At 59.8% G+C, this 55,803-nt stretch carries 58 protein-coding genes, 1 tRNA gene and 1 pseudogene; 38 read left to right on the top strand and 22 right to left on the bottom strand.

What is annotated here, in order from left to right:
• Window positions 1-107: 107 nt before the first annotated feature.
• The 6 genes from infA (at window position 108) to JNB88_RS00275 (ending at window position 4,641) form a co-directional block, all read left to right on the top strand.
• On the top strand, window positions 108-326 hold the full coding sequence (gene infA, locus JNB88_RS00300) for a translation initiation factor IF-1 (RefSeq protein WP_003545338.1): 219 nt from the start codon (window positions 108-110) through the stop codon (window positions 324-326).
• 52 nt (window positions 327-378) lie between these two features.
• Window positions 379-999, top strand: a complete 621-nt coding sequence (locus JNB88_RS00295; protein ID WP_037139052.1) for a Maf-like protein — start codon at window positions 379-381, stop codon at window positions 997-999.
• Between the two features lie 18 nt (window positions 1,000-1,017).
• A complete protein-coding gene (gene yacG, locus JNB88_RS00290) occupies window positions 1,018-1,227 on the top strand; it encodes a DNA gyrase inhibitor YacG (protein ID WP_037139054.1) in 210 nt (69 codons plus the stop codon).
• A 184-nt stretch (window positions 1,228-1,411) separates the two neighbouring features.
• Window positions 1,412-1,487, top strand: a tRNA-Phe gene (locus tag JNB88_RS00285).
• Between the two features lie 581 nt (window positions 1,488-2,068).
• Window positions 2,069-3,151 (top strand): glycosyltransferase, encoded by a 1,083-nt coding sequence (locus JNB88_RS00280; protein WP_220353818.1) that lies wholly within the window; start codon window positions 2,069-2,071, stop codon window positions 3,149-3,151.
• Window positions 3,142-4,641, top strand: coding sequence for an ArnT family glycosyltransferase (locus JNB88_RS00275; RefSeq protein ID WP_220353816.1), 1,500 nt, complete (start codon window positions 3,142-3,144; stop codon window positions 4,639-4,641). Before JNB88_RS00280 ends, JNB88_RS00275 begins: the two co-directional genes overlap by 10 nt.
• A gap of 3 nt (window positions 4,642-4,644) precedes the next feature.
• Here the strand turns inward: JNB88_RS00275 and aspT are convergent, their stop codons facing one another.
• The 3 genes from aspT to JNB88_RS00260 all read right to left on the bottom strand — a co-directional run bounded on the left by aspT (window position 4,645) and on the right by JNB88_RS00260 (window position 8,472).
• A complete protein-coding gene (gene aspT / locus JNB88_RS00270) occupies window positions 4,645-6,336 on the bottom strand; it encodes an aspartate-alanine antiporter (protein ID WP_220353815.1) in 1,692 nt (563 codons plus the stop codon).
• A 50-nt stretch (window positions 6,337-6,386) separates the two neighbouring features.
• Window positions 6,387-8,012: a bifunctional aspartate transaminase/aspartate 4-decarboxylase gene (locus JNB88_RS00265; protein ID WP_220353814.1), complete on the bottom strand. Its 1,626-nt coding sequence runs from the start codon at window positions 8,010-8,012 to the stop codon at window positions 6,387-6,389.
• Window positions 8,013-8,238: 226 nt separating this feature from the next.
• Window positions 8,239-8,472, bottom strand: coding sequence for a hypothetical protein (locus JNB88_RS00260; protein ID WP_037139060.1), 234 nt, complete (start codon window positions 8,470-8,472; stop codon window positions 8,239-8,241).
• 229 nt (window positions 8,473-8,701) lie between these two features.
• Between JNB88_RS00260 and JNB88_RS00255 the strand changes: the two genes are divergently transcribed.
• Entirely contained in the window at window positions 8,702-9,106 is a 405-nt protein-coding gene (locus tag JNB88_RS00255) for a heme-copper oxidase family protein (RefSeq protein WP_037139062.1), read from the top strand.
• Window positions 9,107-9,217: 111 nt separating this feature from the next.
• Here JNB88_RS00255 and JNB88_RS00250 read toward each other — a convergent pair whose 3' ends face one another.
• A complete protein-coding gene (locus tag JNB88_RS00250; protein WP_037139065.1) occupies window positions 9,218-9,424 on the bottom strand; it encodes a hypothetical protein in 207 nt (68 codons plus the stop codon).
• 237 nt (window positions 9,425-9,661) lie between these two features.
• Here JNB88_RS00250 and JNB88_RS00245 point away from each other — a divergent pair, with 237 nt between their 5' ends.
• Together JNB88_RS00245 and JNB88_RS00240 are read left to right on the top strand one after the other, a co-directional pair.
• Window positions 9,662-10,087: an OsmC family protein gene (locus JNB88_RS00245; protein WP_220353813.1), complete on the top strand. Its 426-nt coding sequence runs from the start codon at window positions 9,662-9,664 to the stop codon at window positions 10,085-10,087.
• Window positions 10,088-10,226: 139 nt separating this feature from the next.
• Window positions 10,227-11,123: a DMT family transporter gene (locus JNB88_RS00240; RefSeq protein ID WP_220353812.1), complete on the top strand. Its 897-nt coding sequence runs from the start codon at window positions 10,227-10,229 to the stop codon at window positions 11,121-11,123.
• Between the two features lie 24 nt (window positions 11,124-11,147).
• Here JNB88_RS00240 and JNB88_RS00235 read toward each other — a convergent pair whose 3' ends face one another.
• From JNB88_RS00235 to JNB88_RS00205, 7 genes are all read right to left on the bottom strand, one after another.
• Window positions 11,148-12,167: a polysaccharide pyruvyl transferase family protein gene (locus JNB88_RS00235; RefSeq protein WP_220353811.1), complete on the bottom strand. Its 1,020-nt coding sequence runs from the start codon at window positions 12,165-12,167 to the stop codon at window positions 11,148-11,150.
• 41 nt (window positions 12,168-12,208) lie between these two features.
• Window positions 12,209-13,699 carry a lipopolysaccharide biosynthesis protein gene (locus tag JNB88_RS00230; RefSeq protein WP_037139074.1) on the bottom strand — a complete coding sequence of 497 codons (1,491 nt, stop codon included), beginning with the start codon at window positions 13,697-13,699 and terminating at the stop codon, window positions 12,209-12,211.
• Between the two features lie 66 nt (window positions 13,700-13,765).
• The gene (locus JNB88_RS00225) at window positions 13,766-14,683 is read right to left on the bottom strand and encodes a glycosyltransferase family 2 protein (RefSeq protein WP_220353810.1); all 918 of its coding nucleotides are present in this window, start codon (window positions 14,681-14,683) and stop codon (window positions 13,766-13,768) included.
• A 543-nt stretch (window positions 14,684-15,226) separates the two neighbouring features.
• Window positions 15,227-16,783: a VOC family protein gene (locus JNB88_RS00220; protein WP_420832155.1), complete on the bottom strand. Its 1,557-nt coding sequence runs from the start codon at window positions 16,781-16,783 to the stop codon at window positions 15,227-15,229.
• Between the two features lie 62 nt (window positions 16,784-16,845).
• Window positions 16,846-18,462 carry a response regulator gene (locus tag JNB88_RS00215; RefSeq protein ID WP_220353808.1) on the bottom strand — a complete coding sequence of 539 codons (1,617 nt, stop codon included), beginning with the start codon at window positions 18,460-18,462 and terminating at the stop codon, window positions 16,846-16,848.
• Window positions 18,455-18,892, bottom strand: a complete 438-nt coding sequence (locus JNB88_RS00210) for a response regulator (protein WP_220353807.1) — start codon at window positions 18,890-18,892, stop codon at window positions 18,455-18,457. Before JNB88_RS00210 ends, JNB88_RS00215 begins: the two co-directional genes overlap by 8 nt.
• Window positions 18,879-21,053 carry a sensor histidine kinase gene (locus JNB88_RS00205; RefSeq protein WP_220353806.1) on the bottom strand — a complete coding sequence of 725 codons (2,175 nt, stop codon included), beginning with the start codon at window positions 21,051-21,053 and terminating at the stop codon, window positions 18,879-18,881. Before JNB88_RS00205 ends, JNB88_RS00210 begins: the two co-directional genes overlap by 14 nt.
• Window positions 21,054-21,186: 133 nt before the next feature.
• Here JNB88_RS00205 and JNB88_RS00200 point away from each other — a divergent pair, with 133 nt between their 5' ends.
• The 3 genes from JNB88_RS00200 (at window position 21,187) to JNB88_RS00190 (ending at window position 23,031) form a co-directional block, all read left to right on the top strand.
• Complete coding sequence (locus JNB88_RS00200) at window positions 21,187-21,561, top strand: response regulator (RefSeq protein WP_220353805.1); 375 nt, start codon at window positions 21,187-21,189, stop codon at window positions 21,559-21,561.
• Window positions 21,562-21,877: 316 nt separating this feature from the next.
• Entirely contained in the window at window positions 21,878-22,582 is a 705-nt protein-coding gene (locus JNB88_RS00195; protein WP_037139086.1) for a response regulator transcription factor, read from the top strand.
• A 14-nt stretch (window positions 22,583-22,596) separates the two neighbouring features.
• Entirely contained in the window at window positions 22,597-23,031 is a 435-nt protein-coding gene (locus tag JNB88_RS00190; protein WP_220353804.1) for a response regulator, read from the top strand.
• 2 nt (window positions 23,032-23,033) lie between these two features.
• On the opposite strand, the gene JNB88_RS00185 is transcribed toward JNB88_RS00190, so the two are convergent.
• The 5 genes and pseudogenes from JNB88_RS00185 to JNB88_RS00165 form a co-directional block, all read right to left on the bottom strand.
• Entirely contained in the window at window positions 23,034-23,750 is a 717-nt protein-coding gene (locus JNB88_RS00185) for a sensor histidine kinase (RefSeq protein ID WP_420832154.1), read from the bottom strand.
• Between the two features lie 81 nt (window positions 23,751-23,831).
• Window positions 23,832-26,387: a protein translocase subunit SecD gene (secD, locus tag JNB88_RS00180; RefSeq protein WP_037139091.1), complete on the bottom strand. Its 2,556-nt coding sequence runs from the start codon at window positions 26,385-26,387 to the stop codon at window positions 23,832-23,834.
• Between the two features lie 92 nt (window positions 26,388-26,479).
• Window positions 26,480-26,863, bottom strand: coding sequence for a hypothetical protein (locus JNB88_RS00175; protein WP_220353802.1), 384 nt, complete (start codon window positions 26,861-26,863; stop codon window positions 26,480-26,482).
• 19 nt (window positions 26,864-26,882) lie between these two features.
• A pseudogene (locus tag JNB88_RS00170) lies at window positions 26,883-27,062 on the bottom strand (hypothetical protein); the annotation flags it as partial.
• Window positions 27,063-27,127: 65 nt separating this feature from the next.
• Entirely contained in the window at window positions 27,128-28,549 is a 1,422-nt protein-coding gene (locus JNB88_RS00165) for an ArnT family glycosyltransferase (protein WP_220353801.1), read from the bottom strand.
• Window positions 28,550-29,198: 649 nt separating this feature from the next.
• Here JNB88_RS00165 and JNB88_RS00160 point away from each other — a divergent pair.
• The 13 genes from JNB88_RS00160 to visR all read left to right on the top strand — a co-directional run bounded on the left by JNB88_RS00160 (window position 29,199) and on the right by visR (window position 41,247).
• Entirely contained in the window at window positions 29,199-30,812 is a 1,614-nt protein-coding gene (locus tag JNB88_RS00160; protein WP_220353800.1) for a globin-coupled sensor protein, read from the top strand.
• 63 nt (window positions 30,813-30,875) lie between these two features.
• Window positions 30,876-31,172, top strand: coding sequence for an STAS domain-containing protein (locus JNB88_RS00155; RefSeq protein WP_037139103.1), 297 nt, complete (start codon window positions 30,876-30,878; stop codon window positions 31,170-31,172).
• A complete protein-coding gene (gene cheY1, locus JNB88_RS00150; protein ID WP_007530053.1) occupies window positions 31,169-31,534 on the top strand; it encodes a chemotaxis response regulator CheY1 in 366 nt (121 codons plus the stop codon). Before JNB88_RS00155 ends, cheY1 begins: the two co-directional genes overlap by 4 nt.
• A 17-nt stretch (window positions 31,535-31,551) precedes the next feature.
• Window positions 31,552-33,828, top strand: a complete 2,277-nt coding sequence (locus JNB88_RS00145) for a chemotaxis protein CheA (protein ID WP_220353799.1) — start codon at window positions 31,552-31,554, stop codon at window positions 33,826-33,828.
• Between the two features lie 4 nt (window positions 33,829-33,832).
• The gene (locus tag JNB88_RS00140; RefSeq protein ID WP_037139109.1) at window positions 33,833-34,300 is read left to right on the top strand and encodes a chemotaxis protein CheW; all 468 of its coding nucleotides are present in this window, start codon (window positions 33,833-33,835) and stop codon (window positions 34,298-34,300) included.
• Window positions 34,297-35,208 carry a protein-glutamate O-methyltransferase CheR gene (gene cheR / locus JNB88_RS00135; RefSeq protein ID WP_220353798.1) on the top strand — a complete coding sequence of 304 codons (912 nt, stop codon included), beginning with the start codon at window positions 34,297-34,299 and terminating at the stop codon, window positions 35,206-35,208. The genes JNB88_RS00140 and cheR overlap by 4 nt, the downstream gene beginning before the upstream one ends.
• Window positions 35,205-36,248 carry a protein-glutamate O-methylesterase CheB gene (cheB, locus tag JNB88_RS00130; RefSeq protein WP_220353797.1) on the top strand — a complete coding sequence of 348 codons (1,044 nt, stop codon included), beginning with the start codon at window positions 35,205-35,207 and terminating at the stop codon, window positions 36,246-36,248. Before cheR ends, cheB begins: the two co-directional genes overlap by 4 nt.
• The gene (locus JNB88_RS00125; protein WP_007530058.1) at window positions 36,248-36,637 is read left to right on the top strand and encodes a response regulator; all 390 of its coding nucleotides are present in this window, start codon (window positions 36,248-36,250) and stop codon (window positions 36,635-36,637) included. Before cheB ends, JNB88_RS00125 begins: the two co-directional genes overlap by 1 nt.
• Window positions 36,634-37,188: a chemoreceptor glutamine deamidase CheD gene (cheD, locus tag JNB88_RS00120; RefSeq protein WP_113575348.1), complete on the top strand. Its 555-nt coding sequence runs from the start codon at window positions 36,634-36,636 to the stop codon at window positions 37,186-37,188. Before JNB88_RS00125 ends, cheD begins: the two co-directional genes overlap by 4 nt.
• Window positions 37,189-37,205: 17 nt before the next feature.
• Complete coding sequence (gene cheT / locus JNB88_RS00115; RefSeq protein WP_220353796.1) at window positions 37,206-37,598, top strand: chemotaxis protein CheT; 393 nt, start codon at window positions 37,206-37,208, stop codon at window positions 37,596-37,598.
• A gap of 109 nt (window positions 37,599-37,707) precedes the next feature.
• On the top strand, window positions 37,708-39,399 hold the full coding sequence (gene fliF, locus JNB88_RS00110) for a flagellar basal-body MS-ring/collar protein FliF (RefSeq protein WP_037139122.1): 1,692 nt from the start codon (window positions 37,708-37,710) through the stop codon (window positions 39,397-39,399).
• A gap of 342 nt (window positions 39,400-39,741) precedes the next feature.
• Window positions 39,742-40,488 (top strand): transcriptional regulator VisN, encoded by a 747-nt coding sequence (gene visN, locus JNB88_RS00105; RefSeq protein ID WP_037139125.1) that lies wholly within the window; start codon window positions 39,742-39,744, stop codon window positions 40,486-40,488.
• Window positions 40,489-40,500: 12 nt separating this feature from the next.
• A complete protein-coding gene (gene visR / locus JNB88_RS00100; protein WP_220353795.1) occupies window positions 40,501-41,247 on the top strand; it encodes a transcriptional regulator VisR in 747 nt (248 codons plus the stop codon).
• Window positions 41,248-41,265: 18 nt separating this feature from the next.
• On the opposite strand, the gene JNB88_RS00095 is transcribed toward visR, so the two are convergent.
• The 6 genes from JNB88_RS00095 to motA all read right to left on the bottom strand — a co-directional run bounded on the left by JNB88_RS00095 (window position 41,266) and on the right by motA (window position 46,451).
• The gene (locus JNB88_RS00095; protein ID WP_037139131.1) at window positions 41,266-41,706 is read right to left on the bottom strand and encodes a hypothetical protein; all 441 of its coding nucleotides are present in this window, start codon (window positions 41,704-41,706) and stop codon (window positions 41,266-41,268) included.
• A 4-nt stretch (window positions 41,707-41,710) separates the two neighbouring features.
• Window positions 41,711-42,790, bottom strand: coding sequence for a flagellar biosynthesis protein FlhB (flhB, locus tag JNB88_RS00090; protein ID WP_220353794.1), 1,080 nt, complete (start codon window positions 42,788-42,790; stop codon window positions 41,711-41,713).
• A gap of 127 nt (window positions 42,791-42,917) precedes the next feature.
• Entirely contained in the window at window positions 42,918-43,958 is a 1,041-nt protein-coding gene (fliG, locus tag JNB88_RS00085) for a flagellar motor switch protein FliG (RefSeq protein ID WP_037139139.1), read from the bottom strand.
• Between the two features lie 29 nt (window positions 43,959-43,987).
• Window positions 43,988-44,569, bottom strand: a complete 582-nt coding sequence (fliN, locus tag JNB88_RS00080; protein WP_220353793.1) for a flagellar motor switch protein FliN — start codon at window positions 44,567-44,569, stop codon at window positions 43,988-43,990.
• A 64-nt stretch (window positions 44,570-44,633) separates the two neighbouring features.
• Complete coding sequence (locus JNB88_RS00075) at window positions 44,634-45,572, bottom strand: FliM/FliN family flagellar motor switch protein (RefSeq protein ID WP_220353792.1); 939 nt, start codon at window positions 45,570-45,572, stop codon at window positions 44,634-44,636.
• Between the two features lie 6 nt (window positions 45,573-45,578).
• Complete coding sequence (gene motA, locus JNB88_RS00070; protein WP_037139148.1) at window positions 45,579-46,451, bottom strand: flagellar motor stator protein MotA; 873 nt, start codon at window positions 46,449-46,451, stop codon at window positions 45,579-45,581.
• Between the two features lie 251 nt (window positions 46,452-46,702).
• Between motA and flgF the strand changes: the two genes are divergently transcribed.
• From flgF to fliP, 13 genes are all read left to right on the top strand, one after another.
• On the top strand, window positions 46,703-47,437 hold the full coding sequence (flgF, locus tag JNB88_RS00065) for a flagellar basal-body rod protein FlgF (protein WP_220353791.1): 735 nt from the start codon (window positions 46,703-46,705) through the stop codon (window positions 47,435-47,437).
• 14 nt (window positions 47,438-47,451) lie between these two features.
• The gene (gene fliI / locus JNB88_RS00060) at window positions 47,452-48,840 is read left to right on the top strand and encodes a flagellar protein export ATPase FliI (RefSeq protein WP_220353790.1); all 1,389 of its coding nucleotides are present in this window, start codon (window positions 47,452-47,454) and stop codon (window positions 48,838-48,840) included.
• 11 nt (window positions 48,841-48,851) lie between these two features.
• Window positions 48,852-49,403: a flagellar protein gene (locus JNB88_RS00055; RefSeq protein WP_220353789.1), complete on the top strand. Its 552-nt coding sequence runs from the start codon at window positions 48,852-48,854 to the stop codon at window positions 49,401-49,403.
• 173 nt (window positions 49,404-49,576) lie between these two features.
• Window positions 49,577-49,969 carry a flagellar basal body rod protein FlgB gene (gene flgB, locus JNB88_RS00050; protein ID WP_037139160.1) on the top strand — a complete coding sequence of 131 codons (393 nt, stop codon included), beginning with the start codon at window positions 49,577-49,579 and terminating at the stop codon, window positions 49,967-49,969.
• Between the two features lie 2 nt (window positions 49,970-49,971).
• Window positions 49,972-50,388, top strand: coding sequence for a flagellar basal body rod protein FlgC (flgC, locus tag JNB88_RS00045; protein ID WP_037139163.1), 417 nt, complete (start codon window positions 49,972-49,974; stop codon window positions 50,386-50,388).
• A complete protein-coding gene (fliE, locus tag JNB88_RS00040; RefSeq protein WP_220353788.1) occupies window positions 50,388-50,714 on the top strand; it encodes a flagellar hook-basal body complex protein FliE in 327 nt (108 codons plus the stop codon). Before flgC ends, fliE begins: the two co-directional genes overlap by 1 nt.
• A 19-nt stretch (window positions 50,715-50,733) precedes the next feature.
• Complete coding sequence (gene flgG, locus JNB88_RS00035) at window positions 50,734-51,522, top strand: flagellar basal-body rod protein FlgG (protein WP_037139168.1); 789 nt, start codon at window positions 50,734-50,736, stop codon at window positions 51,520-51,522.
• Window positions 51,523-51,539: 17 nt separating this feature from the next.
• A complete protein-coding gene (flgA, locus tag JNB88_RS00030) occupies window positions 51,540-52,025 on the top strand; it encodes a flagellar basal body P-ring formation chaperone FlgA (protein WP_220353787.1) in 486 nt (161 codons plus the stop codon).
• Window positions 52,022-53,143, top strand: coding sequence for a flagellar basal body P-ring protein FlgI (locus JNB88_RS00025; RefSeq protein ID WP_220353786.1), 1,122 nt, complete (start codon window positions 52,022-52,024; stop codon window positions 53,141-53,143). Before flgA ends, JNB88_RS00025 begins: the two co-directional genes overlap by 4 nt.
• Window positions 53,140-53,685, top strand: coding sequence for a MotE family protein (locus tag JNB88_RS00020; protein ID WP_220353785.1), 546 nt, complete (start codon window positions 53,140-53,142; stop codon window positions 53,683-53,685). Before JNB88_RS00025 ends, JNB88_RS00020 begins: the two co-directional genes overlap by 4 nt.
• Window positions 53,682-54,398 carry a flagellar basal body L-ring protein FlgH gene (flgH, locus tag JNB88_RS00015; RefSeq protein WP_037139180.1) on the top strand — a complete coding sequence of 239 codons (717 nt, stop codon included), beginning with the start codon at window positions 53,682-53,684 and terminating at the stop codon, window positions 54,396-54,398. The genes JNB88_RS00020 and flgH overlap by 4 nt, the downstream gene beginning before the upstream one ends.
• Window positions 54,399-54,409: 11 nt before the next feature.
• On the top strand, window positions 54,410-54,919 hold the full coding sequence (locus JNB88_RS00010; RefSeq protein ID WP_037139183.1) for a flagellar basal body-associated FliL family protein: 510 nt from the start codon (window positions 54,410-54,412) through the stop codon (window positions 54,917-54,919).
• The gene (gene fliP / locus JNB88_RS00005; RefSeq protein ID WP_220353784.1) at window positions 54,916-55,653 is read left to right on the top strand and encodes a flagellar type III secretion system pore protein FliP; all 738 of its coding nucleotides are present in this window, start codon (window positions 54,916-54,918) and stop codon (window positions 55,651-55,653) included. Before JNB88_RS00010 ends, fliP begins: the two co-directional genes overlap by 4 nt.
• Window positions 55,654-55,803 lie beyond the last annotated feature (150 nt).

Raw genomic sequence — 55,803 nt, 5'->3', positions numbered from 1 at the left:
GAAACGCGATCAACGAGGTTCACAAACCTCCGCTGATTGTGTAGTTTCCGCGCAAAATTTGGGGCGGCTATTGCCGCTATCTCAACCGACAGGAAGAAAACCTCTATATGCCTAAAGAAGAAGTCCTTGAATTTCCGGGTATCGTGACCGAGCTTCTGCCGAACGCGACGTTCCGCGTGAAGCTCGAAAACGAACACGAGATCATCGCCCACACGGCCGGCCGCATGCGCAAGAACCGCATCCGCGTTCTGGCGGGCGACAAGGTTCTCGTCGAAATGACCCCCTACGACCTGACCAAGGGCCGCATCACCTATCGTTTCAAGTAGGGTGCTTGAAGGCTCGAAAGGCTTCTCTCCGTCTTCCGGTGGTCGAGGTTCCATGGCGCTGAAATACAAGCTCATTCTGGCTTCCGGCTCGCCCCGCCGCGTCGACCTGCTCAATCAGGCAGGGATTGAGCCATCGCGCCTGATGCCGATGGATATCGACGAGACGCCGAAGAAGTCTGAGCATCCGCGCTCGCTTGCCCGGCGTCTGTCGACGGAAAAAGCCGAGGCAGCGCTTGCCGCCATCAAGGGCGACATGATGTGGAAGGGCAGCTACATCCTGTCCGCCGATACGGTCGTCGCTGTCGGCCGCCGCATTCTGGGCAAGGCCGAGTTTGCGGATGAAGCGTCGGCTTCTCTGCATCTCCTCTCCGGCCGCAGCCACTGGGTCTATACCGGTGTCTGCCTGGTGACACCCGACCGCAAGATCCGCCAGAAGATCGTCGAGACGAAGGTTCGCTTCAAGCGCCTTTCCGGTTTCGAGATTGAGAACTACCTGGCCTCAGGGCAATGGCGTGGCAAGGCCGGCGCCTATGGCATCCAGGGCCTGGCCGGCACATTTGTGCAGAAGATGGTCGGGTCCTACACCAATGTTGTCGGGTTGCCGCTCTATGAAACCATCCTTCTGCTGACCGGCGAAGGCTTTGACGTACATAGCCGGTGGCCCGAGGGCTGATCCTCGAAGGAACCGCTGATGTCTGACGAAAAGAAAATCGCCGCCAAGGTCGAACCGCTGCGTAAGGCGCGGCCGTGCCCGGAATGCGGCAAGCCATCCCATCGCGAACACTATCCGTTCTGCTCGAACCGCTGCCGCGAACTCGACCTTTCGCGCTGGCTCTCCGGCTCGTACGCCATTCCAGTCGCTGACGACGAGACGAAGGCTGACTACAAGGACGAGGAATAGGCTGGATTTTCCACGAGCGAAGCCATTAAATTCGTTGATGAATCCGGAAAATCCAAAGGCTTCTCAAAAAACTGTCATTTGGCGCTTGCCATGTCCGGACAAGATGCTATAACCCCGCTCGCTTCCGGGGCGAACCAAGGCCCCTCGGTTCTTTCTCAGGAAAGAATGTCCACGAAGCGGGTTAGCCCAGATAGCTCAGTTGGTAGAGCAGCGGATTGAAAATCCGCGTGTCGCTGGTTCGATTCCGGCTCTGGGCACCACTTTTCACGAACTGACCGCCGCAAACATTTCTCCCGCTCAGTAGAAGCACTGAAGTATCTGGTGCCTCCAAACCGTGAGCGATGAGTGCCATGGCGCCTGTGTTTTGGCCGAGCAACTCAGCAAACGTCGCTTGCCCACCCGAGCGGGATGCTAATCACCCGGCGCCTTGACGGAATCGGAGCGAGCGCCCCTCAATACCCGCAGCCTCGACCATTGCGGGGTCTGAATCCATCGGCACAGGCCGGATTCGAGGTGTCTCCTCGCGCGTAGTTGGGCGCTGTACCTGTTGCTGCCGGGATGCTCATGCATGACGAAAGAAACACGCTGACGAGTGCTCCGGCCGTAATCATTGTCAGAAGTCTGCTCATTTGAGTTACCTTTGGGACGCGATAAGGCTATTCCCACGGTACAATGCAGTGAGCGGCAGGGAACCTATACATAGGTGTGGCGAACCCAGTGCAAGGGCTAGGCTGGCACCTCGACATGGGTTTGAACGGCTCAAATGATGGCCGCCTATGTCACGCTTGTAGTTTCGTTAACGCTTTGCTACTTCGCAATGATATTTGCCCTGGAGCTCTTGGTGTCGCAGAGAAGCCTTTCTGTTATCGCGCCGACTTATAACGAGTCGGAAAACATTCGCCCCTTCATCGAGAAAGCAAAGGAAGCGCTTTCCCGATTCGACTGGGAGATCATCTTTGTCGATGACAATTCACCGGACGGCACGGCAGAAAAGGCGTTTCATCTTTCAAGGGCGGACCACCGCATTCGGTCGATAACGAGGCTCAGTGACCGTGGGCTCGCCAAATCCAGCATACAGGGCATGCTGTCTGCCAGAGGCGAGCTGCTGTGCGTCATGGATGTGGACGGTCAGCACGATCCCGCAGTTATCCAAGAAATGGTGGAACGGCTGGAGCGCGATGGACTCCACATTGTGAGCGCCGCCCGCAGGCTCGAACGCGATCAGGAAATGGAGGGGCTGTCCCCGCTCAGACAGAAGCTTTCGACCTTCGGAAACTGGCTAAGCGGCATTGTTCTCGGTCGAACGCTTTCCGACCCGCTGACAGGTTTCTTCATCATAAGGCGCGACAGCTTTCTCCAGACCGCGCCCCATTTGGGGGATCCCGGATTCAAGTTGCTCTTGGATATTCTTCATTCCAACAAGGCGTTGAGGCACGGGGAGGTTCCCTTCGATTTTGGCGTGCGGCTGCATGGCCAGTCAAAGCTCGACGTTTATGTCATCTGGAAATTCGTGACGTTTCTTCTGAGCAAGCTGACGGGAGGAATTTTGCCGGTCAGCCTAATATCCTTCCTGCTTGTGGGGGGCTCGGGAATCTTCGTTCATTTTGCGGTTCTCTATGCCGCTCTGTCGTTGATGATTCCGTTCGCGGTCGCTCAGACGGTTGCCACTCTGACCGCCGCCACCGGCAATTTCCTCCTCAACAACCTGCTAACGTTTAGCGACCGCCGCCTGCGGGGGTGGGCGAAACTTTGGGGCTACTTGAAGTTTCTGGTGGTTTCGGCCGTAGGGATTGTTGCGAACGTATCCGCTGCAACACTGACGTATGAGCGCTTGGTTCATGTTGTCTTCGTCGCTACGCTCGCTGGAATCGCTATCGATACGGTTTGGAAGTTTGTGATCGCGAACAGGTTCATATGGAAGTAACTAACACCCGCGCAGGTGCTGGCGACGACCCGGCATCGCCGAGGCCACGAGTCGCGGCTGTTTTGTGGCTCATTGTGGCAATCGCCATCTGCCTCAAATTGCTGCTGGACGTCGTTCAGCAATCATTCTTCCTTGACGGGTTGATCTACGCAAGCATCGCTCGCAACCTTGCCGAGGGTGTTGGAACGTTCTGGGCGCCACAATTCTCCAAGACCCTGTTTCCGGTATTCGCTGAGCACCCACCGCTTATGATGTGGCTGCAATCATTCGCCTTCAGACTGTTTGGCGATACGGTGATCATCGACAAACTTTTCTCTCTGACGACCTTCGCAGCAAGCTTAGCAATCATCGCAATGATCTGGCTCCGCCTGAATGGCGCCGACGCAGAGCTGCGCCGGGGTATTCCGTTCGTGATGGTCTTGACGATCATCGCGGGACGCTTCGCATGGGGCTTCGCAAATGGATTGCTTGAAAACCTGCTGATCGTTTTCACATCTCTTGCAGTCTTCTGCGTTGTGGCGGCCTATGACGGTCAATCGACGGGGCGACGGTTGTGTTTCCTGGTCGCCGCCGGACTGCTGACAGCACTGGCGCTCATGACGAAAGGCCCCGTTGGCCTCTTCCCTCTCGCCGCGCCAGGCATCTATTGGCTGAGCTTCCGGCGCCCGACGCTCGTCGTTGCGCTCGTTGATACGGTCACAATCGGCGCGGTGATCGTTGGTCTATTCGCGGTCATGTGGAGCATGGAGGGGCCCAGAGGAACGATTGAGCGCTACGTATCGGCTCAGATCCTAACAAGTCTCTCCGGCGAGCGAGGGCATAACGGCAGTGGTATCGCAGCCCTGAGAACCTTTGTCAGGGTCAATGCCTATCCGTTGCTCTTGACGGCCGTCGTGTTCTTCATCGGTCGCAGGGCGGCAAGGCCTTTGCAGGACGGCACCCTTCGTCGCGACCGTATGAATCGAATCGTATTCTTCTCGCTGACTGGATTTTCCGCCTCACTTCCGCTTCTTCTCGCTCCGCGCGTATCCAGCTTCTATTTCAATCCATCCCTGCCATATTTTGCTGCGGGCTTAGCGATTGTCTGCACACCAGTCCTGTGGCGCATGCTGAGCGGGCTGCCGGAGCGGCTGTTGCGGAAGACGCAGTGGCTCTTGGCGGGACTGCTCGGGTTGTCGCTGTTCTGGGTCGTTTTCCATCTCGGGCAACCAGGACAATACTCGGTAACAATTGACAATGCTGAGAAGGTTGCCTCAGAGGTTTGTTCCCCGCAGGTTCCGTGTGATGCCATCGTTTCGACGTGCGGCTCCGTTCACGGGGACTGGCTATTTCATGCGTATCTCCAGCGAAATTTTCGGATTTCGCTGGACGATCCAGCCGCTCCGCAACACGATTACCTTCTGGCTAGTGACGACTGCGCACTTGGCATGACTGGATACCGTGAGACCGGGGTTAGCGTAGCCCCCTACCGGCTGCTTAGGCGTGGATAGGCATCAACCCAGCAGCATCACGACTACCATCCCCCAGATCGTCAGCAGCGTGTTGCCGATGGCGTAGGTGACGGTGTAGCCGAGTGCCGGCACTTGGCTCTTGGCGGCATCGGTGATCATGCCGAGGGCTGCGGTGGTGGTGCGGGCGCCGGCGCAGGCGCCGAACAGAATGGCCGGGTCGAACTTGAACAGGTACTTGCCGGTATACATCGCAAGGATCAGCGGGATCGTGGTGGCGACCACACCCCAGAGGAAGAGGCTGATGCCGAGTTCCTTGAGCCCCGCGACAAATCCGGGTCCGGCGCTGATGCCGACGACGGCGATGAAGACGTTCAGCCCGACCGAGTTCATGAACCACACGGTCGAGGACGGGATCCGTCCGAACGTCGGATGCACCGACCGCAGCCAGCCGAAAACGAGCCCCGAGATCAAGGCGCCGCCCGCCGTCGAAAGCGTGAGCGGGACGCCAGCGATATTCAGCACGAGCGCGCCGACGAGCGCACCCAACGCGATTGCGGCGCCGATGAAGGCGACGTCGGCAATGTCAGTGGCGCGGTCAGCGTAGCCGATATGCTTTGTGGCCGCCGCAACGTCCTTCGAGCGGCCCACGAGGGTCAAGATGTCGCCGCGGTGGAGCACGGTATCCGGCAGGATCGGGATGACGACCGCGGTAGCGCCACGAACAATCTTTCGCAGGAAGACACCACGCGCCGCGGGCGACTTGGCAAGATCGGCCAGTGTCTTGCCGTCGACCTCCTTGCTCGTGACGAAGACGTCGACGCCTTCGGCGGGGACATTCTGCAGCTCGGGATCGTTGACCTCCTCGGCCTCGTGGCCAAGCACATCGACAAGCACATCGCGGGGGCCAACCACGGCAACGACATCGCCCGCCTGCAGGACAGTATCGGCTGTGGCCTCCTGGATGACACCGTCTCGGCGGATGCGCTCTATGAACACCCGGGCGTGTGGCAGAAGAGCCTCGGCCTTCGCCGCCGTCAGGCCCGCCGCAGGCCCGTTGGGCTTGATCCTGTAAGCCCTGAGCTCGAAGCGGTGCCACGCCGAACCCGCGCCGCCGAATTCGGCCGCGGCGCTGTGGCGAGTTTCATAGTCCTTGCAGGCAGCGGCGAGGTCGATGCCGAGGAGCCTTGGTCCGACGAGGGCAAGGATGACGGCCGAGCCCGCCGTGCCGAAAATATAGGTGACCGCATAGGCAATGGGCATCGCATTGAGCATTGCGGTGGCCTGCTCGGGTGGCAGCCCGAGGCGGTTTATCGCGTCCGTCGCAAGGCCCATCGAGGCTGAGATCGTCTGAGAGCCGGCGTAAAGGCCTGCGGCGGAGCCGACATCGTAGCCCGCGATCATCGCAAGGATCACCGGAACCGCGAGGCAGTAGATGCAGACGATCACCGAAAAGGCGGCCTGCGGCAGGCCGTCGGTGGCGATGCCGCGCACGAACTGCGGGCCGACGCTGTATCCTACCGCAAACAGGAACATGAGAAAGAAGACCGATTTGACGTTCGGTGACACGGTTATGCCGAGCTGACCGATGATGACGGCAGCAAGCAAGGTCGAGGTGACCGCACCCAGCCCGAGGCCCTTGTAGGTGAACTTGCCGACAAAGTAGCCGATTGCAAGCGAGAGAAAGATGGCGATCTCGGGATATTTTCGGAGCGTTTCGGCGAACCATTCGAACATGACGGCGTGATCTCCTGACTGGATCTAGGCGGCAGAGTGCGCGTCTCCTGCTAGGGTTGAGCAGGTTCCCCCTTGGCCGCCCGGTAGGCTTGCAGATAGCCGCGCGCAACAGCTCTTATCGCGCGTCCGATGGAATCGTAGGCATCGTCGGGCAGGTTGGCGAACGACACGCGCACCGACCAGTTCGGCGCATCGAAGCCGGATCCGTTCAGAACCACGATGCCGTGATCCTCCGCGAGCTTGAAGGCGATATCTAGCGGGTGGACGTTCTGCTTGACCCAGTCGGTCACCTCGTCGCCGATATATTTCCGCGCCCAGAACTCATAGTCGATGATGCCGTAATATCGGTCGAAGTAGGGGCGGGGCTGGAATTCGATCCCCATGCCGTTCATCAACTTGTCGAAGCGCCGCTGGCAGATCGCCATGCAGGCCTTCTGATAGATCTTCTCGTCATCAAGCATCTCGACGAGGCCGAACAGCGACATCATCACCTGCTGTGGCAGGGACAGCCCGGCGGTATGGTTCAATGCGACATCGCGGCTGTCTGCAACGATACGATCGATGAACTTGATGTCGCGCGGCTTCGGGGTGAGTGCCTTGTAGCGGGCGTCCATCAGCTTTTGCGCAGATTCCGGCAGGGCGCGGATCATCTTGTCGAATATGTTGTCCTGGGCGACCGCGATGACGCCGAGACGCCAGCCGGTGCAGCCGAAATACTTGGAGTAGGAGTAGACGCCGATCGTGTTGTGCGGCAGGTGGCCCATCACCGACTCGAAATTCGGCACGAAGGTGCCGTAGACGTCATCGGTCAGGATCATCAGGTCCGGACGCTTCGTATTCACGAACTTCACCAGACGGTCCATCGTTTCGGGATCGAGCGCAACGGCCGACGGATTTCCGGGGTTGACGATAAACAGCGCCTTGACCGACTTGTCCTCGAGCGGTTTCAGATCCTCATCGGTGAGCTGAAAACGGTCCTCGGCCTCGGCTGAAACATGGATCTGCTTCAGCGCGTAATCCTCGAGGTGAGGCATTTCGAGGTAGGGGGTGAAGATCGGCGTCGCGAGCGCGATCGTATCGCCGGAATTCAGTAGCCGGGCATTTTTCAGCGCCTTGAAAATGTAGCACATGGCCGCGGTGCCGCCCTCGACGGGGTAGAGGTCGAATTTCGCGGTCGGGCGATTGCCGGAGCACATGGCCCACATCAGGTATTCGTGCGTGATCGCCTCGTTGTGCACGAGGGCGCGGTCGGGCACGGGGTAGTGGTCGCCGATGATCGAGTCCGTCAGTTCATTGACAAATTTGTCAGGTTCGAAGGCGAATTTCTTGATCGCGAAGTCGACGACGGCCTCGAGGGTCTCTGCTCCGGGTGTGTCCGGATCGCCCTTGCGCTTCTGGAGCCACGCTTTCAGGCGGCTATGGCAACCGTCGGTCGGAGGCATGCCCGCCAGCCCGGCGGCTTCGTCATAAGAAACTCGCTTGGCTTCGGTCAGTGCGAACTGTCCGAGCAGGAAGAAGGCCTCACGCGCTTTCGTCGCAATCCAGTTGGGATTTCCTCTGCCGGCATTCAGATATACGCGCCCCGCCTTGTCGGCTTGTGCCAGGCGGATGAGCTCGTCCTTGATCTCGAATGGGCTGAGGTCTTCGAATTTAGCGTAGATACCTGCATCTGCCATGACCGTTCTCCCGCATCAGAGGCAACTGCAGCCAAGAAACTGGCGATGCTGCCGCGCTCGCTTCTTTCTGGAATTGCGGGATGATCAGTCCGGAGCTTACAATATGGAAGTAAGTTACAGCTTTGGGTAGCGTAGCATACGGTATGTTACGAGCGGCACCACCGGAGTTGGTACATTTGTTGCCCACCTCTGCCACAGGATGCGCCTTCGGCGAGCTGGAAGCTCCTCATGCCATGCGTCGCAACACATCCAGCAGCGTTTGAGCGTCGTCATTGGCGGCGAAGCGTCGAAGACTGTCGTCCGCAAGCATGATGATGGCCTCGAGCGCTTCCTGCTCGTCCCATCCTGCCTGAACAGACGCCGCGACGAGGTCGCGGAATGCAAACTGCAGGGCGTCCTGGCAGCGGATGTCCCGATCAGGATCGTCGCTGGCGACGAAAGGTTTGTAGATGTCTCTCATCCCGCTTCTCCGATGTGAAGAGGCCGGAGAATAGGCGAAATGAAATTAAGAAAATGCTTATAAAAGTGCCATGCTGAACCGCCGTGCGGAGGCATCGGAGTTCTATGTTGCAGCCCGTATCTTTCCGACAGTAATATTTCGGTTGTTTAATGTATAAACCATGATGCTCGATCATTCTCTTTTGTACGGTCGAGTGATAATGCTTTCGTTGAAAACGGAGGGGAAAACTATGCCACGCATTGCGCAGCTATACTTCAAAACTGCCGTATTGTTTCTGATTGTCGGCATCGTCATGGGGTTAAACATGGCGATCTCGCAGGATCACAGCGTTATTGGCGCTCATGCGCACTGTAATCTCTTGGGTTGGGTAAGCATGGCCATTTTTGGCGGTTACCATGCTCTCAACCCGCAGAAGGCCGAGAAGCGCCTCGCAATCATCCAGTACTATGTATACACCGTCGGCCTGGTGCTTCTGGTCCCGTCGCTCTACTTGATGCTGCAGGGGAATGTGGCAGTAGAGCCGATTGTCGGGATTTCATCCTTTATCGTCTTCGCCGGTGTGTTGCTCTTCGCTTTTATCGTCTTCTCGAGCGAAAAGGTCGTGGTCGCACCGCCAGCGCCGTCATACCGCTGATGTCATTTCAAGTGGTCCGGCGGGGGCCATCGTCCTGCCGGACTGCGTCAACCCGGACCCGCGTCCGCGCGTGTCCCGAACCTTTGCCTGCGTTTGCAATAACAGGGCAGGTTAGTGGATGATCTGTATCCGGATCTGCTCCTTGGCCGCATACGTGTGACAATCGCTGGCCGCATCGCCGACGAAGATCACGTCGCCATCTGAATCGAAAAGACCCCAGCAAGGCTCGTCGTCGACGTAAACCTTCCTGACATAGCCGAAGGGCTCGCCATCGATGATAACGCTGGGTGCAACAGGAACAGCCGCAAGTGCTCGCATGGATAACTCCAATGAGTCGTTTCTGTTTTAGTGCAGCCTTATATTGCCCCTTCAACCTGACCTGGGGCTATCCTCAGAAATCGCGATGGGTATTTGAGGTTGACGGGTGGCAAAACGCCTCGCGCCCGAATCATCTGCTGCACCGCGCTCCTGCGTCGCGATGGGGTCCGATGCGCGTTGCCGAGGGTCGTCGAAATGACTATCTAGGATAGACAATTATCACCAAAGGATTTTTCCATGGCCGATCTCAAGGCTCGTCCCCGTCCCGTTGGCGCAACCGCTGTTCTAGGCCGCACCGGTTTCCCCCACGTCACCTCGGCCACCAAGGGTGAGCTCGATATCGTCACCGGTGCCTCGCAGCCGGGCTTCAATCCGCTCGATCTCCTCTATGCGTCGTTGTCCGCTTGCCTCGTCCTCAGTGCGCGTATCGCCGCAAGCCAGATGGGCGTTCTCGATCGGATCACCGAGATCACTGCCGACGTCACGGGTAAGAAGGCAGGCGAGGGTCCGTCGCGGGTCGAGACGTTCAACATTGTCTTTTCGATCAAGGGCGACCTTGATGAGGAAACGCGCCTGAAGATCGCGCATTCGGCGGAAGAGATCTGCACGGTCAGCAACACCATCCGCGGCACACCGGAATTTTCGACCGTCATCTCTGGTTGATCGGTTGGAATTACCAGCGGACTATAGTCCGGCGCTTTTGCCTGGTCTTGTCGCTTCCCGGCTATCCCTCCAGCGTCGCTTCTGGTAGGTCCGGTGCTCGCGCCGCCAGTCCTGAGGCGGTCAGAAAGCATCGAGAAACATGTCGCAGACCGCTTCCACTGTCGTCGAAACGCCCGCCTCAAGCCGATTTGCCCTTGCCGCCCTGATCCTCGGCGGTGCGGCTATCGGCGGCTCACCGATCTTCGTTCGTCTGTCGGAAGTGGGGCCCATGGCCACCGCCTTCTGGCGGGTGGCTCTTGCGCTGATACCGATCTTCGCCTTCTCGCTTGCCAAGGGCAGGGATGTTGGTCCAAAGCCGCAAAGGTTCTCGGACTACGCCTTGCTGATCCTGCCCGGCGTCCTCCTCGCCATAGACCTTGCCGCCTGGCATCTCTCTATCACCATGACATCGGTGGCCAATGCAACGCTGCTTGCCAATCTCGCCCCTGTCTTTGTCACGATCATCGGGCTTCTGTTTTTCGGCGCCGTGGTCACCCGCGTCTTCGTTCTCGGCCTGGCGCTGGCCATCGCCGGCGTGGTCATCCTGAAGGGCGGCCCGGCGGCGCTCGGCAATGGCGATCTCAGCGGCGACGGCGTGGCCGTCATCGCGGCCGTGTTCTATGCCGGTTACATCCTGGCGATCGGCAAGCTGCGCAGCCGCTTCGATACGATCCGGATCATGCTCTGGAGCACGGCGTCGGCAGCGGTTTGCATCTTCCCGCTCGGTTTATTCTACGAAGGCCACATGCTGCCGGCAACGGCCTATGGCTGGGCGATCGTTTTCGGCCTTGCCTTTGTCAGTCATGCAGGCGGACAGGTTGCCATCGCCTACGCGCTTGCCTATCTGCCGGCGGCATTTTCGTCGCTGACGCTGCTGCTGCAGCCTGTCGTGGCGGCGCTCCTCGCCTGGATCTTGCTCAGCGAACCGATCGGCCCGATGCAGGCGATCGGCGGCGTGGTGGTGCTCGCCGGGATCCTGGTCGCCCGGCGAGGCTGAGGGGGAGCCCCCTTCAGGGTTAAGTCAGGCGGCAGCCGCCGTCGCGACCCTGCGAGCGTCGAGGATGGCAAGCGCCTCATCTACCGTTGCCGCAAGCTCGGCCTTGTCGCTGTTGCAGGTTCCCCACGCTTCGATGAAGCTGCTTGTCTTGCCGTAGCTGTTGTCGAGAACACAATGATCGGCGCCGAGCAGCACGCACATGATATGGCCGTGCATACGGTCGGTGATCACCTGGCGCCCCGAGCTCAAGAGAGCGACGCCGCGATCGAAGCGCTGCTGTGCCCGTTCACGGTAGGCAAGTTCCGTCATCCGCGCGCGACCGCCGATGCGCCCCGTTAGCAGGCCCTTTAGGATGGCGGCGCGCTTCGTCTGGCGCTGGAAGTCCTCCGGCTCATCAGGCCAATCCGATTTCACCGTGCCGGGCCGCAACGTCGCGGCCGTCAGGTCCTGTGCTGCGCCGACTTCCTGGTCTTCACGCAGATTGAGCAACAGTTCGTGCTGCGGCGCCGGTCGGGCGACCGGGCCGATGCAGAACGCCATATCGGGGCAAAGGCGGGTTTCGCACTGGAACCAGCGCTGGGCGAACTCCAGGCTTCGCTGGTCACGCACGAGCAGCGTGAACTGGCCGTGGCGCTCGATCGCGCGTGCGGTGCTCTCGACGTTTGCCTGTTCCTTGAAGTGGATAGTCTGCGGCATCTGCACGATCGGGCGGCCCTTGTGCTTGTCGAGCAGGCCTTCGCGGAACTGCCGGTAGCCGGCCCAGATGTCACCGAAATTGCCGCCGCCGTGCAGGAAGATACGGCCATTGCCGATCGCGCCGAGCATCCGGCCCTCGTCGTAGGTCGGGATCTCGGTCACATAGGATGGACGCGTGCGCTTCTTGTCGAAATAGGCGAGCTCGCCGAGCCAGATCGCGCTGTCGCCGATATTGTAGTGATTGGGAAAATCGAGGAGAGCGAAGCGCTCGGATGGATCAAAGAGATCGGAAAGGCAATTGGCGATCACGCCCTGAAGGCGGTTGATGATCGTAATATTGGATTCCATGAAATGCTCCTTGTTTACGGACAAGTGGTCCATGCAAGCTGTCAGGCTTCGGCCCGCTTGCGGAATGGGTTGAGGGACATGGCGAGCGCAATGTAAGGACGGATGACCGAGCGGCCGAAGATCGGCAGGAAAGCAAGGTAAATCGCGCCGCCAAGGCCGATGCTGAGGCCAAGCGCCAGCCAGCGGCTTTGGACATGTGCCACGATGACGGGATGTGCGAACCAGACGCAGACGGCCATGAGGACCGCGCCGCAGAAGGGCAGGCCGACGGCCTTCAGCGTGCTCTTTGCGTCGATATGGGCATATCGCGCCAGGACATACTGCTGATAGGGCATCGTCAGCCAGGCGCGCAGCGTATAGCCGGCCGCGACAGCGACGACGCCGTAAGGGACGAGTAGCCAAGTGAGGATTAGCGTCGTTACCAACTGGAGGGCTGCGACTGAAAGGATCGATTCAGCCCGGTTGACGGCTGACAGCGCCGACGAGGCAAAGAAGTTCATGACGAAGGGAACCGCCATCAGCACGAGCACGGTGGCGATGTCGCCGGCATTGCCCCACTTGTCGCCGAAGAGCAGGGCGATCATGTCGTTGGACAGAGCGCCGAAGCCGAGCAGCAACGGGATGGTTCCAAGCGCGGCGGCGCCCACAATCTTGTTGTAAGCATTGCGGAAGGCGGTGTGATCGTTCTGCAGGCGCGAGAGCGTGACCAGCGAGACGCTGCCGATCGGCGCAAGCACGGCCTGTCCGATCAATTCGATCAGCCGCCAGGCGATGCGATAACGGCCGACCTCGACCGGACCGAACCAGCGCGAAATGAAGATATCCTGCACGCGGGCAAGCAGCATCCACATCAACTGGGTCACGACGAGGCTGATGCTGAAGAGAAAGACGGAGCGGAACATCGTGACGTTGAACCGGAACTTCGGCATCCACGGATAGTAGAACCAACCGAGGAGCACGGTCACGGCAGCGTTGACCGCCGTTTGTGCAACGAGCGCCCAGACGCCCCAGCCGAGAAAAGCGCAGACGACAGCCGTGATGCCGGAGAGCAGGCTCGCGGCGATTGCTTGTCCGGCGAGGCTCTTGTGGCCGAATTCACGCGCAAGCCGGGCGTTGTGAATGACCGCCAGCGAAGAAATCGGAAGCAGCGGCGCCAGCCAACGAAGAATGCCCGATACCGATGGATCGCGAACCAGGTCGCCGTAGTAGGGCGCAAAGAAAAATACCAGGGAGGCGACAATGGCGCTGAAAGCGATGGTGGCCCAGAAAGCTGTATCGGCCAACTCTTCGTCGAGATCGAGCTGGCGCGTGACGGCATCGCCGAGGCCCGCATAGGCAAGCACACGGCCGATTTCCACGAACAGGCTTGCAAGCGCGAAGGTGCCGAAGTCGCCAGGCCCGAGAATGCGCGCAAGGATGACGAAGATCACGAAGGTTGCGATCGTACTCCACGCAACGCGGACGACCGACCATAGGACGGAAAGCGCGGTCTTCTTCTTCAGTTCGGCATGGGCAACTGCCGTATCGGGCATACATTATCCAATCGAATTCGGCTCGCGATGGCTCGCGTTGATACTATCGGCGGCGGGGCGGCTGCCTCAGGCGGGTTGCTTTGCCTTCGGAGCCCGCCAATAGGCGAGCATGCCGGTGAAGTTGTCGCGAAGCTGGCTCCGGTATGTCAGGCCAAGATCTTCGTTGAGCTTGCGGCGACCCATGGCTTCCATGACTGCCTGGCGGATTTCCCAGCGAAGCATGCCGCGCATGTTCGAACGGCGATCGAAGAGATATTTGGCGTACAGCGCTCCGTTGCCGAAGGCGTAGCCGGTCTGCAAGCGCTTGATATCGGCGAGTTCGCGTCGACCGTGGAAGTGCTTGACGGCAAAATCCGGCAGATATTCGACATGCACGCCGGCATTGAACGCGCGGTGCACATAATCGGTGTCTTCACCGGAACGGAATGGCGATCCGGCTCCGAAGCGGGTGTCGAAAAGGCCGATCTTTTCTACGAGCGCATAGGGAAAGGCCATGTTGGCGCCATGAATGAAGCCACCGGCGTGCAGCTCACTGGTGAGGGTGGCCGGTTCCATCTCCGGCTTGATCGTCACAGGCAGATCCCGTGCGTCGCCAAGCTCGATCCGGCCGCCGCGCATCACCATCTCCGTGTCCGAGCTGAACAGCGCGGCAAGCGTGCTGAAATAATCCGGGAAGATTTCGCAGTCGTCGTCGGTGAAGGCGAGAATGCGGCCTCTCGCCGCGTTCAGTCCCGTATTGCGGGCGACTGCAAGGCCGGGCTTCGCCTCATAGATCAGGTTGGTCTTGATCGGAGCGGTCGACGCCCACTGGCGCACGACCTCGGATGTCTCGTCCGTGGACCCATTGTCCACAAAGACTAGCTCCAGTCTCAGATAATCCGCCTGGCGGGCGGCATTAGAGACGGCATCCAGGCAGTTCGTCAGTCCATAGGCCCGATTTCTCGATGAGATAATCAGGCTGATGTCCACGGGCCGAGGAGGCATTCAATTTCCCCTTCTGCGATCGATGTCAAAGCGAGGATAGGGCTGAGATCCCGCTTCGGCAAGGAGCATTTTTGCGCTGCAGCAAAATAGAACAGTCGGAGGAGTTCGCAGACGAATGTGGTAATTTCTTGCCAAAAGTTAATAGTAAATTCAATGCGAAATATAAACAGTAATAAATATCCTGATCTTCAGAAAATCTAATATAAAAGATATTCACATATTGGACAGATAAACTAACGGCACATAGTTTTATGTTTTAATATCGATTAACGTGAAGAAGTTAAACTTCATATTTCGGATTTTATTTGGCTGCAAGTGTACGAAACATGCATTGCGTCGCGAAGCAAAGTCAATCCGAAGTAAGGGGCAGTTGAGGTTGTTTTACGTCTAGAAACGAGGAGTGAAGCTGCAAGGTTTCGAGGGCGGTGACGCAGATCACGACGGTTGCGACAAAAGGTTATTCCACTTCATCGTGCATGCCGCATGGAGATTGACGCGACATGCAGAGGCTCGGAAAGGTACTGTCTTGGAGTTGAGTGACGCTTAGCGCTTTTTCTGCGATAGCCACTTCTGGATAATCGGAACGTCCGCGTCGCCGAGATCATGCCCGCCGGCAATGATATCCGAATCAACGGCCGCGCCCGACTGTTTCAAACGCGTCTCAAGCTCGCTCGCATATCGTCCGTAGGCGTCCGTCTTGCCGCTGATCACAAGCAGGTCCGTGCCCTTGAGATCAGCTTCGGGGAATGTCTTCAGCACCGGCATCGAGCGCAGCAGGACCGCTCTGTGCACGAGATTCGGATGCAGGTAGAGCAGCGAATTGAGCAGATTTGCGCCGTTGGAGTAGCCGACATAGACGATCTTCTTCGGGTCCAGCCCGTATGACTTAACCGCACCCTCGATGAAGGCGGCAAAGGCCTCGGCCTCGTTCCTGATGTCGTCCTGGTCGAAGGAGAACGGCGTGATTCGCTTGTACCAGCGGGGAATGCCTTCCTCGGTCGCTCGTCCTCGCACGCCAAGCAGCGTGGCGCGAGGGGCAACCTGGTGCAAGAGCGGCATCATCGTCGTCTCGTTTCCGCCGGAGCCGTGCAACAGGACGAAGACGTTACCGTCAGGGTCGGGCGGGGTATAGAAACGGTGCACGAACGGCAGGTCGCGATAGTTGATTCGGGGCTCACCGGGCATGGAGAACTGTGGAAGCACGACCTTTAGATCCTTGAGATCGGTGATCGGATCCTTGGGCACGAAGAGCTTGGTGCCAAGCGTCGCCTGTGGCTCGTCAACGGTCATGCCGGGCTTGTCGGTCGCCAGTTCGATCAGCGTGCCACCCGGTTCGCGGGCATAGAGCGACTCGAAATACTTCCGATCGTGCAGGTTCGTTGCCGACGCGCCGCTCTCCTTCAGTGCATCATGCACCTTGTGGAGTTGCTCTTCGCTGGTAGCACGGAAGGCGACGTGATCGGCCGTCCCGGTGCCCGGCGCACCGGACCAGAAGCCCAGAGCGTTCCTGATGTCGACAATATCTCCCGACTCCGACACGAGCCGGTCGATGTTGCCGCGATTGGTCTGGAACCTATAGCCGAAATGGCGCTCGACGAAGTCCCGGCTCTCCGCCGGCTTCTCCGTCAGCATGGTAACGCCGCGGACGCGCTGAACCGCATGCTCGATCGGCACGCCGGCGCCATCCCAAGCCGCCGGCGAGACGAGATCGCGGGTGCCTGCAAGCTTGACGATGATGTTGTCCGGATCCTTCAATCTCAAAACCGGTTCGCCGAACTCATCGGCCGGGCCTTCCGAGCGAAGTCCGAAACTCATGCAGCGCGTCAGCCAGTAGCCGATGCTGGCTGGATCGATCGCCAGCGACAGTTCGCCGATCTGGCCATGACCGACGCGTCCCGGAGAACCGTCCTCCCACACAAGGAAGGTGACCAATGAGCCGGGGCTGCCGGCAGCGTCGCCGTAAAACAGGTGAAGTTGCGTAGCGTCCTCGAAGCCGGCGGTCTGCTTGACCAGCCGCATGCCGAGAAACCCCGCGTAGAAATCCACGTTCGCCTGTACCTTTCGGGTGATGAGGGTGACGTGATGTATGCCAGATACCATTGTGTGCAGTCCGGATGGCTGTGAAGGCGTCGTAAGCGCCAGAATCAGTGCGATTATAAACGTCATGCGGTTATAATTGGAGCGCGCCTGTTATGTTCCGCATAAAGAACCAGGCTATCTCCACTCGATTGCAGATCCAAACTGTCCAATCCGTCCAGCACTTCCCGGAATTGCTGGAGCGTCGGCGGCTTGATCATGTAGGCGCTCGCGCCAAGGTTCCTGGCGCGTTGCATGTCATCTTCGTCGCTGGAGGTGCTGAGGATGCAGACGGGAATGCTTTTCAGCTGCGTGTCCGCGGACAGCGCGTCAAGAACCTCGAAACCGTCCATGATCGGCATGTTGATGTCGAGGAGCATCAGGTCGACGGCCGGCACTCCGTCCGTGGCGGAGCGTTCGTGCAGCAGCCGCATCGCCTCGCGTCCGTTGGCGGCGACATGAAGATTGAAATTCACCTTGGCGCGCTGCATCAGCTTTATCTTGAGGAGCTGGACGTCAGCCGGACTATCCTCGACCAGGAGAACTTCGGCCAGCCTGGAGGAGCTTGCGGACGGTGGAGCCGTTTTCGTGTCCTGGCCGCCGTTCGCTGAATTTGTGGAAACCAGTGCAGCAGGCGGGGTAAGCGGCAGCTCGACTACAAAGGTAGAGCCTCTCGGCTCGTTGCCCTCACAGCGGATCGAGCCGCCATGCAGCTGCGCGATCCGTCGGCAGATGGCAAGTCCAAGCCCCGTTCCCTCGATGCCACGGCCCACCAGACGCTTGAACGGCTGGAAAATGACCTCGCGGTGTTCCGGATCGATGCCGGGACCGTTATCCTCCACCACGAGGCGGCATAGGGAGCCGTCGCTGGTCGCGGATATGCGAACCTCGGGGCGGTCGGTAGAGTAGCGAATCGCATTTGAGACGAGATTCTGCAGCAGCTGCACGAGCAATGTCTGATCGCCCATCACTTCAGGCAACCCGGTGGAGGAGATCGAGGCTCCCGAAGTGGCGATCTGTTCGCGAAGATTGCTCACGACCCGTTCCATGGCCGAGGAAAGAGCCACGGGTTTCAGGTCCAACTCGCCCGACACCTCGAGCTTCGTGAAGCCCGAAACCTTGACGATGAGGTCTTCCATGTGGTCGGCGGCGCCGAGCACATAATCCAGCAGCTCGCGATCCTCATCCGATAGTGTCGGGGAGACCTGCAGGATCTTGCTGAACGATTTGATCGTGCGCAGGGGCTCTTTCAGATCGTGCGCCATGGCGCGCGTGAAGATTTCGAGCGACTGCCGCTTCTGCTCCAGTTTGGCTTCGAGGTCGCCATGCATGATGGCATTCTGGATGCACCAATGGAGCGTTTGCGGTGAAAGCGCGTCCTTGGTGAGATAGTCGCGGGCGCCGGCTTTCATGACCTCGACGGCGATGGTCTCGCTTCCCTGGCCGGTCAGCATCACGACATTGGCGGTCGGATCTTGCCTGAGGATTTCCTCCAGCACGCCAATCCCGTCTCGGCCGGGCAGGGAATAGTCGAGCAGGATGCAATCCGGCCGTTTCTCGGCGCTGAGGACAAGCGCTTCGTCACCATTCTCCGCCTCGCGGACACCGTAGCTTGCCTCCGCCACGCGCGAGAGCATGCGTCGGTAGAACTCGCGGTCGTCGGCGTTATCGTCGACGATGAGTATGGCGCAGTCGTCAACCACGGCCTTCCCCATCCGCCGGCAGGATCGCGATCTCGAACCAGTATTCCTTCAGCCTCTGTATGGCGCCGAACAGCCCGTCGAGATCCACCGGCTTCTGCACATAGGTGTTGGCGCCGAGTGCATAGCATCCCTCGATGTCACGTTCGTCATCGGATGTCGTCAGGATCACCACAGGGATCTTGCGCCACTCCGAATTCGACTTGATCGCCTCGAGCGTCTTGCGCCCGTCGAGGCCCGGCATGTTCAGATCCAGAAGGATCAGACCTGGCCTTGGCGTCATCGCCGCCAGCGCTTCCAATGCCTCATAGCCCGACGCCGCCCAGCGGACCGGGTTCTTCAGCTTGGCGCGCTGGAAGGCCCGCAGCGTCGCTTCGAAATCGTCCTCGCTGTCCTCGACGATGAGGATCGGCTGTGTCTCACGCTGCGGCATGCTGGTCCTCTCGCTTGTGACCCAAAGTGAAGTAGAAGGTCGTGCCCCGGCCGACCTCCGACTCCAGCCAGATATCGCCTTCGTGCCGGGCGATGATCTTGCGCACGAAGGTCAGCCCGGCGCCGGTTCCGTCATCGGAATCCTTAGGCTTTTCCAGCCGTTTGAAAATACGGAAAATGTCTTCGTGGAATTCGACCGGAATGCCCTTGCCATTATCCCTCACGAAGAAGACCTCTCGCGCCGAGGTTCCATCCTTGCCGGTAAAGCGTTCGAGATGCCCGATCGTCACCAGCGGCTCCGGCTTGTCGTTGTATTTGACGGCATTGGTGATCAGGTTCCGGTAAACTTCCGTCAACCGCAGGCCATCGCAGACGATCTCGGGCAGAGAGCCTTCGATCTCAACCTTGGCATGACGCTCGTCGAGATAAAGTTCCATCGTCGAAACGACATCCTTGACGATAGCGTTCACGTCACTGCGCTTGATCGCCAGCTGCTGGCGGCCGATGCGCGAGAAGTAGAGGAGGTCGTTGACCAGCTTCTCCATCCGCTGGCTGAGCAGAACGAGACGATTGAGACGCCGCACACCGTCTTCGTCCAGCTGCTTTTCATAGTCTTCGAGAAGAAAGCGCGAGTGATTGTGCAGGCCGCGCAACGGTTCCTTGAGGTCGTGCGAGGCGATGTAGGCGAATTCATCGAGGTCGGCGTTGCTGCGCTCGAGGTCCGCTGTGTAGGCCTGCAGCTGCCGGAACATGGTCTTGAGCTGCTCTTCGTGCTGGACCCGATCGGTGATGTCGCGGAGGATTCCGACGAAGGTGGTCGGAGTATCCGATGCTAGCTTGCTGACGGAGAGATCGAGGGGAAACACGTCGCCGTTCTTGCGCCGGCCGGAAACCGACCGGGTGATGCCGAGAATGTGCTTCTGACCGGTTCGCAGGTAGCGTTCCACATAGTTGTCGTGCTCGGAATGATAAGGTTCCGGCATCAGCAGTCGTACGTTCTGTCCAATCACTTCCTTTGCGCTGTAGCCAAACATCGCCTCCGCTGCTGGATTGAACAGCGAGATGGTTCCCTTCTCATCGGTGGCAATAATAGCGTTCGGCGTATTTCGGGTAACGCTGTCGAAGCGAATCCGCTCCGCGTTGAGACTGATGCTCTTGCGAAGGAAGTAATAGACCAGCAAGGCAACGAGCCAGAGGGTCGCTATCGTAATGCTCCGGTTGGTGGCTTCGTACCAATAGCCGGGACCGTCTCGGTCGACGGCAAAGAACCCCAGCGACACAAGCACGGAACAGGCGAACGCGAAAGAGAAGGGTGCGTTCTTGTTGCCGAACCACAGCGATGCCAGCACCAGCGGTACATAGAGAATGCCGTTTGCCACGCCGAGAGGCGTGTAGAGATCGACAAAGAGTCCGGTAAGGCAGATGAGCGCGGGCAGCCAGATGGGCATGTGCCCGCGGCTTTCCGGTTTCACCCACCAGGAACGCGCAAGCATCGCGGAGCCGAGTAGCACCAGTCCGGCGGCCGTATGTAGGGCCATGCCGACATTGCCCCCCCACTGGTATCCTTGCTCGGCTTGCGTTGCATAGCCGGCAAGCGCCGCCATGCCGAGCCCTATGACGACGTAGCCGACCAGTTCCTGGACCAACTGCGTTCGTTCCACGCGACTGGCAAGCGCAAAGGCCAGCGAAAGATTGGCCACCAGGAAGATGACGGCGGTATTCGGCGCCATGCCGCGGTCAATCCTGGCGGCGAAGGCCGGCTCGACGATCGCGGCGGCGAGGAAGTGTTCGACGATCTGGGCGTGATTGCCCACGAAAATGATTTCGATCAGCCGCAGCCCGCTCATCGCCGCGGCAAGGCTGAAAAGCAGGAAGGCCAGCATGTGGCTGCCCGGACGGGCTTGAACGGATGCGATGAGGCCGAGGCCGGAGCACGCAAAGCAAAGGGCCGTGTTGAGGGCCATGGCCGAGAAGCCGGGCAGCACGGAGAGCACTGCCTCGACCCGCATCATCCAGGCCGCTATCACGACGAGGCCGAGCGCAACGAGGAGAGCGCCGATCGCGATCACGACGATCCGATAGCGTCGTGCGCGGATGTGGTTATGGGCACTCCCAGCCTGGATCGGCTCTCGCACGCGTTCTCTCCCGTTTTGCGGGCTCATCTAGTTCTGGAAATTGAAAATTTTCAATATGGTTCGGTGGAAATCGGGGCCGTTTCCTGCAAGCCCGGATTTCGATTTTTCTGCCATCACATCCTGGGGCATAGTGGCTGCCTTATGGTTCGACGGGGCGCGCATGCCGGCAATATTCTACGTTGATGACAATGGGGATGACCTCTTCTACGCCGACTATGTGCGTAAGAAGCAGAAAATCGAGGTTACGCTGCGTTGCTTCGAGAGAGCGGAGCAGGTCTTGGAGGCGCTCGAAATGTTGCATGCCAAGGGTGAAGAACTGCCGGATGTCCTGATCGCGGACCTCTATATGCCGCTCGATAGCGGTCTCGCCCTGATTACGGGCCTGCGTGCCGATCCGCGGTTTTCGACGATAAGGCTGGGTGTTTGCACAGGCTCAGATGCGGACGAGGACCGACGCCGTGCGCTGGCCGCGGGTGCGGATTTCTACATCGAGAAGCCGATCGATCTTTCGGCCGTACTGGCGCAGCTTGTGTGATGCCGGAAGAAAACGGTGAGAGAGCCGATCAGCCTTAAGTTTGCCGCCACAAACACAGTCAACCCCTTGACTGAAAGGCTGGCCGGCTCCCTCCAATGCCGCTATGGGCACCGCCCTCCGCACACAAGGGGTGTTGGATGCGGAAAGATAGAAGACCCGGGAGGAAATGGTTCAAGCCCTCCATCGTGCAGATTGAGGTCTTGTTTCAATTTCGTCCTGCAATAGTCTTGCTGGTGCTAATAACTGTGCCGATCTATGAGGTGTATCCTCAGATCTTGGGATAGGGCGCCAAACTTGCGAGGCACCGGGACGTGCAATGAGAAATGCCGCCGCAATTCCTTTCCACCTCGGGCCGGAGCTCGGTCGGGCGATCAATCGCACCGATTTCTTTCGGCTGCTGAAGGCTGCCGCGCAGCACTATCGCTTTGAATGCTTCGCCCTGGCGCGTGTTTCGGAAGCCACGCCGCCTTTCAGCGCACGCGAGATCATTATCACCAATGTCGCCGAAAGGCGCGTGACCCTGTTCCTCTATGGGATGCGCCAGGCGCTTGGACTCCTCAAGACGAAGGCCTCGCAATTTCTCGCAACACCATTGACCGGAAGCGGAAGCCTGCCTCAGGACTATCCGCGTGATCTGGTCCTCAACGAGTTCGACGGCAGTACCTTCCTGCTTGTGCCGTTGTTCACGCCCGAGGGCCGACGTTATTGCGTTGCCTTCAGCGGAAAGCGGTCTGAACCTGATCAGGGCGAGGTCGCGGAAGTTCTGCTCGACACGATGCGGATATTCGACAAGTTCTACGAGGAGATACTGGCGCATGAGATGTCAGGACGTCTCACGCAGCGCGAAACCGAAGTCGTGAAGTGGACGAGCGAGGGCAAGACCTCGGCCGACATTGCGATCATCCTTGGCCTGTCGGAACACACCGTCAATTCCCACATTGCGGCCGCCGTCAGGAAGCTCGACGCTGCCAACCGGGTCCACATGGTTGCGATCGCGCTCAGGATGGGGCTGGTTTCGTGACGGGAGAGAAGGAAATGGCAGCCGATGCGGTCCACGATGCCGTCAAGGTCCTCTTCGTCGATGACGAGTTCATCGAGTTTCGATCGCTGCAGAAGAAGACGGCGAAACTGACCGAGCCGCCGGTTGCGCTCGAATATGCACAGTCGGTTGATGCTGCACTGGAAAAGCTCGGCGCCGGCAAATTCGATCTGATCCTGCTCGACAATCGCTTGCTGCCGAACGCCGATTTCCGCGAAACGGTGCCGAAGCTGCGCGGCAACGGCTATACCGGCCCTATCGGCGTTGTCTCCATGGATATCTCCGACGGCTACTTCCAGCAGTTTCCGGACTACGGCGTGGATTTCCGGATCGGCAAGGAAGAGATCGACGCCGAAACCCTGCAATATATCATCCGCGAGTATGTCACATACAACGTTCCTGACGTCTGGAAGGACGACTATAACAGGTGACGCTACGCTCCGGGTGAGGGCAGGCTGATCGCAAACCTGCTACCGTCTTTGTCAGAATGTTCGAGGCGAATACTGCCGCCGAGCGGAAGCAGCATCTCGCGCGCAGCCGTGAGGCCAAGCCCCGGACCCACCGGTCGGCCATCCGGCGGGAGCTTCCAAAAGGCGTCGAAGACTTTTCCCTGATGGGCGGGGTCGATGCCGGGACCATTGTCCGACACGCGGATCGTCACGCCCGCGGCATCCTCGTCCGCCTCGATCGCGACGATCGGAGGGGAGGAGCCGCGATGTATCAGCGCATTCGCAATCACGTTCATGAGCGCGACCCTTACGATCGCGGCGTCCGATGTGATCGCCGGCAAGTTGCCGTGCCGCAAGGTCGCACCCGACGCGGTGACCTCGCTCGTCAGGTCCGCCCAGATCTCGTTGACGAGGCTGTCCAGATCGATGTTTGTTGCGGTCACCTGCGGCGTGCCGCCGGCAAAACCCATCAACGCCTTGGTGAGCCGCTGTGCTGCCTGAGCCTTGTCGAGGATTGTTTGCAGACTATTCAATTGGTCGCCGTCGAGCTTGCCGGCCAGATCGTCGAGCAGGATTTCCGCATACATCGCTATGTGCCGCAGCGGCGACTGAAGATCGTGTGAGGCAATCGCCAGGAAGCGCCGGATGCGCTCTTCGTTTTCTGTTGATGCGACCGATTGCTCTGACGACATGCTGCACATTCCCCCGCCACTTCCGCGAAAATAGAAAGGGGGCGCCGGTTCTGCAACCGGCGCCCCCTTTGTTTTACATCAGCTTTGTGCTCAGCCGGCCGTCTTGCGCGGCTGGCTCTCCTGCGGAGGGATGATCTCGGCTTCGGTCTCTGTCGTCGTCATGGCCTTGCCATGGCGACGGCGCCAGTCGCCGAGGAACAGCAGGATCGGCGCTGCGATGAAGACCGACGAAGCGCCGGCAACGAGGATGCCGAAGACCATCGGAACAGCGAAGCTTTCAACCGCGCTGCCGCCCCAGATTGCCATCGGCAGCAGGGCGAGGAAGGCGGTTGCGTTGGTGTAGAGGCTTCGCGCCAGTGTCTCGTTGATCGAACGGTCGATGAGCTCGCGCAGCGGCATCGACTTGTAGAGCCGCATGTTTTCACGCATGCGGTCGTAGACCACGACCTTATCGTTCACCGAATAGCCGACCAGGGTCAGGATGGCGGCGATGGCGGTAAGGTTGAAGTCGAGGCCGGTCAGCGCGAAGAAGCCGATCGCCTTGGTCACGTCGAGGATGAGGGTGACGATGGCGCCCACGGCGAATGGCCACTCGAAGCGGTACCAGATGTAGAACAGCATCGCCAAGCTCGCGATGACGACCGACAGGATGCCGGCCCAGGCGAGTTCACCACTGACCTTGGGACCGATGACGTCGGTGCCGGTCACGGTTGCCGACGGGTCGATCTTGATGATCTCCGCCTTCAGCTTCTCGACAGCCGCTGTCTGCGCTTCCTCACCGCCGTCCTGGCGCTGTGCGCGCACAGCCATGGTGTTGTTGTCACCGTAGGATTGCAGCGAGACTTCGCCGAGGCCAAGGCTGTTCAAGCCTTCGCGGAAGCGGCCAAGATCACTGGCCTCCGCTGTTTTCACCGACATCTGGATACCACCACGGAAGTCGACACCGTAGTTGAGGCCCGGATGAATGAAGAGAACGACCGAAGCGATCGACAGAAGTGCGGAGACCGTCACGCCGAAGAATCGAGCCTTCATGAACTGGATGTGGCGGCCGTAAGGGTTGAACATCATCGGGATCAGCGGTTTGATGTTCAGGACCTTCAGCTTGCGACGACGCGTGATCTCGATCATCGTGACGCGAACGAAGGCAACCGACGTGAACATCGAGATGATCAGGCCAAGCGCCATGGTCACGGCGAAGCCGCGAACCGGGCCGGTGCCGAACCAGAACAGGATCGCCGCTGCGATCAGCGCCGTCATGTTACCGTCGATGATCGTCGAATAGGCGCGGCGGAAGCCGGTGTCGATTGCGGCGAAGGCACTCTTGCCCTTGCGCGTTTCTTCACGGATGCGCTCGTTGATGAGAACGTTCGCGTCAACCGCAAGGCCGATGCCGAGGACGACACCGGCGATACCCGGCAGCGTCAGCGTTGCGCCGACAAGCGTCAGCGCCGAGAAGGTCAGGATCGTATGGATGAGGAGCGCGAAGTTCGCGAGGAAGCCCCAGGTGCCATACAGGATGAAGATGAAGGCCGCGACGAGTGCAAAGCCGACGATACCGGAATAGATACCCATACGGATAGCGTCCGCGCCGAGGTCGGCACCGACAGTACGCTCTTCGATCACTGTAAGCTTCGCAGGCAGTGCGCCGGCGCGCAGCATCGCGGCAAGCGTCGTTGCGCTGTCGGCCGAGAAGTTGCCGGAAATCTGGCCGGAGCCGCCGGTGATCGGTTCACGGATGACAGGTGCGCTCAGAACCTTGTCGTCGAGGACAATGGCGAATGGATTGCCGACGTTCTGGCGGGTGATTTCGGCGAAGCGGGTTGCGCCGGCACTGTCAAAGCGGAAGCTGACGACAGGTTCACGCGTATTGGGATCGAAGCTGACACGGGCATCGGAAAGGCGGTCGCCCGAGATCTCGACGCGGTCGAGAACCGGATAGCTGTTGCCCTCCTCGTCCTTCAGCATCGTCACGCCCGGTCCGGGCTGGTTGTTCGGGGCGAGCATGTGGAAGGACATCTTCGCCGTCGAGCCGAGAAGCTGGCGAAGGCGGGACGGATCCTGTGCGCCGGGAAGCTGCACGAGCACGCGGTTTCCGCCGATGCGCTGGATCGTCGGTTCGGCAACGCCAACCTGGTCGACACGCTGGCGAATGACTTCAAGGCTCTGCTGAACCGCGGAATCGACATTGGCTGCGATACCGGCCGGCGAGAAGGCGACAATGATGTTGCCGCCGTTGGTCGTCACCGAGAGATCGGACTGGCCGGCGCTGAGGCCGGTGGCGATGGCATTGCCGAGGGTCTTCAGCTGGGTGACGGCCTCGTCTGTCTGTGCGGTATCCGTCAGAGTAACGACAATCTGGCTCTGATTGCGAACGACCGACTTCGTCTGGATGTTCTTTTCACGAAGTACCCGACGGGCATCCTGAAGGAGCGATTGCAGGCGCTCGCGAGTCAGGTCCGCTTCATCGACTTCGAGAACGAGGTGCGAACCGCCGCGAAGGTCGAGACCAAGCGAAACCCGATTGTGCGGCAACCATGAAGGCAGACGATCGAGAGTGGATTGCGGCAGGGCGTTCGGCAAGGCGATGAGAATGCCGAGGAAAATGATCACCGAATAGGTGAACACCAGCCATGGTGAATTACGCATGTTGTTGTCTATCCTTGATAACGCCTGAGCCTGTGCTCCCCACACAGGCGGCGTGTCTTAAAAGCAATGGAAAGCGCCACACTGGCGCACAGTCATGCCGCGGCCGATGGCGGGCCGTGTGAGTCGTAAGCCTTGGCATCCGTCGCGCGAAACGCGGCATGGAGTGATGCCAGATCCGGTTGGTCGCTGCCGGAAGGCAGTTCGACACTCAGTATGTCGACGATTGTAGCGCCGCCTGAATCATAAAGAGCGTACTTCGGTGCGACCTTGCGGTCGGTCGTCAGAATCCCGCGGACAGTATCGCGCGCACTTACCTGCAGAGGCTGACTGTCCTTGCTCGGCGAGGAAATCGCGTTCGGACCGCGCGCGGCGCCGATAACCAGGTTGCCGCCAAACAGCAGGCCGAGATAGGCAAAAATGGCAACGGCCAGAGAAATCGCAACGCGACCGCTCATGCGGCGCGCATCGAGCCTCATCTGACAGTCGTCTGGATTTCTAACCTCGTACCGGCTCAACGGCGCAAAAGTCTCTCATTTTTTCTTTGCGGGAAGGCGTTTCCTCGGCTGTGATTGTAACAGTCTCGGTCTCGTCTTCATAGGGCACACTGTCATGATGCACTTGGGCCGGTCGGTCAACCATGCCCATTGAGATTTCCGGTTCCCCGACGATGACGGTGTGCTTCGTGTTCATTCAACGTCTTCGACGTCGCGCGCTGTGTCCCGCCTAGGCTCGCGTGATGTTCAGTCGGCTGCAAGGCAGGTCGGCGAAACCCTGTAGGCGAAGATCGTTTTGCCACGATAGTAGCCTTGTGCCGGCTGCCAGCTCCGGATGAGTTCGGGCGCCTGCGCGCATTCCACCGGATGTGTGGTCACGTAGAGGACGCTGTCTGCGATATTGCCCGGCAGCGCAAAGGTCTGTTCATAATAGTTGTCGGGTGCGCCGACCGGTGGCTTCGCATAGATGCGAACGTTGTCGTTTCGCAGGGTGTGGAACATGTCCGCCAGCAAATCGCGGCTGTCGCTGACAATGATGGAAGTGGCCGACTGCCGTGCCAACTCGCCAGCCTCGCGACTGATTTCGCTGCGACCCAGATAGCGCTTCATGATCTCGTTCCCATCAGGCAGTACCAGCTGATGGGCAAAGACCGCAGCCAACGGAAAAAGCAGGCTTGCCGTACCGTTGATCGCAAGGGACAGGCGCAAGCCCTTCGGCCAGAGGCGCTCCAGCAGCCACACCGCAAGGATCGTGCCTGCGATGTACGCCGTCACGCCCCAATTGGCATAGGCCTTGGCGACCAGCGCCTGCAGGGTGATCAGCACTACAACCGGGATGGAGAGCCAGATCAGCAGCGCTTCCCGGCCATCAACCTTCCCTCTGAGGCCTCGCGCGACGGCCCAAAGCAAGGCGAAGAAAACGATCGGTCCCACCACGCCGAATTGCGCCCCGAAGAACCCAAGACCGCCGGCGAAGTCGATGCCGAGCTTGCTCCAATGCGCGATGCTGGTTGTGTGCCGGACGGTCGTGGCGTCATGTGCGAGGTTCCACCAGAGGTTCGGCGCGGCAACAGCGAGCGCAACCACCACGGATATGCAGAAATCGCGCCATGCGATGCGCGCGCTCGGAAGCAGTATCAGCGCGACCAACCCGCCGGGAACGACGAAGAGGATCGCGTATTTCGAAAGAAAGGCACAGCCGAATGCAAACCCCATCAAAAGGGCGAGGCCCACGGAGCGCTTCTCGGTCAGGCCGAAATAGGCCCAAAGCGCGACCGTCAGGAAAAAAAGAAGCACGACATCGGTCGAGAAGAACACCGACGACAGCGCAACTCCCGGCAGGGTGATGAATGTGGCGCCGGTCCAGCCTTCGACCTTGGGGCCGACTAGGCGCTTGGCCGTCTTCATCAGGATGATCGCGGTCGCCATGTGGATCAGCGGCCCGCTCAGCCTGATCCAATAGATCGACGTCGATCCCGCGAGCTCGGTCATCGCTCGAATGACCCAGGCGATCATCGGTGGCTTCGAGTAATAGCCAAAGTCGAGATTCTGCGACCAGAACCAGTATTGTGCCTCATCGACGAACAGATCGGTGCTGTCGAAGTGAAGGGTGACAACCCGCCAGAGCGTTATGCCGAGGATGATGAAGAGGCCAAGTCTCGCAGACATGTACGCAGTTTCCGCTGAACTCAAACGCTGTAGTAACGCCAAGGATTAACGCGGCGACGTGGCGCGCATTTGACGACTCGTTGCAATCTGCTTGCGGAAATTTAAAGGACGCGCAGGGCAACCTGGCTGCGGGTCGCTTCGATATAGTCAAGCAGCGCGACGGCTGCGAGAACAGCGATCGAAAGAACGCACGACCCCAATCCGAGAACAATCATTGCCCAATCCTTCTGACGTCATGTCACGGTTATTTCCGGGCGTATAACACAAAGCTTGCGTCGGACTTGTAGCAGCGCTGCAACGCAAGGCCAGTAATTCGTAGATGGTTATTAGGGTTCGCTGGAAAGTCGACATTCATAAAATCCGCATTAACCTTCAGGCAAGGAATTAACCATAAACATTGCATACACGTCGGAATGGGAAAAACTCACTCGTTCCCACCAGGCATGACGCCGCACCGCCGTACCGGGTCGATCCGGAATCCATCACTTTCAAGCAACTCCGAAGCAGAATTTACTGATCGGGAGGCTTCAGTCCGCCGGCGGCCGCCGGAGGCAGGCCACTGAGCAGCATCATCTCTGCCGTTCGGAGCAAGAATTTACTGACGGGCAGACGCCCGGCACGTGGTTGGGGACAGGCGTTGGGGCAGGAAATGCCATCAGATCAGGCTCGAGGAACGCAGGCAGGCAGCTTGCGTGAGCGGCTGCGCTTTGCCGGTCTCGACGCCGAACAGTGCGATCTGGTTCGGCGCCACCGCATCGACCTTCAGCAACATTTCACCGCCGGCCTGCGCGATCTCTTCCAGCGGTTTCAGTCCTTCCCGGATGCCGCGCGCAATTTTGAAAGCGAACGCCAGGTAGAGCGGCTTCACGACCTGCAGACATCGCATTGGGACGTTTTGACCGATGCGCGTTTCGACAGTCTCTATGCCGAACGCGTGAAGGTTCTCTCCGATTCCGAAAGCAAGATGGGTCTCGACCCGCGCTGGCATGTCGCCGGCCACGGCATTGTTCTCGAGCACGTCATTGGCGGTCTTGCGACGGAGCTGGCCGGCCGTTCCTTCCTGCCGAGCAGCCGCCGTCGCGCCAAGGAAATCTCCGATCTGATGACCGCGATCATCCGCTTGGTCATGGTGGATGTCGAGATCGCCGTATCCCTGCGTTTCAACGCTTTGCGGGCGTCCCAGCAACGTGCACTGGCCGATCAGCGCAACAATGACCGGGCCGACGTCGTTCGCGTTTTCGCCGACGTGATCAATGGCCTCGCCGCCCGCGATCTCACGGTTCGAGCAACCGTCGAGGACGACGGCGCCCATCGGGATATCGCGCAGGCGCTGAACGGCGCGCTCGATGCCGTCCAGTCCGAATTTCAGATGATTGCGGAAAAGACCGTTGCGGCCGGGACGTCGGTGCAGACACTTGGCGATGCCTCGAAGCAACTTGCCGGAAACTCATCCGCCCATGCCCAGCAGCTTCTCTCCTCCGCTGCCGCGCTTGCCGATCTCTCCGAAAGCGTTCGCCACGGTGCCGCGGGTAGCCGCGCTGCCGAGCAGGCCGCGGCTTCGACCCGCACTGCGGCCGAAGAGAGCGGCCAGGTGGTCGGACGCGCGATTGCGGCCATGGCGGATATCGAACAGTCCGCCGAGAGAATTGGCCAGATCATCGGGGCGATCGACGAGATCGCCTTCCAGACCAACCTACTGGCGCTCAATGCGGGGATCGAAGCCGCCCGCGCGGGCGATTCCGGACGCGGTTTTGCTGTCGTGGCACAGGAAGTTCGCGCCTTGGCGCAGCGCTCCGCCGACGCCGCGCGCGAGATCAAGACGCTGGTGAGCACAACCAAGTCGCAGGTGGATGCCGGCGTTCAGATGGTCGGACGCACTCAAGATTCGATTGGCAACATCGTTCGCCAGGTCAGTGAGATCAACACGGCGATTGCCACCGTGGCAAATCAGGCAAGCGAGCACGCTGCAAACCTTGATGTCGTCACAGCTGACGTGAAGGGCCTCGGCGTCCAGATCCACGAAAACGCAGCGTCCGCAGCTCGTTCCGCGGAAGGAGCAGATTACCTCCATACCGTAATCGTCGAGCTTGGCCAGACGATCCGCGAGTTTCGTATTGCCCGCAAGAACGCAGAGCCCGCGCGCCCGGCGCCACTGTTGTCTCCGGCAGTCGAGATCAGGCGGCCTGCCGATGTCGCGGCGGAAGACGAGGACTTCGGATTTCCGCCGTCGGTCGCATCGGTCGGAGGGCGGATTGTTTACTAACGCACGGGTATATGAGCGCCGCTCGCATTCTTTGAGCGGGAACCAGAGGACAAGGAAGGGCTGATGGCGGCAAGAAAAACTGGGAAGACGCTGAATCTCTCGGCGGTGCTTGATCTGAACGAAGCGACGGCGCTTCGCGACAAGTTCCTGTCGTTGCGCGGCAATGATCTGACCATCGACGCCTCCGCAGTCGAACGCGTCGGCGCGCTGGGTGCGCAGGTCCTCATGGCCGCGGCCAAGACCTGGGACCAGGACAAGCTCGCCTTCACATTCAGCAAGGTTTCGGACGCATTTCAGAAAACCATGCAGCTGATCGGTGTCGATATCCACCATCTGCTCGCCAAGGAGATCCGGCAATGAAGAAAAAAGTGCTTACCGTGGATGATTCACGGACCATCAGGAACATGCTTCTCGTAACCCTCAACAATGCGGGTTTCGAGACGATCCAGGCAGAAGACGGCGTCGAAGGTCTCGAGGTTCTGGAAGAATCCAACCCTGATGTCATCGTCACCGACATCAACATGCCGCGTCTTGACGGTTTCGGCTTCATCGAAGGTGTTCGCCGCAACGACAAGTATCGCGCGATCCCGATCCTGGTCCTGACGACCGAAAGCGATGCGGAAAAGAAGAACCGCGCGCGTCAGGCTGGTGCCACCGGCTGGATCGTCAAGCCGTTCGACCCTGCCAAGCTGATCGATGCCATTGAGCGTGTAACCGCTTAAACCCAGGATTTTCTCCTATGGATATGAACGAAATCAAAGAGATCTTTTTCCAGGAGTGCGAGGAGCAGCTCGCCGAACTGGAATCCGGTCTTCTGAAAATGAATGATGGCGATCGCGATCCGGAAACCGTCAACGCGGTGTTCCGTGCCGTCCATTCGATCAAGGGCGGCGCTGGCGCCTTTGGTCTGGATGATCTCGTCGCTTTCGCGCATGTCTTCGAGACCACACTTGATTGCGTTCGTTCCAACAAGCTTGAGCCGACACAGGATGTCCTGAAGGTCATGCTGAAGTCGGCAGACGTGCTGGCCGACCTGACCAATGCCGCCCGCGATGGCGGCAGCGTCGATGAAAGCCGCAGCCGCGGTCTGGTCAAGGAGCTGGAAGCGCTCGCCAATGGCGAGCTGCCCGCTCCGACCGCTTCAGTCGAAGCACCCGTCGCGAAGCCGGCGCCGGTTGCCGCCGCTCCGGCGCCCAAGCCGACTGACGACAGCGGCTTCCAGCCGATTCCCTTCTCCTTCGATGATTTCGGCGGCGAAGAGGACACAGCGTCCGACCTCCCGTCCTACGAGATTACCTTCAAGCCGCGCTCGGACCTTTATTCCAAGGGCAACGACGCCACCCTGCTGCTGCGCGATCTCTCCCGTCTCGGTGAGATGAGCGTCTACTGCAACATGGACGTACTGCCCGGCCTCGATGAGCTCGACCCGGAAGCGGCCTATTTCTACTGGAACATCACACTCAAGACCGACAAGGGCGAAGACGCGATCCGCACCGTGTTCGAATTCGCCGAGTGGGATTGCGATCTGCAGATAACCGCGTCCGAGGCGAAGGCGGCCGTAGCCGACACCGAAGAACTGCCGATGATCCCGGTTCCCTTCGACCTGTCAATCCTTGACGACGGGGCTGCAGACGCCCCGGCTGAGCAGCCGAAGTCTGACGCGGCCGCCGCAGTCGCTGCTGCCGAAACCGCTTCCAACGTCACGCAGATGGCTGCCGCCGCTGCTCGTGTCGAAAAGAAGGAATCCGCTGCCGCCGCCGCTGCAAGTGCGGCTGCCGCTGCTCAGAACAATGCCGCTGCCGCAAGCGCCGGCCAGACGATCCGTGTTGACCTCGACCGCGTCGATCGCCTCATCAACCTCGTTGGCGAGCTCGTCATCAACCAGGCGATGCTGTCGCAGAGCGTTATCGAGAACGACACCACGGGCACGTCGTCGATCAACATGGGCCTCGAAGAGCTGCAGCAGCTCACCCGCGAGATCCAGGACTCGGTCATGGCGATCCGCGCCCAGCCGGTGAAGCCGGTCTTCCAGCGCATGTCGCGTATCGTTCGCGAAATCGCCGACATGACGGGCAAGACAATCCGCCTGATCACTGAAGGCGAAAACACCGAAGTCGACAAGACGGTCATCGACAAGCTCGCCGAGCCGCTGACGCACATGATCCGCAACGCCGTCGACCACGGTATCGAGACGCCGGAGAAGCGCGCGGCCAACGGCAAGAACGTCGAGGGCACCGTCCGCCTGACGGCAAAGCACCGGTCTGGCCGCATCCTGATCGAGCTCGCCGACGACGGCGCCGGCATCAATCGTGAGAAGGTCAAGCAGAAGGCCATCGCCAACGAGCTGATCCCCGCCGATGCCAACCTGACGGATGAGGAAATCGACAACCTGATCTTCCTGCCGGGCTTCTCGACGGCTGACAAGATTTCCGACATATCAGGTCGCGGCGTCGGTATGGACGTCGTCAAGCGCTCGATTCAGGCGCTCGGCGGACGCATCAACATCACTTCGAAGCCGGGCCAGGGCTCAGTCTTCACGATGAGCCTGCCGCTGACGCTTGCCGTTCTCGACGGCATGGTCGTCACGGTCGCCGGTCAGACGCTGGTTGTGCCGTTGACGGCAATCGTCGAGACCCTGCAACCGGAAGCCGCCGCGATTCACTCCTTCGGCGCAAACCATCGCCTGATCTCGATCCGCAACAGCTTCTGCCCGCTGGTCGACGTCGGTCGCATCCTGAACTTCCGCGCAACGCAGGCAAATCCGGTGGAGGGCGTCGCTCTCCTCGTGGAATCCGAAGGCGGCGGTCAGCGCGCCCTTATGGTCGATGCCATCCAGGGCCAGCGCCAGGTCGTCATCAAGAGCCTCGAAGCGAATTATACACACGTTCCGGGCATCGCTGCCGCAACCATCCTCGGGGATGGCCGCGTGGCGCTCATCTTGGACGTCGACGCGGTCGTGGGCGCATCGCGCGGCCAGGCCTTGAAGCAAGACGTATCGCTGGCAGCAGTAGGTTAAGGTTATGTCGTACGCCGTAAAAAGTCTGAATGAGGCGGATCGCGAGCTGATCGCGTTCCGCGTCGGGGATCAGGAGTTTTGCGTAAATATCATGTCGGTTCGCGAGATCCGCGGCTGGACGCCGGCAACGGCCATGCCGCACTCGCCATCCTACATGAAGGGTGTCATCAATCTGCGCGGCGCCGTATTGCCGATCATCGACCTGTCGGCGCGCCTTGGCATGAAGGCGGCCGAGCCGACCGCACGCCACGTCATCATCGTGGCGCAGGTGCGCCGCAAGGTGGTCGGGCTGCTGGTCGATGCCGTGTCCGACATTCTGACCGTCACCGAAGACAACGTCCAGCCGACGCCCGAGATCGCCTCCGAGCTGCAGCGTCAGTTCGCACGCGGCATCTTGGCGATCGACAAGCGCATGATCTGCCTGCTGGAACTCGATGCGATCTTCCCTGATACGGAAAGTGAAGCTGCATGAATGTCATGAGTGCAAAAGACGTGCGGCAGGGTAGCCCGGACGAGGTTCTGGCGAGCGGCGAATATCCGCTGACGCGCCGCGACCTCACGGAAATCGCTGCGATGATCTACTCGGATGCAGGGATCTACCTGAACGAGACCAAGGCCTCGCTCGTTTATTCACGTCTGTCGAAGCACATTCGCAATCTCGGTCTCTCGGGTTTTCGCGAGTATTGCGCACTCGTTTCGTCGCCGGCCGGGGCCGCTCCGCGCCGCGAAATGCTCTCGCATCTGACGACGAACTTCACGAGGTTCTTCCGCGAGAACCATCACTTCGAGCATCTGCGCGATCACGTCCTGCCAGAGCTGCTACAGCGCGCCAAGATGGGCGGTCGCGTTCGAATCTGGTCGGCGGCTTCGTCGGATGGCCAGGAACCCTATTCGATCGCGCTGACCGTCCTGTCGATGATGCCGAACGTTGCCGACTACGATTTCAAGATTCTGGCCACCGATATCGATCCGAAGATCCTGGCGATCGCTCGTGCCGGCGCCTATGATGAGAGTGCGCTCGAAACCGTGTCGCCAGCGATGCGCAAGCAGTGGTTCAGCGAGGTCGAGGTCCAGGGACGCCGCAAGTTCCAGGTCGATGACCGCGTGAAGCGCCTGATCACCTACAACGAACTGAACCTGATGGCGCAGTGGCCGTTCAAGGGCAAATTCGACGTCATCTTCTGCCGCAATGTCGTGATCTACTTCGATGAGCCGACCCAGATGAAAATCTGGTCGCGCTTTGCCGAACTGATGCCGGAGGGCGGCCATCTCTATATCGGTCATTCCGAGCGCGTTTCCGGCGACGCCAAACATGTCTTCGACAATATAGGTATCACGACCTATCGCTACACGAGCAAGGGCGTGGGGAGGAAGGCATGAGCGCACCCGCCAGAGTTCTCGTGGTCGACGACTCCGCGACGATGCGCGGCCTGATCACTGCCGTGCTGAGCGCCGACCCCGATGTCAGCGTTATCGGCCAGGCCAGTGATGCGCTCGAGGCGCGCGAAGCGATCAAGAAGCTCAATCCCGATGTCGTGACGCTCGATATCGAGATGCCCAACATGAACGGTCTCGATTTCCTCGAGAAGATCATGCGGTTGCGCCCGATGCCTGTGATCATGGTCTCGACGCTGACGCACCGCGGCGCGGATGCTTCGCTCGCAGCGCTCGAGATCGGCGCCTTCGATTGCGTCGGCAAGCCGCATCCGGGCGATGCCCGTCCTTTTGGCGATCTGGCTGAGAAAGTGAAGGCGGCCGCCCGTTCGCAGCGGCGCCAATATACTCAGCCGACGCCGGCTGCGCCGCCGCCTGCCGTCGCCGACTTCCGCGTCGGTCGCAAGATCGTCGCGATCGGTTCGTCGACCGGCGGCGTCGAGGCGCTGATCGCCGTGCTCCAGAAGTTCCCGGCGAACTGCCCGCCGACGGTCATCACCCAGCACATGCCGCCGACCTTCACGAAGAGCTTCGCCGAGCGACTCAACCGCCTCTGTGCGCCCGTCGTTCAGGAAGCGACCGATGGGGCACGCCTGGAGATCGGCAAGATCTATCTTGCGCCGGGCGGCGAGCGTCATCTGCAGGTCGCCAACGCTCATGCGCCGTGCTGCCGCCTCGTCGAGCGCGACCCGGTCAACGGCCACCGTCCGTCTGTCGATGTCCTGTTCGACTCGGTGGCGGAGCTTGCCGGCCGCAATGCCGTTGGTGTGATCCTGACCGGGATGGGACGCGATGGTGCGGCAGGTCTCCTGAAGATGCGCCATGCCGGCGCGCGCACACTCGGCCAGAACGAAAAGACCTCAGTGGTCTACGGCATGCCGAGGGTCGCTTATGAACTCGGCGCCGTCGAGCAACAATTGCCGCTGAACAGCATCGGCGAAGAAATCTTGAAAATGACAGCCGCCCGAAAGGAAGGAACTGAGTAATGTCTATCGCAGAGAAAATTAAAGTTCTGATCGTCGACGATCAGGTGACCAGCCGCCTGCTGCTCAGCGACGCGTTGACCCAGCTTGGCTTCAAGCAGATCACCGCCGCCGGCGACGGCGAGCAGGGCTTGAAGATCATGACCCAGCAGCCGCATCATCTTGTCATCTCGGACTTCAACATGCCGAAGATGGATGGCCTCGGCTTCCTCCAGGCCGTTCGCGCCAACCCGGCGACGAAGAAGGCAGCGTTCATCATTCTGACGGCGCAGGGCGACCGCGCGCTCGTTACCAAGGCGGCCCAACTTGGCGCCAACAACGTTCTCGCCAAGCCCTTCACCATCGAGAAGATGAAGGCGGCTATCGAAGCCGTATTTGGAGCATTGAAATGACACTCGACGTTGCAGCCCGCCGCGTCCATATCATCCAGGGCGAATGGAAGGTCCTGAATGATCCGAACGCGGTTCTGACGACCATCCTTGGATCGTGTGTGGCTGCATGCCTGCGAGATCCCGTGGCAGGTGTTGGAGGAATGAATCACTTCCTTCTGCCGGGGACAGGAAATACGCCGATGACGGGCGGCGACGCCACGCGGTATGGCGTTCACCTGATGGAATTGCTGATCAACGGCCTCCTGAAGCAGGGCGCGCGCCGCGACCGCCTGGAGGCCAAGATCTTCGGCGGAGCGAAGACGATCTCGACATTCTCGAATGTCGGTGAACAGAACGCGGCTTTCGCTGTGCAATTCCTGAAGGATGAAGGCATTCCGGTTGTCGGCTCCAGCACGGGTGGCGATCACGGGCGCAAGCTTGAATACTGGCCGGTTTCAGGGCGCGCTCGACAGTACCCGTTGACCGGCGCGGAAACGCAGAGAACTGTTGCGCTCGAGCAGCGTCCAGCCGCTCCGCAGAAACCTGTCGAAACCAGCATCGAATTCTTCTGAGGGCGAGGACCTTATTAATGACCGTGAATGCAATGACAGAGCAGCCGTCGCCTGCCGAGGCCTTGCCCGATGTGCTGATGCGCATCGTCCAGGAATTGCATGACGTCGCCTATCTGATCGAGCGGATCGAGCCGCAGCTCCTCGAAGTAGGTGGCGGTGCCGAACTGCTGAACTCGCCGGAAAGCATGAAAGTCATGCAGGGAATTGACCTTGCCGTACAGAAGACACGCGGTCTTGCCGAGTTCATCGACACGATCACGGGCGAGATTCCGCAGGATTGGGCAGTCGATGTCGCAACTGCGTTGAGTCTTGTGAAACTCAGTGAAATGCAGCGGGCGCTCGGCGGTGACGCCCGCTATGGAAATGTGCAGCCTCTGGCGAAGGCGGCCGGAGACTTCGACTTCTTCTGAACCTGTTTTTACTCGTACGTCCTTACGAAACGCTCGCGCAAGTTTCGGCAACTACGGTCGAAATGAGGCAATAAGCCTGCTTTGTCTGTGATGGTCGTGCGAGAACAGAATGAATCTGTTAAATCAATTAGTTCAAATTTTTAAGAACTTCAGTTCGCTAGGACGGAATCGTTTGCTGGCGTTGGCCGGCGTGGGTGTCGTTTCCATCGCTCTCATCCTGGGAGCCGCCTTTCTGGTCAATAAACCGGCCCAGGAAACACTCTATGTCGGGCTTGATACGCCAGATTTGAACCAAATCAGCATGGCGCTCGCCGAGGCCAATATCGGCTTTCAGGTCGGAAGCGACGGGTCCAGCATCACCGTTCCCGCCGGCATGACCGGAAAGGCACGCCTCCTGCTCGCCGAGCGCGGTCTGCCGAACAGCGCCAATGCAGGCTACGAACTCTTCGACAACGTCGGCTCGCTCGGCCTGACCTCGTTCATGCAGGAAGTGACGCGGGTGCGTGCGCTCGAGGGTGAGATCGGCCGCACGATCCAGTCGATATCAGGCATCTCGGCCGCGCGAGTACACATCGTCATGCCGGAGGTCGGGAACTTTCGCAAAGCCGAACAGAAGCCCACCGCTTCCGTCATGATCCGTGCGAGTGCGGCGGCTGGCCGCAACGCGGCGACTTCGATCCGTCACCTTGTTGCATCGGCCGTCCCCGGCCTTGATGTCGGTGACGTGACAATCCTCGACTCGGCAGGCCAGTTGCTTGCTTCGGGCGACGAGGCAAGCAACAGCTCGCTGAACCGTTCGCTGAACATCGTCCAGAACGTCCAGGGCGAAGTTGAATCCAACATCGACAAGGCGCTCGCACCCTTCCTCGGCATGGATAACTTCCGTTCCAGCGTCAACGCCGAACTGAACACCGACAGCCAGCAGATTCAGGAAACCACCTTCGATCCCGAATCGAAGGTTGAGCGCTCTATCCGCACGACCAAGGAAGCCTCTCAGTCACAGCAGAGGCAGTCAGACAATGCAACGACCGTTGAGCAGAACATTCCGCAGGCAGCTCCCGACGCAGGCGGCCCGACCGGTCCGGAATCGCAGGACAAGTCTGACAAGAAGGAAGAGCAGACCAACTACGAGATCAACAGCAAGACGACCGCGACGACACGCAACAGCTACAAGATCGAAAAGCTTTCGGTAGCCGTCGTCGTCAACAAGGGCCGGATTGCTCAGATGGTTGGCGAGCCGGCCGACCAGGCGAAGGTCGATGCCTATCTCGCCGAGATGCAGAAGATCGTGGCTTCGGCCGCAGGTATCAGTACCGATCGCGGCGATGTCGTGACCGTCACGGCCATGAACTTCCTGGAGAACCAGCTCCTCGAGGAAACGGGCAGCGGCATCCGGGTCATGGATATGCTCAGCCGCAACCTCGCCGGCATCATCAACTCGCTTGCCTTTGTTGCAGTCGCCTTCCTGGTGATCTGGATGGGTGTCCGCCCAATGGTTCGCAGCATGACTGGCAGTGGTGCCGCGGTCATCGGCGACACGTCGCCGGAGAGTGCCGGTCTCGAACTTCCGGACTTCGCTCCGGGGGCAGGGGCGGGGGCGGGCGGCGCGCTTATGGACGGCTTCGGCTCGGACTTCGGCTTCGACAGCACCGAGGATCTGCTCAGCCTTGGCGACGACGATGGCAACTTCAACCGTCGCGTCAAGGAAGGTCCGGAACGCAAGCTGGCACGAATGGTCGAGATCAACGAGGAGCGAGCAGCGAAAATCCTCAGGAAATGGGCGGTCGACAACGCCGCATGAGAAAGGGCCGGGTGACCGGCCCTTTTTCTTTTGGCCGCCTGCGATCGGGTGGAGCTCGCTTCGGCAAGGCTTAGTTTGTGCACAGGACTGACCTCGCGCTTGACGCGAATCGTATTGTCAGACTGTCTAGAATCACCGAAATTTTAGAATGCGTTAAAGAAGATCGAATCGGCGCAAGGCGCAGCACGAAACGTGATCGATGTAAATCCCCAGAACTCGGAGATGTCGCTTTACATCACGTATCGTAGAGTTGGATGATTCGCGAGGAGGTCGTGTTTTTGTTCAGAAGCCCGCGGGTCCAGCTTCTGTTGTGATGGTTCCCAGCCGCCAGGATTTTTGCCTATGGATTTGCATATATTGCAGGCTCTTAAGAGCGACACACAGACGGCAAACTTCGTTGGTATAGCGGCCGCGAACCTCTCGTCACGAGAGGAACTCATCGCTCAGCTGTGCGAGACTTCGAGCACGGGAAGGTTGCAGCCAGGGCTGCGGGCCCTGACAGACTATGTCGGCGCGTCGCACTATCTTCTAGCCCGGGCGGATCTTGTGCAGGAGGCGGGACTAGACTTCGTGGTGTCGTCGGACTGGCCGTTCGATCTTGTCACCAACCTTGCGCATACTTTCGTCGGTGGTTTCGCGCGCGCGACGGAACTCGAAAAATGCATGCAGCTCTTCCAGCCGCATTTTGCTCTCCTGCCAGAGACGGCAGACGCACCTGATGGCGCCAGTCGTCAGTATTGTTCCCTGATGTTCAACATCGGCCGATCACGCCTTGCCCTGATGTTCCTTTTTGACGACGGTTTCATCCTGTCGCAGGAGCGGCTGCGGGACGTCGGGCTGCTGGCGGCGTATTTTGCAAGCTTCCTTCAATGCGGCGGTACAAAGACCGATCGGGACTTTGAGCTGACGGATCGGGAGCTTGAATGCCTCTTCTGGATCGCGGAAGGCAAGACGAGTGACGAAATTGCGATGATCCTCGGCATCTCCCGCAATACCATCAACAACTACATCACCAGCGTCATGCGAAAGACGGCTACGAAAACTCGTTCTGAGGCCATCGCGTTCGCGGTCCGGAACAATCTCGTCTAGGGGGACGGCGTTATGGGGCAGCCATCCGGCAGGTCGCTAGGAAATCCACAACCGATGCGCACCGTGCGGGCCAACAAGGTGACGAGCCGGTCCGACCTGTTCCCCCGCCTGATCGGCATGCAGAAGCTCGCCGATGCCCAGAACTTCGCGGTCTACAGGATCAGCGGCGCGGGCGTGCCGGCGAAACAGCGTTTGGTTTGCGAACTGGAAAACTGGGGCCCCTCGAACAGTGGCTTCAGCAAGGCTTTCGTTGACGCGCATGGCGAAGCGTTGCTCGACCATATCGAGAAGTCGCTTCTGCCAATCGTCTGGGCCGGTGGGCTCGATCGCGCAGCGCCCGGTCCTTCCGGCATCGCGCCATTCATGACGCGCCTGCAGGGTGGCCTTGTCCCGTTTTCCGGCATGGCGTTTCCGGTGCGTCTCGGCGCAGTCGGCAACGGCTTCGTCATTTTCACCGGCGACGATCTGGAGCCGGCAAGCGATATGATCGTCGAGCTCCATGCTAGGTCCTGTCAGATCATGATCGACCTGCTGTCGCTCGACGAGCGCCGTGTCGCGGCGGCCGAGGCGCTCAGTGAACGCGAGATTGCCTGCCTGCAGCTCGCCGGCGATGGCCGTATCAGCGAAGAAATCGCCGAAAAGCTCGGCCTTTCCGTGCACACCGTCAACGCCTATCTCGGCTCGGCGACCATCAAGCTGGATTCGGTCAACCGTATCCAGGCAATCGCCAAGGCCATTCGCCTCGGCTACATCAGCTGAGCGGAAAAGTTCGACGTCCTAGCCCGCCAAGGCCTGCAAGGGCTCAACGGTGAAGCGCGCGTCGCGCAGGCTCTGCTCGAGGAAAGCGGTGTTTTCGTCCGGATCCGCTGACGGGTTCTGGAAGGCGATGTGGTTGATCTCAATGCCTGCGTGCTCTTCGGCGAGCGTGAGCTGTGCATAGACGGTCACGCCGCGCGGCTTGATTTCAAGATCGATCACCACTTCAGGTTTGCCGCCCCACTCAAGTGTGTAGCTGCCGCCATGGCCGAAATTGACCGTGCCAGGATGGAAGAAAAGCTCGGCGGCAGACGATACCAGATCGGAAAGATTGCCGTAGTACTCGAAGCGCAGAAGTGAGATGAGGTCCGAAGCGTCCAGAAGCCGCAATTCCGTGGCTACGGGGCTGATTGCTTCAGCAAGGATTTTTTCACGCTGGGTAGAGTAGGGGCATTTTTTCATTCGGCTATCTTACCCGTTTGTTCTTGGCTTGCGTCGCGTAAACCCGATGAATGAGTTCCGCGACTGCCTTATAGAATACAGACGGTATGACACTATCGACCGAGACTTGCGCAAACATGGAGCGGGCGAGAGGCGGGTCCTCGAAAACGGGAATGCCGTTCTTTTCCGCGATCTCTCTGATTTTCAACGCAATAAGGTCCTGTCCCTTGGCGACAACGACGGGTGCGTCGTTTTCCTCGCGCACGTAGCGCAGGGCGACGGCGAAGTGCGTCGGATTGGCGATGACAAGTGTCGCGCGATCGACGTTCGCCATCATGCGGCGACGGGCGCGGTCGCGCATGAGTGAGCGCTGGCGGCTCTTGACGAAGGGGTCGCCCTGCGACTGCTTGTTTTCTTCCTTGACCTCGTGCCGCGTCATCTTCAGCTCGGTGAACCAGTGGTAGCGCGTCCAGAAGAAGTCGGCGATCGCGACAACGGCGGTGGCAATGAGAACGACGATCGTGATCTTCTGCATCGAGGTCATCATGCGCGTGAAGATCGTTTGCGGATCGGAAAACATCGCGTCGATTGCGTTGAAGTATTCACTCTTCAGCGCAAAGAACATCACGACACCGACGATCACGATCTTCGTCATCGACTTCCCGAATTCGATGAGACCAGGCAGGCTGAACAGCCGCGACCACCCCTTGGCGGGTGAAATCCGGGAAAACTGGGGGCGTATCCGCTCGAGCACAGGGGTCGGTAGGTTCTGTGAGATGGACGCAGCGACGCCGAACGCCATGAACAGGATGAAGGCTGGGGCCAGCAGCGCGGCGGAAACCCAGGCGAGGTGAACGAAGAGCGAAAGAACATCCGGCCCAGTTTCGATTTTCCACTGGTCGGGTTGCTCGAAAATGTCCTTCAGCGCCTCGCCGGTCTTGGCGAACCCGCTCGGCAGAAAGAAGATGACATAGACGAAGGTGGCAAGAACGGTGGCAAAGAGCGGCACCTCCCGCGAAAACGGGGTGTTACCTTTCTCGGCAGCGTCGGTTTTCTTTTTCGCTGTCGGGTCTTCTGTTTTGCTGTCCTTATCCTCGTCGGCCAAGGCCGAGACCCTCCATCAAAAGAAATGGCCGCGTCAGGCGCGGCCTTTCCGGAAGGGTATCTCCCTTTTGCGGCGGCGATCAACCGCAGCCGCGGGGAGGAGGCGTGTCGTGCACAAGAACAACGGCTTAGGCCGCTGCCGCGCCCTCGCCTTCGGTCTCCTTGAGCTGGATCTGACCGGAGTTTGAGAGGCGAATCGCTTCCTGGGCGATCGCGCGCCGCGCAATGGCGATCTCGCGCGGGTTGATGCCGGCCGTTCCGCTCTGCAGGTCCGATTCGATCATGCGGCGCTGACGCGGGCTGATCGAGGCCAATACGGCCTCGCGCATTTCGGCAGCCGAACCACGCAGGGCCATTGTGAGGATATCCGCCGAGATATCGTTCAGCAGCATGACGCGGCTGCGCTGCGGCATGAGCATGAGGTCGTCGAAGAGGAAGATCTTCGGGCGCACCTTGTTGACCGATTCGCGGCTGATCGATTCGAGCGACGTGAGCAGGGTATCGACCTGCGGCTTGTCCATCTCGTTCATCAGCTCCGCAACCTTCGTCGAACCGATCGAGTTCTTCTCGGCGTCGATCTCGGCCAGCAGGCTCACAACCTGCTTCTCGATGATCTGCGCGGCCTTGGGGCTGACGGACTTGAGGTTGACGGTTCGGTTCATGATGTCAGCGCGGCGACCGTCCGGGATCTGCATCAGGACCTTGGCGCCGAACGAGGAGGGCATCATGGACAGGATGTAGGCAACAGTCTGCGGGTGCTCGCGCAGCAGGAACTTGCCGATGAAGGCCGGGTCGCCTTCGCCGAGGCGGTCCCAGATGGAGGTCTCGTAGGCCTGGAAGGTGGTGCGGCGGCCAAGCAGGCTGTCGACTTCGTCGGGCGTCAGGCCTTCTTCGAGAATGCTCTCGATCGCCTTGGCGTTGTCCATGAGACCCGCGCCTTCGGTGAACAGATCCTCGAACTCGGCGACGAGGCCAAGCAGTTCGTCCGGCGGAATGGCGCGCAAGGTTTGCGCCGATCCGATGATCGTCTGCAACTCGGCCTGTGTGAAATACTTCAGCAGCCTGCCAGCGACCCCTTTCCCCATAGCGAGGAGAACGGCCGCTGCCTTTTCAGCCTGGGTCAACGGTTTCTCGGCTAGAGCGCCGCCGAAATCGTCAAAGTCCATCATGGTCTAACCTCTCCGTCCCTGCACCGGGATCAGGCTCTTTTGGTACTCAAAACTTCTATCAGCTTGACGCCGAAACGGGTGTCGTCGTTTTCAAGAACAGTGATCTCGCCGCGCGCTATCTTGCGGCCGTTCACCATGATCTCGACGGGTTCGCCGATCTTCTTGTCGAGCGCAATGGTTGCGCCTTCGTTCAGGTTCATCAGGCCGGCAACCTGCATGCGGCTGCTGCCGAGCATGATCTGGACGTCGATCGGGATGTCCATGATAAGATCGAGGTTCGACTGCATGGCGCTGCCAAGCGGTGCCGGCTCGGAAGCGGCATCGAATGTGGTTGCGCCGAAGTCAGACGAACCGCCGAAGTCGGAAGTCGCGCCGAAATCGCCGCCGAAGCTCGTTTCCTCGGTCGCGTCGCCAAAGTCGCCAAACGTCGACAGATCGGTGCTGCCGCTGAAGGCACCGGCATCGGCGTCGGCCTCGAATTCAGGCAGACCACCTTCCGCGTCGGTCTTCAGAACGCCGCGCAGGTCGTCGATGGCCTGGTCGAGCTCGGCCTCGTTGCCGGGGAGCTCCATTGAAAGGTCGCTGTTCTTTGGTGTCTTCTTCGTCGCCATGAAATCACTATTCCAGTTGAAACTTGCCTCAAGCTGCCGTGCGGCCGCCAGGTTGGAAAATGGGCTAATTCATCAAGTGGCGGATGAGTTCGTCATCCGAGTTAATCGTATCCTTCACACGGACGGTGTAGTTCTCGCCCGAGCGTCCGAACTCGCAAATATACAATTCCTTGCTGTTGGCGCTGACTTCGACGCGAACGTCGCCGCTGTCGTAGAAAGGAATGACGTCGCCGGCGGCAAGCTTTGAAATCGTTCTGAGTGTCAGGTCCTGCAGGCGGATCTTGGCGTCGAGCGTGACCTGCGACCGACGCACCTGCTCGCTGAGCTGATCGCTCCATTCGGACGACTTCGACGATTGTCCCTTGGCCTTGGGAGCCGTCACGGTCGTCTTGAGCAAAGCTGCCTGGGGAACGATGACCGAGAAGTCAGAAGTGATGCCGGACAGCGTGATCGACATGTTGATTGCGGCTGCAAATTCGTCGGGCTTGTCCTCGGCCGGCTTGGCGCGCGTTTCAAAAGCGTGCGGAGGCTCCATGGCCGGTTCGAAGCCGCCAGGCGCGTTCACTGCCGAACGAAGAACGTTCGCGATCTTGTCGAAGACCATGACCGCCAGCTCAAGCTCGATCACGGAAAGCAGACGGTCAGCCGGCTGTTCGACGGTCTCGGCGGAAGCGCCGAGGAGATGCTCCATGAGCGTGATGACGAAGCTGTTGCCGCAGGCGAACGTGATGTTCGGTGACCAGTTCCGGAGCGTCGCATCGACCAGTGTCGTATTGCCGCCGCGATCGGCGACAAGGTCGTTCTTATGCCCGTTGTCACAGCCGAGATAGGTGATCTCGACGTCGAGATTGGTCTCGCTTTTGATGATGTCGGGCAGGAAGACCGTGTAGACATCGCCTAATGCAGCGCAGATTTTCTCGATTGTGGCCTTGTCGCCGAGCCTTCCGGTCAGCTTGGCAAGAAGGGCTTCGTCCATCAGGGGTTTCTTGAGGAGAGCGTTCATGTCCGTTTACGCCGCCTTGTTCTCGCCGCCGGGGTTCATCATTTCCTGCTCGACGGCGTCGATCGAAGGACGCTCGTAAGCCGAGATCGTCTTGCGGCCGTACTCCAGCGCGACCTGCGGCACGGAGCCGTTCATGTATGCAAGCAGCGTCTGCTTGACGATGACATAGAGGCGATGCTGCTTGGTGCGGACGATCTTGATCTGGGAGACGATCGGAGAGCACACGCAATAGGACAGGAGAATGCCGAGGAAAGTGCCGACGAGCGCCGAGCCGATCAGGTGGCCCAGAACCTCAGGCGAATCGTTGATGTGCGCCATGGCCTTGATGACGCCGAGAACGGCCGCGACGATACCGATCGCCGGAAAGGCGTCGCCCATCGTCTGGATAGCGTGATAGGGCTTCATCTTGTCGTGGAGGATCGTGTTGATCTCTTCGTCCATCAAAGCCTCGATCTCATGCGAGCGGGCATTGCCGATGATGATCAGGCGGACGTAGTCACAGATGAATGCCGTCAGCTCCTTGTTCTTGAGGATCGTCGGAGCGGACTGGAAGATCGAGGATTCGGCCGGATTGTCGATGTGGGCTTCGATCTCGTTACGCGACTTCGTGCGCAGGTCGCGCATTAGCGAATAGAGAACGCCGAGCGTATCAAGATAATTCCGTTCCTTCGGGACCGTGTGCTTGAACGCCTCACCGAGCGCTTTACCCGAATCCTTCACCACCTTCATCGGGTTGCCCATGACGAAGCTGCCGAGGCCCGCACCGCCGATGATGACGAGCTCGAAAGGCTGCCAAAGCGCCTCCACATGGCCGCCCATTGCCATGAAGCTGCCGATGATGCAGCCGCAGGTAATCACAAATCCGATAATGATATTCATCGTCAGTCCAAACCTGATCGTTATTTTCAACCCAAGGGATAGGGCTGCTGGCTTGCGTGAGGCTGATGGTTGCCCCTGCAAACCCGAGCTTTTTCATGCCAGCTTCGCGCAAGCATTTGCTGTCAGCTTGTCGGTGACGAATGGGCATCCGTGCCCGTTTCTGAGATGCCGCCTCAGCGAGATCCGTGCCGAACAGGCTGTAAGCGCCCGGATTTCGTACCGTTCATCGCCAATGCCAGGAGCCTATCGGGATGCAATCCGGTCTTTATGTTTCTTTGTCGTCGCAGATCGCACTCGAACGTCGCCTCACCACCATCGCCGACAACATGGCGAACGTGAACACGACAGGCTTCCGTGCAACCGAGGTGAAGTTCAACGAGATGCTCGGCGAGACGGATAACAAGATCAATGCCAAGATCGCCTATGTATCGCAGGGCAACGATTATCTTTCGGGTGACAGCGGCGAGCTCGAGCACACCGGCAATATGCTCGACTTCGCGATCAAGGGCGATGCCTGGTTCTCGCTCGACACGCCGGCCGGCAAGGTTCTGACCAAGGACGGCCGCTTCACGATGAAGGATAACGGCGAGCTCGTTTCAGTCCGCGGCTATCCGGTTCTCGATGCTGGTGGGTCGCCGGTCACGCTCAACACGGCCGGCGGCGAACCGAAAGTTGGCGCTGACGGATTGATCTATCAGGATGGCCGGCAGGTTGGCTCGCTGGGCCTCTTCGAGGCGGATATCAGCAAGGGCTATCTGCGCTATGAGAACAGCGGCATCATGACGACCGAGCAGCCGCGTGCCGTTACGGATCGCTTCAACGTCGGCGTCCAGCAGGGTTACCTCGAAAACTCCAATGTCAACGCCATGCGCGAAATCACGCAGCTGATTGAAGTCAATCGCGCCTTCGAGAGCATGACGTCGCTTTCGAAGGACAGTGAGGCGTCATTCAGCGAGGCGATCAAGACGCTCGGCGGCAGCCGCTGACCGGGGGCTGAGACATGCCCAACGCGCTCACCGAAGCCGATCTCTCGCCGAAGCTCGCGCATCTCGCCGGGCTCGTATCGCGCTATTCAAATCCCGAATTTCTGGTCGCACCGGGCGGCCACGTCCAGACGATCGCGGCCGGACACTACACTGTGACCGGTTTGTCGCGCCATGTACGGCTGGGCGAATTCGTCGCTCATAAATCGGCGACCGGAATCCACCTCGGCGAAGTGGTCCGGGTCGAGCCGGAGCTGACCTATGTCTGCCCGATCGAGCCGGGTGAGCCGATCGGCATCCATGACACCGTCATCCGCAAGGGTGCATTCCGCATTTCTCCCTCCGACAGCTGGTGCGGACGCACGATCAATTCGCTGTGCGAGCCGATCGATGGCCTTGGCCCAGTCGTCGAGGGGTTGGGCCGTCGCTCGATCTCAAATACCGCACCACCTTCCATGACGCGAAAGCGCGTGGAAAAGGGTTTCAAGACAGGCGTCCGTGCCATCGACATCTTTTCGCCGCTCTGCCTCGGCCAACGTCTTGGCATCTTTGCCGGTTCGGGCGTCGGCAAGTCGACGCTGCTATCCATGCTGGCGCGCGCAGATGCTTTCGACAAGGTGGTGATCGCGCTTGTCGGCGAGCGCGGTCGTGAAGTGCGCGAATTCATCGAGGACACGCTCGGCGCCAACATGAAGAAGTCGATCGCCGTCGTCGCGACCAGCGACGAGAGCCCGATGCTGCGCAAGATGGCTCCGCTGACCGCAATCACGATTGCCGAACATTTCCGGGATCAGGGCGACAACGTCCTGCTGATTGTCGATAGCGTCACCCGCTTTGCCCACGCCATCCGCGAGGTCGCAACCGCATCGGGCGAGCCGCCGATCGCGCGCGGCTACCCGGCCTCGGTCTTTACCGAACTGCCGCGCCTGCTGGAGCGTGCCGGTCCGGGACCGGAAGGTACGGGAACGATCACGGCGATCATTTCGATCCTCGTCGATGGCGACAACCACAACGACCCGATCGCCGATTCGACGCGCGGCATTCTGGACGGCCATATCGTCCTGCAGCGCAGTCTTGCCGAAGAGGGGCGCTACCCTCCGATCGATCCCCTTGCCTCGATCTCGCGCCTGGCGCGCAAGGCCTGGACTCCGGATCAGGAGAAGCTGGTGTCGCGCCTGAAGACGCTGATCCATCGCTTCGAGGAAACGCGCGACCTGCGCTTGATCGGCGGCTACCGGCAGGGTGCCGACCCTGATCTCGACATGGCGGTGAAGCAGGTACCGATTATTTACGATGTTTTGAAACAGTCGCCAGGGGATGCCGATTCGAAGGATGCCTTTGCTGATCTCGCCGGCGCCCTGAAGGCGGCGGCCGGCATTGGCGGCCAGCAGGGTATCCGCAGATAGAGGGGCGTGAAGTGACCGATTTCGACGATGATGAGAAGATCGCTCCGCTGAAACCCCTGCGGCGCAAGACCGTCCTGCTCGACCGCGCCCTTACGGTAGCCGGCCTCGCGCTGGCCGGTGCGGCTGCGTTCTTTCCGTGGTACGTCTTCTTCAACGAGGACAAGTTCGGCATCGATGTCGCGCAGGGCGACAGGACGCGCGATCTTCCGGACTGGCCGGCACGCAATGTCTTCAGTGTCTCGCCGCTCGCGATGACCAACAAGAACGAATACGAAAAGAAGCCTGAGGTTCCCGTCGATCCGCTGACAACTGCGACGGTGTCGAGCATCGGCAAGGAAGACGACAGGGGAGCCCCGGCCGAGGAGCAACCGTTCCCGAGCAAGTCCGGCTTCCGGCTTCTCCATGTAGCAAACGGCCGTGCCCTCATCGAGGACGGATCGGGCATGTACGTCGTACGCGTCGGATCTATCCTGCCGGACGAAAGCAAGCTCGCGACGCTCGAGGAGCGCGATGGGAAGTGGGTCATCATCACCTCCAAGGGCGATGTCTACCAACCCAATTGAGTCCGCGCCTACCCGCATGACGAATCGAGAGAAGGCTCCACCGGACACGGTTGGAGCCTTCTCCGCTTTCGACGACGGCAGCCGAGCAAACCAGTCTTCCAGGATCGCAATACCCGTAAGTCTGACGCAAGATTACCGCCGTAGGTTCGCTTCAGTAAAAACGGAGAGTTCCCATGCAACCGATTCAACTTTTCGACTTGGCCTCGCGGCAGGCGGAATGGCTGACGATCCGTCAGGAGGTTGTGGCCGGCAATATCGCGAACTCGACCACGCCGAAATATCGCGCGAAAGACATCACGCCCTTCCAGGCCGTCCTCGACAAGTCGGACATCACCATGGCGCGCACGAACGCTGCGCACCTGACTGGCAACGACCTCGGCACGAAGAGCGACATCGACGTCAAGGACGCAGTCCTCGATCAGGAGATCGGCGTGCAGGAGTCCGGCAACACTGTCGGGTTGGCTGAAGAACTCTCCAAGTCTGGTGAAATCAAGCGTCAGTACGAACTGAACACCTCCCTGGTGAGCTCGTTCAATCGACTGATGCTGATGACGGTGAAGAGCTAATCATGGATCCTTTGTCAGCCGCACTGAAAATCGCAGGTTCAGGCCTTGAGGCCCAGTCGACGCGCCTGCGCATCGTCTCCGAAAACATCGCCAACGCCCGCTCGACGGGCGATACTCCCGGTGCTGATCCCTACCGCCGCAAGACGATCACCTTCGGCGAAGCGGTCGATCGCGCCAATGGCGTCACGACCGTCAACGTCAAGAAGCTCGGCGTCGACGAATCGAAGTTCATTACCGAATACGATCCCAGCAACCCGGCAGCGGACGAGAAGGGTGTCGTGAAGCTCCCGAACGTCAACATGCTGGTCGAAATGGCCGACATGCGCGAAGCAAACCGCTCGTACGACGCCAACCTGCAGACCATCAAGCAATCCCGCGACCTGATCTCGGCAACGATCGATCTACTGAAGAGCCAATAATGATTAATAACGTCAATAGCGTCAGCTCCCTGTCGATGACCCGCGGTCTTGCGGCGATCGACAAGGATAGTTCCACGGCCTCCTCCGCAGCGGAAAGTGCGGCCAACGACGGCAGCTTCGCCGCGGTCCTTGGCAATGTCGCGAACGGTGCCGTCAACACCCTGAAGAACGCCGAAAGCATGTCTTTCGCGGGCATCAAGGGAACCGCCACCACGCGTGAAGTTGTCGATGCCGTCATGCAGGCACAGCAGACGCTGCAGACCGCCATTGCCATTCGAGACAAGGTCGTTTCGTCCTTCCTCGAAGTCACCAAGATGCAGATGTAGTTGATTTAAGGACGAAGCCATGAGAGCGCTTGCCATTGCTGCCACGGGCATGGATGCCCAGCAGACCAATCTTGAAGTCATCGCCAACAACATCGCCAACATCAACACGACCGGCTTCAAGCGCGCCCGCGCTGAATTCACGGACCTGCTGTATCAGACGGAGCGCGCCAAGGGCGTGTCCAACCGTGCCAACCAGGCAATCGTACCGGAAGGTGCAAACATCGGTCTCGGCGTTCAGACGTCATCGATCCGCAACCTGCACATCCAGGGAGAACTTGCGCAGACCGGTAACGATCTCGATGTCGCTATCGTCGGTCGCGGCTTTCTCCAGATCCAGGCGCCGGACGGCACGACGCTCTACACTCGCGCCGGTGCGCTCAACAAGAACGAGACCGGCCAGATCGTTACCGTCGACGGCTATCTCGTTGCGCCGAACATAACAGTACCCGCAGGTTCGACCCAGCTGACCATCAGCCGCTCTGGCGAGGTTACGGCAAAACTGCCGGGTGACACCGAGGCGAGCGTGCTTGGCCAGCTGCAGATTGCCGACTTCGTCAACGAGGCCGGTCTCCAGCCGCTCGGCGACAACCTCTTTGCGCAGACGCCGGCTTCCGGCGATCCCGTCGTCGGCACGCCTGACGAAGAAAACTTCGGTTACTTTAAGCAGGGCTACCTCGAATCGTCGAACGTCGATCCGGTGAAGGAAATCACCGAACTGATATCGGCACAGCGCGCTTATGAAATGAACTCCAAGGTCATTACCACCGCCGACGAAATGGCCTCCATCGTCAGCAAGAACCTGAAGTAACAGGGAAGGGCCGAAACATGATGTTTTGCCGGGTCAAGGGTATTCTCGGATGGGCGGCCGCAGCCGCTGTCGCGATAACCGCATTTGCCACGCCACAGGCAGCATCCGCTGCGGGTATGGGTCATGCAGTGGTTCCGACGACAACCATCTATCCCGGCGAAACCGTTTCCGGCGCCCAGCTGCAGGAAGTGGAAGTGACCAATCCCAACCTGAAGGGCGACTATGCAAAGTCGATCCGTCAAGTGGAAGGGATGATCTCGAAACGCACGCTCCTCCCCGGACGCACGATCTCGGTATCCGCGCTGCGCGAGCCCTATACGGTCACGCGCGGCTCGTCGATCCGGCTGGTCTTCACACTCGGCCCGATGACGATCTCGGCAGCAGGCTCGCCGCTCGAAGACGGTATGACAGGCCAGCTCGTCCGTGTTCGCAATATGGATTCAGGCGTGATTGTCAGCGGCACCGTGCTCGCCGACGGCACCATACACGTGGCCGCAAAATGAAGATGTTTTTCCGCCTTTTCGTCGCTCTAGCGTTTTTGTCTCCGAACGTCGTTGCAGTCCTGCCCGCGGCAGCGATGAACTCGCGTATCAAGGACATTGCCTCCCTGCAGGCGGGTCGCGATAACCAGTTGATCGGCTACGGTCTGATCGTCGGCCTCCAGGGCACCGGCGACGGCTTCCGCGCTTCGCCGTTCACTGAGCAGTCGATGCGTGCAATGCTGCAGAACCTCGGCATTTCCACGCAGGGCGGTGCATCCAACGCGAAGAACACCGCCGCTGTCATGGTAACGGCCAATCTACCGCCCTACGCCAGTCCCGGCAGCCGTATCGATGTGAATGTCAGTTCGTTGGGCGATGCCACCTCGCTTCGTGGTGGCACCCTGATCATGACGTCGCTGTCGGGCGCCGACGGCCAGATTTACGCTGTTGCGCAGGGCTCCGTTATCGTTTCGGGTTTCAACGCCCAAGGCGACGCTGCGACCCTGACCGAAGGCGTGACAACAGCCGGGCGAGTGCCGGGTGGCGCTATCATCGAACGTGAATTGCCGTCGCGCTTCAAGGATTCCGTCAATCTCGTGCTCCAGCTGCGAAATCCCGATTTCTCGACGGCCATCCGTATCGCCGACGTCGTCAACGGCTACGCTTCTGCCCGTTTCGGTGGTCCCGTGGCGGAAGCCAAGGACGCACAGGAAGTCATCGTCCAGAAGCCGAGATCTGCCGACCTGACGCGCCTGATGGCTGATCTCGAGAACCTTGTCGTCGAGACGGACACCCCGGCCAAGGTTGTCGTGAACGAGCGGACCGGAACCATCGTGATTGGTGCTGACGTGCGAGTGTCGCCGGTTGCCGTCAGCTATGGTACCCTGACGGTCCAAGTGACGGAAACGCCGCAGATCATCCAACCGGAACCGTTCTCGCGCGGCGAAACGGCGGTCCAGCCGCAGACGGACATTGCGGCGCAGAAGACTGGCGGCAAGGTAGCGCTGCTTGACGGCCCGGATCTCAGGACGCTTGTCGCCGGCCTCAACAATATCGGCGTCAAGCCGGACGGCATCATCGCCATCCTCCAGGGCATCAAGTCGGCGGGCGCACTGCAAGCGGAGCTTGTCCTGCAATGACGAAGACCTGGAATGCAAACATGACCGTGTCCGATTTGTTGCGGCGGCTTGCCTTGCCTGCGATGGCGGTGGTGGCGCTCTCCATTCCTGGCGCCTTTGCGCAGGAGCAGCCGGCACCCAGGGGCGAAATGACCTCTGAGGAGGAAATCAGGCAGTTCTGCACGAATATCGCCGATCCTGCGCGCGACCAGCGTTACCTGCTGCAGAAGCAGGAGCTCGATAAACTCCGCGCCGACGTCGATTCCCGCATCGCGGAAATGAACAAGCGCAAGGAAGAGTATCAGGACTGGCTGAAGCGCCGCGATGACTTCCTCAAGCAGGCGGAAGCGGGCCTGACTGATATCTACAAGAAAATGAAGCCGGACGCAGCCGCATCGCAGCTGCAGGAGGTCAAGATCGAAGTGGCGGCCGCCGTCATCATGCGGCTGAATCCCACGCAATCGAGCCTGATCCTCAACGAGATGGACCCGCAGAAGGCTGCGGTCATCGCAAACATCATCGCCAGCGCGTCCGATCCCAATACGTCGAAGGATCCCTCATGAACAAGCGTTTCCCTGTCGCGATTGCCGCCCTGGCCATTCTGGCCGGCTGCCAGTCCCCGCAGGCGGTCAACGAGATCGGCCGTGCGCCCGCCATGAGCCCCATCGGCAGCGGTCTCGCTTACGGCCAGACGCCACAGATGGCTCTCTATCCGAAGCAGCCGCGCCAGGTCGCGCAGGGCTATTCTCTGTGGAGCGACTCGCAGGCCGCCCTTTTCAAGGATGCCCGCGCGCTGAACGTCGGCGATATCCTGACCGTCGATATTCAGATCAACGACAAGGCGAAGTTCGAGAACGACACCAGCCGGAGCCGGACCAACTCAAGCGGGCTGAACTGGGATGTCAACGCCAACGTCATGGGCTGGAATCCGACATCGACGACTGACATAACCTACGGCTCCGACACGAGCACCGACGGCAAGGGCAAGATTGACCGGTCCGAAACGCTGAAGCTCATGGTCGCAGCTGTGGTGACCGGCATCCTCGAGAACGGCAACCTCGTGATCAGCGGCTCCCAGGAAGTCCGCGTCAACCAGGAAATCCGCATTCTCAATGTCGCCGGTATTGTCCGTCCGCAGGACGTCAACGCCGACAACCAGATTTCCTACGAGAAGATTGCCGAGGCGCGCATCTCCTATGGCGGTCGTGGCCGCCTGATGGAAGTACAGCAGCCACCGCGCGGCCAGCAGGCCGTCGATCTCTTCTCGCCGCTCTGAGGCTGAACATCATGGCAGACACAGAAGCCCCTGAAGGCCAGCCGAAAAAGAAATCGGCAGCAGTGATGACAATCGCGGGCCTGGCGATCCTGACGCTGCTCGGCGCCGGCGGCGGCTGGGTGGTCGGCGGGATGGTGGCGCCGAATATCAAGGGTGCCGAGCAGGCGGAGCAGGCCAAGGAAGAGGCCGCACAGAAAAAGGAAGGTGAGGCAGGCCTGCCTCATATCTCGACCGAAGCCAACAATGTTGTGCAGCTCGAGCCGATCACGTCGAACCTTGCCTATCCATCCGAAAATTGGGTTCGCCTGGAAGTAGCGCTCCTGTTCAACGGTCCACCCGACGTGAAAATCGCGGAGGATGTCCATCAGGATATTCTCGCCTATGTCCGCACCGTTTCGCTGCAGCAGATCGAAGGGCCGCGAGGCTTTGAATATCTTAAGGATGACATCCAGGAGCGTGTTGACCTTCGCGCGCAAGGACGCGTATCGAAAGTCATGTTCAGGACCTTCGTCGTCGAATGATTCGATTCTTATTGCTGTTCGCTGCCATGATGGTGGCACCCGAGCTGGCGCATGCGCAGCAGCTCCCGACAAACCTTTTGAACTTGCCGGTCGATGGCTCTGTCGCGGCATGGATCATCAGAACGTTCGGCCTGTTGACCGTTCTTTCGATCGCGCCGGGCATCCTGATCATGGTGACGAGCTTTCCGCGCTTCATCATCGCATTCTCGATCCTGCGATCCGGGATGGGTCTCTCTTCCACGCCGTCGAACATGATCCTTCTGTCACTGGCGCTGTTCATGACGTTCTACGTCATGCAGCCGACGTTTGATCAGGCATGGCAGAGCGGTGTGCAGCCGCTCCTGTCGAACCAGATCAACGAGCAGGAGGCGGTGACGCGCATTGCCGAGCCCTTCCGGACGTTCATGGCTAACAACACGCGCGACAAGGATCTGGCGCTGTTCGTGGATCTCGCCCGCGAGCGCGGGCAGACCGTCGAGACCGGCGAAAAGATCGACTACCGCGTCCTCATCCCGGCCTTCATGATCTCGGAGATCCGCCGCGGTTTTGAGATCGGCTTCCTTGTCGTCCTTCCTTTCCTGGTCATCGACCTCATCGTTGCCACCATTACAATGGCGATGGGCATGATGATGCTGCCGCCGACCTCGATCTCGCTGCCGTTCAAGATTCTCTTCTTCGTGCTGATCGACGGCTGGAATCTGTTGGTCGGAAGTCTGGTTCGATCCTTCCACTGAATTTCAGGAGAGTTCAAGGCAGCGGCGATGCGCCGCGTCGGAGCTGCCTGACCGCGGAATGAGCAAACGAAGCAACCCGCCGGCTTTCGACGGCGGGTTGTTTCGTTTGCTTTTTGCTACGGTCCTCTACTCGGCGGCGAGGAAGGGGTC

Origin of the sequence: Rhizobium cauense (assembly GCF_019511525.1) — a bacterium.
In the GTDB taxonomy this organism is placed as follows: domain Bacteria; phylum Pseudomonadota; class Alphaproteobacteria; order Rhizobiales; family Rhizobiaceae; genus Rhizobium; species Rhizobium cauense.
This window is presented reverse-complemented; position numbering and strand designations above follow the sequence as displayed.

Bases quoted from the DNA above. Each gene is read 5' to 3' on its own strand.
- infA (WP_003545338.1), top strand. From the start codon at position 108: ATGCCTAAAGAAGAAGTCCTTGAATTTCCGGGTATCGTGACCGAGCTT.
- JNB88_RS00295 (WP_037139052.1), top strand. From the start codon at position 379: ATGGCGCTGAAATACAAGCTCATTCTGGCTTCCGGCTCGCCCCGCCGC.
- yacG (WP_037139054.1), top strand. From the start codon at position 1,018: ATGTCTGACGAAAAGAAAATCGCCGCCAAGGTCGAACCGCTGCGTAAG.
- JNB88_RS00275 (WP_220353816.1), top strand. From the start codon at position 3,142: ATGGAAGTAACTAACACCCGCGCAGGTGCTGGCGACGACCCGGCATCG.
- aspT (WP_220353815.1), bottom strand. From the start codon at position 6,336: ATGTTCGAATGGTTCGCCGAAACGCTCCGAAAATATCCCGAGATCGCC.
- JNB88_RS00265 (WP_220353814.1), bottom strand. From the start codon at position 8,012: ATGGCAGATGCAGGTATCTACGCTAAATTCGAAGACCTCAGCCCATTC.
- JNB88_RS00260 (WP_037139060.1), bottom strand. From the start codon at position 8,472: ATGAGAGACATCTACAAACCTTTCGTCGCCAGCGACGATCCTGATCGG.
- JNB88_RS00255 (WP_037139062.1), top strand. From the start codon at position 8,702: ATGCCACGCATTGCGCAGCTATACTTCAAAACTGCCGTATTGTTTCTG.
- JNB88_RS00250 (WP_037139065.1), bottom strand. From the start codon at position 9,424: ATGCGAGCACTTGCGGCTGTTCCTGTTGCACCCAGCGTTATCATCGAT.
- JNB88_RS00245 (WP_220353813.1), top strand. From the start codon at position 9,662: ATGGCCGATCTCAAGGCTCGTCCCCGTCCCGTTGGCGCAACCGCTGTT.
- JNB88_RS00240 (WP_220353812.1), top strand. From the start codon at position 10,227: ATGTCGCAGACCGCTTCCACTGTCGTCGAAACGCCCGCCTCAAGCCGA.
- JNB88_RS00235 (WP_220353811.1), bottom strand. From the start codon at position 12,167: ATGGAATCCAATATTACGATCATCAACCGCCTTCAGGGCGTGATCGCC.
- JNB88_RS00230 (WP_037139074.1), bottom strand. From the start codon at position 13,699: ATGCCCGATACGGCAGTTGCCCATGCCGAACTGAAGAAGAAGACCGCG.
- JNB88_RS00225 (WP_220353810.1), bottom strand. From the start codon at position 14,683: ATGCCTCCTCGGCCCGTGGACATCAGCCTGATTATCTCATCGAGAAAT.
- JNB88_RS00220 (WP_420832155.1), bottom strand. From the start codon at position 16,783: ATGGTATCTGGCATACATCACGTCACCCTCATCACCCGAAAGGTACAG.
- JNB88_RS00210 (WP_220353807.1), bottom strand. From the start codon at position 18,892: ATGCCGCAGCGTGAGACACAGCCGATCCTCATCGTCGAGGACAGCGAG.
- JNB88_RS00205 (WP_220353806.1), bottom strand. From the start codon at position 21,053: ATGAGCCCGCAAAACGGGAGAGAACGCGTGCGAGAGCCGATCCAGGCT.
- JNB88_RS00200 (WP_220353805.1), top strand. From the start codon at position 21,187: ATGCCGGCAATATTCTACGTTGATGACAATGGGGATGACCTCTTCTAC.
- JNB88_RS00195 (WP_037139086.1), top strand. From the start codon at position 21,878: ATGAGAAATGCCGCCGCAATTCCTTTCCACCTCGGGCCGGAGCTCGGT.
- JNB88_RS00190 (WP_220353804.1), top strand. From the start codon at position 22,597: ATGGCAGCCGATGCGGTCCACGATGCCGTCAAGGTCCTCTTCGTCGAT.
- JNB88_RS00185 (WP_420832154.1), bottom strand. From the start codon at position 23,750: ATGTGCAGCATGTCGTCAGAGCAATCGGTCGCATCAACAGAAAACGAA.
- secD (WP_037139091.1), bottom strand. From the start codon at position 26,387: ATGCGTAATTCACCATGGCTGGTGTTCACCTATTCGGTGATCATTTTC.
- JNB88_RS00175 (WP_220353802.1), bottom strand. From the start codon at position 26,863: ATGAGGCTCGATGCGCGCCGCATGAGCGGTCGCGTTGCGATTTCTCTG.
- JNB88_RS00165 (WP_220353801.1), bottom strand. From the start codon at position 28,549: ATGTCTGCGAGACTTGGCCTCTTCATCATCCTCGGCATAACGCTCTGG.
- JNB88_RS00160 (WP_220353800.1), top strand. From the start codon at position 29,199: ATGCCATCAGATCAGGCTCGAGGAACGCAGGCAGGCAGCTTGCGTGAG.
- JNB88_RS00155 (WP_037139103.1), top strand. From the start codon at position 30,876: ATGGCGGCAAGAAAAACTGGGAAGACGCTGAATCTCTCGGCGGTGCTT.
- cheY1 (WP_007530053.1), top strand. From the start codon at position 31,169: ATGAAGAAAAAAGTGCTTACCGTGGATGATTCACGGACCATCAGGAAC.
- JNB88_RS00145 (WP_220353799.1), top strand. From the start codon at position 31,552: ATGGATATGAACGAAATCAAAGAGATCTTTTTCCAGGAGTGCGAGGAG.
- JNB88_RS00140 (WP_037139109.1), top strand. From the start codon at position 33,833: ATGTCGTACGCCGTAAAAAGTCTGAATGAGGCGGATCGCGAGCTGATC.
- cheR (WP_220353798.1), top strand. From the start codon at position 34,297: ATGAATGTCATGAGTGCAAAAGACGTGCGGCAGGGTAGCCCGGACGAG.
- cheB (WP_220353797.1), top strand. From the start codon at position 35,205: ATGAGCGCACCCGCCAGAGTTCTCGTGGTCGACGACTCCGCGACGATG.
- JNB88_RS00125 (WP_007530058.1), top strand. From the start codon at position 36,248: ATGTCTATCGCAGAGAAAATTAAAGTTCTGATCGTCGACGATCAGGTG.
- cheD (WP_113575348.1), top strand. From the start codon at position 36,634: ATGACACTCGACGTTGCAGCCCGCCGCGTCCATATCATCCAGGGCGAA.
- cheT (WP_220353796.1), top strand. From the start codon at position 37,206: ATGACCGTGAATGCAATGACAGAGCAGCCGTCGCCTGCCGAGGCCTTG.
- fliF (WP_037139122.1), top strand. From the start codon at position 37,708: ATGAATCTGTTAAATCAATTAGTTCAAATTTTTAAGAACTTCAGTTCG.
- visN (WP_037139125.1), top strand. From the start codon at position 39,742: ATGGATTTGCATATATTGCAGGCTCTTAAGAGCGACACACAGACGGCA.
- visR (WP_220353795.1), top strand. From the start codon at position 40,501: ATGGGGCAGCCATCCGGCAGGTCGCTAGGAAATCCACAACCGATGCGC.
- JNB88_RS00095 (WP_037139131.1), bottom strand. From the start codon at position 41,706: ATGAAAAAATGCCCCTACTCTACCCAGCGTGAAAAAATCCTTGCTGAA.
- fliG (WP_037139139.1), bottom strand. From the start codon at position 43,958: ATGATGGACTTTGACGATTTCGGCGGCGCTCTAGCCGAGAAACCGTTG.
- fliN (WP_220353793.1), bottom strand. From the start codon at position 44,569: ATGGCGACGAAGAAGACACCAAAGAACAGCGACCTTTCAATGGAGCTC.
- JNB88_RS00075 (WP_220353792.1), bottom strand. From the start codon at position 45,572: ATGAACGCTCTCCTCAAGAAACCCCTGATGGACGAAGCCCTTCTTGCC.
- motA (WP_037139148.1), bottom strand. From the start codon at position 46,451: ATGAATATCATTATCGGATTTGTGATTACCTGCGGCTGCATCATCGGC.
- flgF (WP_220353791.1), top strand. From the start codon at position 46,703: ATGCAATCCGGTCTTTATGTTTCTTTGTCGTCGCAGATCGCACTCGAA.
- fliI (WP_220353790.1), top strand. From the start codon at position 47,452: ATGCCCAACGCGCTCACCGAAGCCGATCTCTCGCCGAAGCTCGCGCAT.
- flgB (WP_037139160.1), top strand. From the start codon at position 49,577: ATGCAACCGATTCAACTTTTCGACTTGGCCTCGCGGCAGGCGGAATGG.
- flgC (WP_037139163.1), top strand. From the start codon at position 49,972: ATGGATCCTTTGTCAGCCGCACTGAAAATCGCAGGTTCAGGCCTTGAG.
- fliE (WP_220353788.1), top strand. From the start codon at position 50,388: ATGATTAATAACGTCAATAGCGTCAGCTCCCTGTCGATGACCCGCGGT.
- flgG (WP_037139168.1), top strand. From the start codon at position 50,734: ATGAGAGCGCTTGCCATTGCTGCCACGGGCATGGATGCCCAGCAGACC.
- flgA (WP_220353787.1), top strand. From the start codon at position 51,540: ATGATGTTTTGCCGGGTCAAGGGTATTCTCGGATGGGCGGCCGCAGCC.
- JNB88_RS00025 (WP_220353786.1), top strand. From the start codon at position 52,022: ATGAAGATGTTTTTCCGCCTTTTCGTCGCTCTAGCGTTTTTGTCTCCG.
- JNB88_RS00020 (WP_220353785.1), top strand. From the start codon at position 53,140: ATGACGAAGACCTGGAATGCAAACATGACCGTGTCCGATTTGTTGCGG.
- flgH (WP_037139180.1), top strand. From the start codon at position 53,682: ATGAACAAGCGTTTCCCTGTCGCGATTGCCGCCCTGGCCATTCTGGCC.
- JNB88_RS00010 (WP_037139183.1), top strand. From the start codon at position 54,410: ATGGCAGACACAGAAGCCCCTGAAGGCCAGCCGAAAAAGAAATCGGCA.
- fliP (WP_220353784.1), top strand. From the start codon at position 54,916: ATGATTCGATTCTTATTGCTGTTCGCTGCCATGATGGTGGCACCCGAG.